At 31.5% G+C, this 57671-nt stretch carries 57 protein-coding genes, 2 tRNA genes and 1 pseudogene (2 of these 60 cut by a window edge); 32 read left to right on the top strand and 28 right to left on the bottom strand.

From position 1 onward, the window contains the following. The 6 genes in view from LWW95_00625 to LWW95_00600 are tightly spaced (at most 9 nt apart) and all read left to right on the top strand, a layout consistent with a single transcriptional unit that may run on beyond the window. Nucleotides 1-610, top strand: partial view of a KpsF/GutQ family sugar-phosphate isomerase gene (locus LWW95_00625; GenBank protein MDL1955544.1) — the 3' portion only. The gene continues 368 nt to the left of window position 1, outside the view; only the last 610 of its 978 coding nucleotides appear in the window; its start codon lies off the left edge, out of view; its stop codon occupies nucleotides 608-610. Nucleotides 611-619: 9 nt separating this feature from the next. Then, nucleotides 620-1513 carry a dihydrodipicolinate synthase family protein gene (locus LWW95_00620; protein MDL1955543.1) on the top strand — a complete coding sequence of 298 codons (894 nt, stop codon included), beginning with the start codon at nucleotides 620-622 and terminating at the stop codon, nucleotides 1511-1513. Further along, nucleotides 1506-2828: an ATP-dependent 6-phosphofructokinase gene (locus LWW95_00615; protein MDL1955542.1), complete on the top strand. Its 1323-nt coding sequence runs from the start codon at nucleotides 1506-1508 to the stop codon at nucleotides 2826-2828. Before LWW95_00620 ends, LWW95_00615 begins: the two co-directional genes overlap by 8 nt. Then, entirely contained in the window at nucleotides 2828-3547 is a 720-nt protein-coding gene (locus LWW95_00610) for a segregation/condensation protein A (protein ID MDL1955541.1), read from the top strand. The genes LWW95_00615 and LWW95_00610 overlap by 1 nt, the downstream gene beginning before the upstream one ends. Before the next feature lie 4 nt (nucleotides 3548-3551). Further along, nucleotides 3552-4055 carry an SMC-Scp complex subunit ScpB gene (gene scpB / locus LWW95_00605; protein MDL1955540.1) on the top strand — a complete coding sequence of 168 codons (504 nt, stop codon included), beginning with the start codon at nucleotides 3552-3554 and terminating at the stop codon, nucleotides 4053-4055. Beyond that, the gene (locus LWW95_00600; protein MDL1955539.1) at nucleotides 4055-4780 is read left to right on the top strand and encodes an rRNA pseudouridine synthase; all 726 of its coding nucleotides are present in this window, start codon (nucleotides 4055-4057) and stop codon (nucleotides 4778-4780) included. Before scpB ends, LWW95_00600 begins: the two co-directional genes overlap by 1 nt. Here the strand turns inward: LWW95_00600 and LWW95_00595 are convergent. From LWW95_00595 to LWW95_00575, 5 genes are all read right to left on the bottom strand, one after another. Further along, nucleotides 4751-5776 carry a potassium channel protein gene (locus LWW95_00595; GenBank protein ID MDL1955538.1) on the bottom strand — a complete coding sequence of 342 codons (1026 nt, stop codon included), beginning with the start codon at nucleotides 5774-5776 and terminating at the stop codon, nucleotides 4751-4753. The two genes, LWW95_00600 and LWW95_00595, sit on opposite strands and share 30 nt — an antisense overlap. Continuing rightward, a complete protein-coding gene (locus LWW95_00590) occupies nucleotides 5777-7156 on the bottom strand; it encodes a mannose-1-phosphate guanylyltransferase/mannose-6-phosphate isomerase (GenBank protein ID MDL1955537.1) in 1380 nt (459 codons plus the stop codon). Nucleotides 7157-7397: 241 nt separating this feature from the next. Next, the gene (locus LWW95_00585) at nucleotides 7398-7619 is read right to left on the bottom strand and encodes a hypothetical protein (GenBank protein ID MDL1955536.1); all 222 of its coding nucleotides are present in this window, start codon (nucleotides 7617-7619) and stop codon (nucleotides 7398-7400) included. An 88-nt stretch (nucleotides 7620-7707) separates the two neighbouring features. Next, nucleotides 7708-7783: transfer RNA gene (locus LWW95_00580), tRNA-Glu, on the bottom strand. Nucleotides 7784-7791: 8 nt separating this feature from the next. Further along, nucleotides 7792-7865, bottom strand: a tRNA-Gln gene (locus LWW95_00575). Between the two features lie 101 nt (nucleotides 7866-7966). Between LWW95_00575 and LWW95_00570 the strand changes: the two genes are divergently transcribed. From LWW95_00570 to LWW95_00560, 3 genes and pseudogenes are all read left to right on the top strand, one after another. Then, nucleotides 7967-9691: a YcaO-like family protein gene (locus tag LWW95_00570; protein MDL1955535.1), complete on the top strand. Its 1725-nt coding sequence runs from the start codon at nucleotides 7967-7969 to the stop codon at nucleotides 9689-9691. Nucleotides 9692-9735: 44 nt separating this feature from the next. Continuing rightward, nucleotides 9736-10458 carry an HD domain-containing protein gene (locus LWW95_00565; GenBank protein MDL1955534.1) on the top strand — a complete coding sequence of 241 codons (723 nt, stop codon included), beginning with the start codon at nucleotides 9736-9738 and terminating at the stop codon, nucleotides 10456-10458. A 781-nt stretch (nucleotides 10459-11239) separates the two neighbouring features. Continuing rightward, nucleotides 11240-12360: pseudogene (locus LWW95_00560) on the top strand (LTA synthase family protein). Here the strand turns inward: LWW95_00560 and LWW95_00555 are convergent. The 4 genes from LWW95_00555 to LWW95_00540 are packed head-to-tail and all read right to left on the bottom strand — an operon-like array spanning nucleotide 12353 to nucleotide 17414. Then, nucleotides 12353-13123 (bottom strand): formate dehydrogenase accessory protein FdhE, encoded by a 771-nt coding sequence (locus tag LWW95_00555; protein ID MDL1955533.1) that lies wholly within the window; start codon nucleotides 13121-13123, stop codon nucleotides 12353-12355. The pseudogene LWW95_00560 and the gene LWW95_00555 sit on opposite strands and share 8 nt — an antisense overlap. Continuing rightward, on the bottom strand, nucleotides 13104-13793 hold the full coding sequence (locus LWW95_00550) for a formate dehydrogenase (protein MDL1955532.1): 690 nt from the start codon (nucleotides 13791-13793) through the stop codon (nucleotides 13104-13106). The genes LWW95_00555 and LWW95_00550 overlap by 20 nt, the downstream gene beginning before the upstream one ends. A gap of 11 nt (nucleotides 13794-13804) precedes the next feature. Further along, nucleotides 13805-16828: a formate dehydrogenase-N subunit alpha gene (gene fdnG / locus LWW95_00545; GenBank protein MDL1955531.1), complete on the bottom strand. Its 3024-nt coding sequence runs from the start codon at nucleotides 16826-16828 to the stop codon at nucleotides 13805-13807. After that, entirely contained in the window at nucleotides 16800-17414 is a 615-nt protein-coding gene (locus LWW95_00540; protein ID MDL1955530.1) for a molybdenum cofactor guanylyltransferase, read from the bottom strand. Before LWW95_00540 ends, fdnG begins: the two co-directional genes overlap by 29 nt. Nucleotides 17415-17482: 68 nt before the next feature. Between LWW95_00540 and mobB the strand changes: the two genes are divergently transcribed. From mobB to LWW95_00510, 6 genes are all read left to right on the top strand, one after another. Further along, nucleotides 17483-18124, top strand: a complete 642-nt coding sequence (gene mobB / locus LWW95_00535) for a molybdopterin-guanine dinucleotide biosynthesis protein B (GenBank protein MDL1955529.1) — start codon at nucleotides 17483-17485, stop codon at nucleotides 18122-18124. 122 nt (nucleotides 18125-18246) lie between these two features. Then, the gene (locus LWW95_00530; GenBank protein MDL1955528.1) at nucleotides 18247-19653 is read left to right on the top strand and encodes a hypothetical protein; all 1407 of its coding nucleotides are present in this window, start codon (nucleotides 18247-18249) and stop codon (nucleotides 19651-19653) included. 87 nt (nucleotides 19654-19740) lie between these two features. Beyond that, entirely contained in the window at nucleotides 19741-20238 is a 498-nt protein-coding gene (locus LWW95_00525) for a nucleotidyltransferase domain-containing protein (GenBank protein ID MDL1955527.1), read from the top strand. Next, a complete protein-coding gene (locus LWW95_00520) occupies nucleotides 20235-20651 on the top strand; it encodes a HEPN domain-containing protein (GenBank protein ID MDL1955526.1) in 417 nt (138 codons plus the stop codon). The genes LWW95_00525 and LWW95_00520 overlap by 4 nt, the downstream gene beginning before the upstream one ends. 47 nt (nucleotides 20652-20698) lie before the next feature. After that, on the top strand, nucleotides 20699-21499 hold the full coding sequence (locus LWW95_00515; protein ID MDL1955525.1) for a ParB/RepB/Spo0J family partition protein: 801 nt from the start codon (nucleotides 20699-20701) through the stop codon (nucleotides 21497-21499). A 43-nt stretch (nucleotides 21500-21542) separates the two neighbouring features. Continuing rightward, nucleotides 21543-22121, top strand: a complete 579-nt coding sequence (locus tag LWW95_00510) for a hypothetical protein (GenBank protein MDL1955524.1) — start codon at nucleotides 21543-21545, stop codon at nucleotides 22119-22121. Here the strand turns inward: LWW95_00510 and lolA are convergent. Next, nucleotides 22118-22756, bottom strand: a complete 639-nt coding sequence (lolA, locus tag LWW95_00505) for an outer membrane lipoprotein chaperone LolA (GenBank protein MDL1955523.1) — start codon at nucleotides 22754-22756, stop codon at nucleotides 22118-22120. The genes LWW95_00510 and lolA overlap by 4 nt on opposite strands. Beyond that, nucleotides 22753-24666, bottom strand: a complete 1914-nt coding sequence (locus LWW95_00500) for a DNA translocase FtsK (GenBank protein ID MDL1955522.1) — start codon at nucleotides 24664-24666, stop codon at nucleotides 22753-22755. Before LWW95_00500 ends, lolA begins: the two co-directional genes overlap by 4 nt. A 64-nt stretch (nucleotides 24667-24730) precedes the next feature. Between LWW95_00500 and LWW95_00495 the strand changes: the two genes are divergently transcribed. The 4 genes from LWW95_00495 to LWW95_00480 are packed head-to-tail and all read left to right on the top strand — an operon-like array spanning nucleotide 24731 to nucleotide 29752. Beyond that, complete coding sequence (locus tag LWW95_00495) at nucleotides 24731-26689, top strand: PBP1A family penicillin-binding protein (GenBank protein ID MDL1955521.1); 1959 nt, start codon at nucleotides 24731-24733, stop codon at nucleotides 26687-26689. Next, complete coding sequence (locus tag LWW95_00490; protein MDL1955520.1) at nucleotides 26677-27450, top strand: ABC transporter permease; 774 nt, start codon at nucleotides 26677-26679, stop codon at nucleotides 27448-27450. Before LWW95_00495 ends, LWW95_00490 begins: the two co-directional genes overlap by 13 nt. A 9-nt stretch (nucleotides 27451-27459) precedes the next feature. After that, nucleotides 27460-28464: an MlaD family protein gene (locus tag LWW95_00485; GenBank protein MDL1955519.1), complete on the top strand. Its 1005-nt coding sequence runs from the start codon at nucleotides 27460-27462 to the stop codon at nucleotides 28462-28464. A gap of 1 nt (nucleotide 28465) precedes the next feature. Further along, entirely contained in the window at nucleotides 28466-29752 is a 1287-nt protein-coding gene (locus tag LWW95_00480; protein MDL1955518.1) for a hypothetical protein, read from the top strand. Here the strand turns inward: LWW95_00480 and LWW95_00475 are convergent. From LWW95_00475 to LWW95_00435, 9 genes are all read right to left on the bottom strand, one after another. After that, the gene (locus tag LWW95_00475; protein ID MDL1955517.1) at nucleotides 29749-30387 is read right to left on the bottom strand and encodes a hypothetical protein; all 639 of its coding nucleotides are present in this window, start codon (nucleotides 30385-30387) and stop codon (nucleotides 29749-29751) included. The genes LWW95_00480 and LWW95_00475 overlap by 4 nt on opposite strands. Then, nucleotides 30387-30977, bottom strand: coding sequence for a hypothetical protein (locus LWW95_00470; GenBank protein ID MDL1955516.1), 591 nt, complete (start codon nucleotides 30975-30977; stop codon nucleotides 30387-30389). Before LWW95_00470 ends, LWW95_00475 begins: the two co-directional genes overlap by 1 nt. 90 nt (nucleotides 30978-31067) lie before the next feature. Beyond that, complete coding sequence (locus LWW95_00465) at nucleotides 31068-31508, bottom strand: F0F1 ATP synthase subunit epsilon (protein ID MDL1955515.1); 441 nt, start codon at nucleotides 31506-31508, stop codon at nucleotides 31068-31070. Between the two features lie 11 nt (nucleotides 31509-31519). Continuing rightward, the gene (atpD, locus tag LWW95_00460; GenBank protein MDL1955514.1) at nucleotides 31520-32926 is read right to left on the bottom strand and encodes a F0F1 ATP synthase subunit beta; all 1407 of its coding nucleotides are present in this window, start codon (nucleotides 32924-32926) and stop codon (nucleotides 31520-31522) included. Nucleotides 32927-32953: 27 nt separating this feature from the next. After that, nucleotides 32954-33841, bottom strand: a complete 888-nt coding sequence (gene atpG, locus LWW95_00455; protein MDL1955513.1) for an ATP synthase F1 subunit gamma — start codon at nucleotides 33839-33841, stop codon at nucleotides 32954-32956. A gap of 10 nt (nucleotides 33842-33851) precedes the next feature. Then, nucleotides 33852-35375: a F0F1 ATP synthase subunit alpha gene (atpA, locus tag LWW95_00450; GenBank protein MDL1955512.1), complete on the bottom strand. Its 1524-nt coding sequence runs from the start codon at nucleotides 35373-35375 to the stop codon at nucleotides 33852-33854. Nucleotides 35376-35377: 2 nt separating this feature from the next. Further along, entirely contained in the window at nucleotides 35378-35929 is a 552-nt protein-coding gene (locus LWW95_00445; protein ID MDL1955511.1) for a F0F1 ATP synthase subunit delta, read from the bottom strand. Nucleotides 35930-35931: 2 nt separating this feature from the next. After that, nucleotides 35932-36567: an ATP synthase F0 subunit B gene (locus tag LWW95_00440; protein ID MDL1955510.1), complete on the bottom strand. Its 636-nt coding sequence runs from the start codon at nucleotides 36565-36567 to the stop codon at nucleotides 35932-35934. Then, nucleotides 36560-37000 (bottom strand): ATP synthase F0 subunit B, encoded by a 441-nt coding sequence (locus tag LWW95_00435; GenBank protein ID MDL1955509.1) that lies wholly within the window; start codon nucleotides 36998-37000, stop codon nucleotides 36560-36562. Before LWW95_00435 ends, LWW95_00440 begins: the two co-directional genes overlap by 8 nt. A gap of 157 nt (nucleotides 37001-37157) precedes the next feature. Here LWW95_00435 and LWW95_00430 point away from each other — a divergent pair, with 157 nt between their 5' ends. The 10 genes from LWW95_00430 to folD all read left to right on the top strand — a co-directional run bounded on the left by LWW95_00430 (nucleotide 37158) and on the right by folD (nucleotide 47027). After that, nucleotides 37158-38414, top strand: a complete 1257-nt coding sequence (locus LWW95_00430) for a glutamate-5-semialdehyde dehydrogenase (protein MDL1955508.1) — start codon at nucleotides 37158-37160, stop codon at nucleotides 38412-38414. Nucleotide 38415: 1 nt separating this feature from the next. Next, a complete protein-coding gene (gene nadD / locus LWW95_00425) occupies nucleotides 38416-39066 on the top strand; it encodes a nicotinate-nucleotide adenylyltransferase (GenBank protein ID MDL1955507.1) in 651 nt (216 codons plus the stop codon). Next, nucleotides 39050-39406 carry a ribosome silencing factor gene (rsfS, locus tag LWW95_00420; protein ID MDL1955506.1) on the top strand — a complete coding sequence of 119 codons (357 nt, stop codon included), beginning with the start codon at nucleotides 39050-39052 and terminating at the stop codon, nucleotides 39404-39406. Before nadD ends, rsfS begins: the two co-directional genes overlap by 17 nt. Then, the gene (gene gpmI, locus LWW95_00415) at nucleotides 39406-40938 is read left to right on the top strand and encodes a 2,3-bisphosphoglycerate-independent phosphoglycerate mutase (GenBank protein MDL1955505.1); all 1533 of its coding nucleotides are present in this window, start codon (nucleotides 39406-39408) and stop codon (nucleotides 40936-40938) included. The genes rsfS and gpmI overlap by 1 nt, the downstream gene beginning before the upstream one ends. Nucleotides 40939-40985: 47 nt before the next feature. Next, nucleotides 40986-42020 (top strand): rod shape-determining protein, encoded by a 1035-nt coding sequence (locus tag LWW95_00410; GenBank protein MDL1955504.1) that lies wholly within the window; start codon nucleotides 40986-40988, stop codon nucleotides 42018-42020. Between the two features lie 106 nt (nucleotides 42021-42126). Further along, nucleotides 42127-42837: a rod shape-determining protein MreC gene (gene mreC, locus LWW95_00405; protein ID MDL1955503.1), complete on the top strand. Its 711-nt coding sequence runs from the start codon at nucleotides 42127-42129 to the stop codon at nucleotides 42835-42837. After that, a complete protein-coding gene (locus tag LWW95_00400; protein ID MDL1955502.1) occupies nucleotides 42830-43306 on the top strand; it encodes a hypothetical protein in 477 nt (158 codons plus the stop codon). Before mreC ends, LWW95_00400 begins: the two co-directional genes overlap by 8 nt. Further along, the gene (mrdA, locus tag LWW95_00395) at nucleotides 43296-45095 is read left to right on the top strand and encodes a penicillin-binding protein 2 (GenBank protein MDL1955501.1); all 1800 of its coding nucleotides are present in this window, start codon (nucleotides 43296-43298) and stop codon (nucleotides 45093-45095) included. Before LWW95_00400 ends, mrdA begins: the two co-directional genes overlap by 11 nt. Then, nucleotides 45082-46173 (top strand): rod shape-determining protein RodA, encoded by a 1092-nt coding sequence (gene rodA / locus LWW95_00390; GenBank protein MDL1955500.1) that lies wholly within the window; start codon nucleotides 45082-45084, stop codon nucleotides 46171-46173. The genes mrdA and rodA overlap by 14 nt, the downstream gene beginning before the upstream one ends. Beyond that, the gene (gene folD / locus LWW95_00385) at nucleotides 46164-47027 is read left to right on the top strand and encodes a bifunctional methylenetetrahydrofolate dehydrogenase/methenyltetrahydrofolate cyclohydrolase FolD (protein ID MDL1955499.1); all 864 of its coding nucleotides are present in this window, start codon (nucleotides 46164-46166) and stop codon (nucleotides 47025-47027) included. The genes rodA and folD overlap by 10 nt, the downstream gene beginning before the upstream one ends. Here the strand turns inward: folD and LWW95_00380 are convergent. The 5 genes from LWW95_00380 to LWW95_00360 are packed head-to-tail and all read right to left on the bottom strand — an operon-like array spanning nucleotide 47019 to nucleotide 51951. Next, on the bottom strand, nucleotides 47019-48005 hold the full coding sequence (locus tag LWW95_00380) for a thioredoxin family protein (protein ID MDL1955498.1): 987 nt from the start codon (nucleotides 48003-48005) through the stop codon (nucleotides 47019-47021). The two genes, folD and LWW95_00380, sit on opposite strands and share 9 nt — an antisense overlap. After that, entirely contained in the window at nucleotides 48005-49354 is a 1350-nt protein-coding gene (locus LWW95_00375; protein ID MDL1955497.1) for a tetratricopeptide repeat protein, read from the bottom strand. The genes LWW95_00380 and LWW95_00375 overlap by 1 nt, the downstream gene beginning before the upstream one ends. Next, complete coding sequence (locus LWW95_00370; GenBank protein MDL1955496.1) at nucleotides 49354-50634, bottom strand: B12-binding domain-containing radical SAM protein; 1281 nt, start codon at nucleotides 50632-50634, stop codon at nucleotides 49354-49356. Before LWW95_00370 ends, LWW95_00375 begins: the two co-directional genes overlap by 1 nt. Then, nucleotides 50635-51129 carry a PocR ligand-binding domain-containing protein gene (locus LWW95_00365; protein MDL1955495.1) on the bottom strand — a complete coding sequence of 165 codons (495 nt, stop codon included), beginning with the start codon at nucleotides 51127-51129 and terminating at the stop codon, nucleotides 50635-50637. A gap of 15 nt (nucleotides 51130-51144) precedes the next feature. After that, nucleotides 51145-51951, bottom strand: a complete 807-nt coding sequence (locus LWW95_00360) for a hypothetical protein (protein ID MDL1955494.1) — start codon at nucleotides 51949-51951, stop codon at nucleotides 51145-51147. Nucleotides 51952-52104: 153 nt separating this feature from the next. Between LWW95_00360 and LWW95_00355 the strand changes: the two genes are divergently transcribed. After that, nucleotides 52105-52548: an Hsp20/alpha crystallin family protein gene (locus LWW95_00355; protein ID MDL1955493.1), complete on the top strand. Its 444-nt coding sequence runs from the start codon at nucleotides 52105-52107 to the stop codon at nucleotides 52546-52548. A gap of 27 nt (nucleotides 52549-52575) precedes the next feature. Here the strand turns inward: LWW95_00355 and LWW95_00350 are convergent, their stop codons facing one another. Both LWW95_00350 and LWW95_00345 read right to left on the bottom strand, forming a co-directional pair. Next, nucleotides 52576-53625, bottom strand: a complete 1050-nt coding sequence (locus LWW95_00350; GenBank protein MDL1955492.1) for a hypothetical protein — start codon at nucleotides 53623-53625, stop codon at nucleotides 52576-52578. A gap of 1 nt (nucleotide 53626) precedes the next feature. Then, a complete protein-coding gene (locus LWW95_00345; protein MDL1955491.1) occupies nucleotides 53627-54622 on the bottom strand; it encodes a DHH family phosphoesterase in 996 nt (331 codons plus the stop codon). Between the two features lie 92 nt (nucleotides 54623-54714). On the opposite strand from LWW95_00345, the gene folE2 reads away from it, so the two are divergent. Next, entirely contained in the window at nucleotides 54715-55497 is a 783-nt protein-coding gene (gene folE2, locus LWW95_00340; GenBank protein ID MDL1955490.1) for a GTP cyclohydrolase FolE2, read from the top strand. Here folE2 and pdxA read toward each other — a convergent pair. Continuing rightward, nucleotides 55494-56483 carry a 4-hydroxythreonine-4-phosphate dehydrogenase PdxA gene (gene pdxA, locus LWW95_00335; GenBank protein MDL1955489.1) on the bottom strand — a complete coding sequence of 330 codons (990 nt, stop codon included), beginning with the start codon at nucleotides 56481-56483 and terminating at the stop codon, nucleotides 55494-55496. The genes folE2 and pdxA overlap by 4 nt on opposite strands. Before the next feature lie 71 nt (nucleotides 56484-56554). Between pdxA and LWW95_00330 the strand changes: the two genes are divergently transcribed. Next, nucleotides 56555-57671, top strand: partial view of a CTP synthase gene (locus LWW95_00330; protein ID MDL1955488.1) — the 5' portion only. Its footprint extends 536 nt past the window's final position; the window shows 1117 of its 1653 coding nt (coding positions 1-1117); it begins with the start codon at nucleotides 56555-56557; its stop codon lies off the right edge, out of view.

Genomic DNA, 57671 nt, shown 5'->3' with positions numbered 1-57671 from the left:
TATTGCTCTTACTGGCAATCCTAATTCTACTTTAGCAAAGCATAGTGATATTGTAATTGATACAGGAGTAAAAAGAGAGGCCTGTCCTTTAGGACTCGCACCAACAGCTAGTACAACAGCTGCTTTGGCTATGGGAGATGCTTTAGCTGTAGTTTTACTTGAAAGAAGGCGTTTTACTGCAGAAGATTTTCGTCGTTTTCATCCTGCAGGACATTTAGGAAAAAAGTTAGGACCAAAAGTAGAGGATCTTATGCAAAAGACAGATAATCTTTTGCTTATAAAACCTAGTATGAAAATAAAATCCATTTTCCCACAATTGGTAAAAAATGAATTTCTCTGGGTAGTAAAACGACAACAACTACAAGGATTAATAGATAATAATGTAAAAGCAAAATTGTTTATTGAGAAAGAGAAAGTAGCAAAAATGTATGTAAAGGAAGTCTGTATTAAAGTAGAAACCATTTCTCCAAAAACACCAGCTATTGATGCTTTAGAACTTATGCGTCAAAAAGGGTTAGATGTTTTAGGTGTTGTTAATGAAAAAAATCATTTTTTAGGGGCAATATTTCTTAAAGATTTATTAAATAAAGCTACTTTTTCTTTTACTTAAAGGAGCAAAATGTTACCAAAAGGTTTAATTTGTCCATTATTAGCACCACTTAAAAAAAGTGGGGAAATAGATAAAAACTCTTTTATACGTCTTTGGGAAAGTGTCAGACCATTTGTAGCTGCTATAGCTGTAGGAAGCAATTTTTCTTTAGAAGGGGTTTATTTTACTTATGAACAAAAAAAGGCATTATTTGAACTTGCATTAAACTTATGGGATAAAAAAATACCTTTATTTTTTGATATCACTACTTCTGATGAAAATTCTACTTTTAAATTGGCACATTTTACTTTAAAAATTATTAAAAATTATTTTGACCATATTATTATTGAAATTTTACCACTTTGGTATCGAAGCAATCGTGGTCTACCTCAACATATTGATGCTTTAAGAGCAAAGACTAAAGCAATATTTATTTTAGACAATCATCCAAGATTAGTACAAATGAGAAAAAAATTTTTAAAACACAAAAATATCCGTACAGCTGTTTTTAAGAAATTAACAAAACGTGATTTTATTAAGGGTATGGTATTTCAAGGAAATTTAACACGTTTTCTCAATTATCAGCGTGCTTTACATGGTCGTGATTTTTATTTTTATGAAGCAGATGAACTTGCTTTTCTACATCAACCTACTAGTGATGGTATTATGACAATTACAGCAAACCTTATTCCAGAATTATGGCAAAAAATTATGAAAAAAAATCAAGATATATTTGCCATAGCATTGGCTATAGAAAAATTATATCAAATTTGTCATACACATCCTGGTGTGATAAAATGGGCTTTAATGGAAAAAGGGATATTTTCTGAAAATTATACTCCTTTCCCTCAACCTTTAACAAAAAAAGCTATTCAGCGAATGAAAAAGTGGATGAATCAATATATAGGGGGAAAAGATGTTTGAATTGATAGAAAATATAGAAACAAACATCTCTACCCTTGGCCCAGCAAAGGTTGAATCTCCCATTATTAAGAAAGGTAATATCATTCGGCACTTTGTAGAAGAAGGAGAAAGAGTACTTGTTAATGTTACTCAAAGTTATGTAGAAACTTGTCTTAAAAATCATCAACCTTTTCTTTCCTTTGAAATGGCTGGTCCTAGACGAAAAATATATTTTGATCCTGCAAAATTAAAGTGTGGCATTGTTACTTGTGGAGGGTTATGTCCTGGTATAAATGACGTTATTCGAGCTTTGGTCATGGAATTATATCATGTTTATGGAGTAAAAAATATTTATGGATTTAAATATGGTTTAGAAGGTTTTATTCCAAAATATGGTCATGAACTTATAGAACTTACTCCAGCATATGTAGCTAGTATTCATGAATTAGGTGGAACTATCTTAGGCACTTCACGTGGGCCACAAAATATAGAAGAAATTGTAGATACACTTGAAAGATTAAATATTGGAATTTTATTCATGATAGGTGGTGATGGTACCTTAAGAGCAGCAGAAAAAATCTCTCAAGAAATCAAACGTAGAGAATTAAAGTGTAGTGTAATTGGTATTCCTAAAACTATAGATAATGACATTTATCTTGTAGAAAAAAGCTTTGGGTTTGATACAGCAGTTGAAAAATCAACTGAAGCTATTCGAGCTGCACATACAGAAGCTATAGCTGCTTATAATGGTATTGGAGTAGTAAAACTTATGGGAAGACACTCTGGTTTTATTGCTGCTTATGCTACTTTAGCTTTAAGGGAAGTAAACTTTACTCTTATCCCAGAAGTGGACTTTGATTTAGAAGGTGAACATGGATTACTTGAAGCATTACGTCGTAGATTAAAAGCAAGAAGACATGCTGTAATTGTAGTCGCTGAAGGAGCAGGACAAAAATACTTTGCTGATCAGGACTTAGGCACAGATCCATCAGGAAATCCTAGATTAGGAGATATAGGCAAATTTTTAGTAGAAAAAATTCAATCATATTTTGCGAGTCTTAAAATTCCTATTACTTTGAAATATATAGATCCAAGTTATATCATTCGCAGTTTACCTGCTAATGCTAATGATCATATTTATTGTGGTTTTTTAGCCCAAAATGCTGTACATGCAGGAATGGCTGGAAAAACAGAAATGCTTGTTTCTTCTTGGCACAATACATATGTTCATATTCCTATAAAAGCAGCCATAACTAAAAGAAAAACTATTGATCCAAATAGTGCTCTTTGGTTTAGTGTTTTAGAAACTACAGGACAACCGAGGTTGAAAAACTAATGGAACCATTACAAATTAAATTAGAATTCTTTGAAGGACCGTTAGATTTGCTTCTTCACTTAGTGAAGAAGCATCAAGTAGACATCTATGATATTCCTATAGCACTTATTACTGAGCAATACCTAGATTATTTACGCTTTATGAAATCACTTAATATAGATTTAGCAAGTGAATACCTTTTAATGGCAGCTACTTTAGTACATATTAAATCCCGTATGTTATTAGCCTCACCTGAGGAAGAAGACCCTAGAGAAGAAATTACTCAAGCACTTTTAGATTACATGAAAGTAAAAGATATGGCAGAATTCTTAGAACAACGACAAATTCTACATAGAGATGTATTTGTAAGATATGGCATTGAAGAAATTATTGGAGAAGAAACATTTATCTTTCCAACCATCTTTGACTTATTAGATGCTTTTAGACAAGTACTAGAAGCTGCTAAATTAGCAGAGATTGTACCTGAGGAAATAGAACCTATTAATTTAGAAGAAAAAATAAAAGAAATTTTTACACGTTTACAGGATGAACAAGAGATCCTTTTTGAAAGACTATTTGATGAAGTAACAACTAAGGCAGAAATGATTGTCACTTTTTTAGCCATTCTTTATATGGCTAAAGATGGTGTAATAATTCTTTATCAAACCTCTCCTTGGGCTCCTATTCGAATAAAACGTGTTTTAGCTCCTAAAAAAACACCACATTTAGAAGTAGTATAATTTGATGAATCTTAAGGCAGTACTTGAAGCACTTTTATTTGTAGCAGACACCCCTTTGACGCTTAGTAAATTTAAAAAAATACTTAAAGAATATAGTGTTAAAGATATCAAACAAGCATTGAAAGCACTACAGGCAGATTATCAATCCCCAGAACATGGAATAGAATTAGTAGAGGTAGCAGGAGGATTTCGTTTGCAAACAAAGGCTGAATTTCGTTCTTATATAGTTTCACTTAAACAAAAATCCCCCTTTCGGCTAAGTCGGTCTGCCTTAGAAACTTTAGCTATTATTGCTTATCGTCAACCTATTACACGTAAAGAAATAGAGGCTATAAAAGGGGTAGATGTTTCTATGAGTTTAAAAACTTTACTTAAACTCAATTTAATAAAAACTGCTGGTAGAAAACAGGGCAGTACTGCACTTCTTTATGTTACTACTGCTTATTTTTTAGAAGTATTTGGACTTAAAGATTTATCTGAACTTCCTAAATTGACTGATCTTTCATAATGAAACAAAGACTACAAAAAATACTTTCACGGGCTGGTATTACCTCTCGCCGTAAGGCAGAAGCATTAATTCAAGCAGGGAGAGTAAAAATAGATGGAAAGATTGTCACATCATTAGGAACAAAAGCAGATCCAGAAAAACAAATCATTGAAATAGATGGAAAATGCCTTGTCTTCCCCCCACTTCTTTACATTATGCTTTATAAACCTAGATATTATCTTACCACACTTTATGACCCAAAAGGTAGACCAAAAGTAACAGACTTATTAAAACAAATCCCGGTAAGAATATTTCCTGTTGGAAGATTGGATTTTGATGCTGAAGGGCTTCTTTTATTAACAAATGATGGTGACTTTGCTAATCTGCTAATTCATCCTCGTTATAAAATTCCAAAGACATATTTAGTGAAAGTAAAAGGTATTCCAAAGTATTGGGAGTTAAAAAAATTTAAAGAAGGAATAGATTTAGAAGAAGGAAAAACATTACCTGCAAAAGTAAAACTCATAAGTATTCTTAAACACAATGCTTGGATTGAATTAACTATTCATGAAGGGCGTTATCGACAAATTAAAAGGATGTGTGCTGCTATAGGTCATCCTGTATTACGCTTAAAACGTATTCAAATAGGGTCTTTAAAACTTGGGAATTTAAAACCAGGTGAATACCGATTTCTCACTGAGAAAGAGATAAAGAAATTAAAGGATATGGCGATGGGTATAAAATGAGGCTGAATCCATTACCTCCTCAAGTTTTTTTAAATTTTCTGACTTACCTAATATAATTAAAATATCCCCAGAATCAATGATTGTTTCTGGTGAAGGATTAAAAATCATTTCACCTGTTGCCTTTCTTACAGCAACTACAATAACATCAAACCTTTGTCTTAAACCTGAATCTTTAAGAGAAACATTTTTTATTTCCGCTTTTTCACCAATAGGAATCTCTCCCATTTGTAATTCAATACCTCGATAAACAGTTAATTCTATAAAATCTGTTACTAAAGGATGAGTTACCATACGGGCAATTTTCCTTGCTCCAATTTCATAAGGCGCAATCACTTTATTCGCTCCTGCACGTAATAATTTTTTTACTGCATCCTCTTCCCCAGCCCGGCTTATAATGTTTAATTTTGGATTTAATTCTTTTGCTGTTAAAACAATATAAACATTATCAGCATCAGAACCTGCTACAGCTATAAGCCCAGCAGCATTTTTTATACCAGCTTTTATTAACACCTCTTCACGAGTAGCCTCTCCATGAACATAAAGAAAACCATGTTCTTCAATATCTTCTAACAAATTAGTATTTTTTTCTACAACCACAATAGGTATTTTATATTGAGAAAGTTCCTTACAAACATGCCGACCAATACGACCATATCCACAAACAATATAGTGATGTTTTAAAGATTTTATTCTCCTTTCCATTGTTTTCCTCCCAAATACCCGTTTTAAATAACCTTCTAATAAAATGCGACCTATGGTAGTAAACACATATGCTGCTACACCCACACCACATAGAATAAAAATTAAAGTAAAAACTCTTCCTGCAGGAGTAAGAGGATGTACTTCACCAAAACCTACTGTGGTAAGAGTAATAATTGTCATGTAAAGAGCATCTAAAAAAGACCATCTTTCAATAAAGATATAACCACAAATTCCTAATAAGATAATAAAATTAAATAAGATTATGCACTTAATAATTTGTCTAAGATCAGACATTTATATTCGTTCATAATCATCTTCAAAACGAACAATATCATCTTCACCAATATATTCGCCATTTTGAACTTCTATAATCTCTAGATTAACTCGACCTGGGTTTTCTAAACGATGAAGTGTGGTTTTAGGAATATAAACACTTTCATTTTCTCTTACATACATTTCTTTATCTCCAATCCTCACTTTGGCTGTACCTCGAACAACTACCCAATGCTCACTCCGATGATAATGCATCTGAAGACTTAATCTTCCTCCAGGATAAACTACAATCTTTTTAATCTTATATCTCTCTCCTTCTTCTAATACTGTAAAGCTACCCCAAGGACGGTGAACGGTAATAGGTTCAATGTATTCCTTTCTTCCAGTATCTTTCAATTTTTTTACTATTTCTTTTACTTTCTGTGTCTCACCACGTTTAGCAATAAGGATGGCATCAGGGGTCTCTACTACCAAAATATTTTTTAAGCCAATAGCAGCAATTAAACGTTGTCCTAAAATAAAAGAACTTTTTGTATCAATGGTAACTACATCACCTATTTTTGTATTCCTTTTTTTATCCTTTTTCAAAACATCATAAACAGCATCCCAACAACCTACATCATTCCAAGAAAGTTTCATAGGAATTACTGCCAATCTTTTAGACTTTTCCATAATAGCATAATCAATAGAAATAGTAGGCATTTTAACAAACTGTTTTTTCATTATCTCTAATTCTTGTTTAAAAAATTGGAAAATATCTGGAACATGCTGTTGAAATTCCTTTAAAATAGTATCTAATTGAAAGGCAAAAATACCAGCATTCCAATAATAATTTCCTGAAGAAACAAATTCCTTTGCCTTTTCAATCCCTGGTTTTTCAATAAATGTTTCAACTGTATAAAACCCATCCTTTTTTTCTCCTAATTTAATATAACCATAACCAGTCTCTGGCTTTAAAGGTTTAACCCCAAAAGTAACAACATAACCCTTTTCTGCTACCAAAATTCCCTTTTTAAGATAATTAAGAAATTTTTCTTCTGGGGAAACTATATGATCAGAAGGAGAGACAAGAATTACTTCTTTAGAAGAACAACTCAATACTTCTTGACAATATTTTATCCCTAAAGCAATAGCTGGTGCAGTATTTCTCCCGATAGGTTCAAGGAGAATATGAGGTATATTAAGTCCCATTTCCCGTAAATTTGATTTTACATGAAAGAAATAATTCTGGTTAGTAATGATTATCAAGTCTTCTGGAACAACAAGATTCAAGAAATGATGAATGGTTTGCTGAAGTAAAGAAGCATTTTTATTAATTTTTAAAAATTGCTTTGGATAGGACTCACGAGAAAGGGGCCAAAGTCGAGTACCACTACCTCCAGCAAGGATAAATACTTTCATCTTTTTCCCTCTTTTTAATTTTACTAATTCCTACTTTAGGGGAATAAATTTGTCAATAATTCTTAGATATTTAAGTCAATCCTTCCTTTAACTCCTGTGGTGAGCCCTGGGGAGCATTTTGTGGGTCAAAACCTTTTTGTGATGAACGCCTAAATTAGGGTTCAAAAAAGGAACATCTTTCTCGTCTATATCTTCACATAATTCAAAAGCCTTCTTTAAACTACTATCCGTCAATGTATTTTCAATCCTTTATTCTTTTCAAAATTCTTTCTCTATTCTTGTTCCACCATTCCTCTTTAATTTGTTCTGATAATTCCCACGCTTGTTCCTCAGTTAATTTGCTTTTTTCAATTATTGACTCTACCCGTAATTTTTCTAAAAATTGTTGAACATAATCCATAGCCATCAACTGTTTAGGAAACTTCAAAATTGCTTTATCTTTTTCAAACATAATTTCAATCATTTCTTATTACCTTGTTAAGTATCTAAATTTCTAAACTTCCGTAATTCTGAAAATAACAGACTGCAGGTACAATGTCAATGTGCATTCATGGTGGTCCCAACGGGATTTGAACCCGTGTCTCTGGCGTGAGAGGCCAGTATCCTAGGCCACTAGACGATGGGACCATTTAAAATGGCTGGCGGACGAGGATTCGAACCCCGGCTAGCAGGTCCAGAGCCTGCCGTCCTACCACTAGACGATCCGCCATTTATTTTAAAAATAACTTAATATATGTTGAAAGTCAAGGTTATTGTCAAAATAATATCTTTTCTTAAATGCTTTCTTAGATTATAATTTTGTTTAAAAATATGATTAAGAAAATAACTTATAAAGCGCAATTAACTCTCAGTACTGGTTTTGACCTTCTTTCTATTGTACCTGTTAGAGAAATATCTATTAAAGAAATTCTTGAATATCTTCATATTCATCCTAATGATAAATTTATGCATAAATATTTATTATATCAATTAGTGAAACTCAGTGAAAATGAACTTGATGAATTAATAGAAGAAGCAAAGAAAAAAGATGATTTATTATCATTGGCATGTTTTTATGAAATTTGTATCTGTTATAATAAATTTTTTAATTTAAGAAAAAAATTTAATGATATAGATAAAAAAATCTTAGCTAAGCATACACCTTTAATCTATATAAGATGGTCTTTAAGTGAAAATCTTGATACTCGTTGTTTTTGGATGGATATATTTGCAAAAAATAAATATATGCATGAGAGTTTACCATCTTTAAATAATATAAAGTTTCCTATACCTTATGATTTAAATAGTCTTATTGAAGATAAAAAAATGGTTCATATTAAGGATGTATATTCAGGAACAGAAGGAAAATCATTTAATACAGGAACAGCTGTAAGAAGTATGGATCCAAAAGAAACTGTAAATAGACTTTTAAAAAATCCAAAAATTCAAGAATTATTGCTTGATGATGAAATAAAACTAACATGTTCTATTAGTCCTTATGCCTTTATAAGGAATTGGAATTTTCGGATAGAGATATCTGTAGGGAAAAACAATTGGACACTTTGGGGAATCTTGGGAGAATATGGAAAAGGTTTTAGTGAAGATGCGGCAAGGGCTTCTGCTTTAATGGAAATAGTAGAAAGATATTCAGCTTTAGCAAACTTTTCTAATAACAAGTCTATTGGTTATAAAAAGGAATTTAAATTAATTAAAGCTAGATATAGTGATTTAATAGAAAAAGGATATCATGTTTTAGATCCAAATAAAATGAATCTTGAAATCCCTTATGAAAACCAAGAGCTATATTGGATTATTGCAGAAGAAGTTGATGAAATGGGCAGTCATGAGATTTATATACCAGCACAATTTGCCTTTCTTATTTCTTCAGGAAATTTTGATGAGATAGATATTTATAGTCAAGGCACTTCTACAAATGGTTTAGCTTCAGGAAATACAATAGAAGAAGCAAAACTTACTGCTTTATTGGAATATATAGAGAGAGATTCAGAAAAAGTCAGTTTATTTTCATTAGATAGATGTTTTTTATTAGAAGCAAAAGACCCAATTATTAGCAATATTTTAGATGCTTGGAGGAAAAGGGGTGTACATATATATTTTTTAGATTTAACAACTGAATTGGGAATTCCTTGTTACAGAGCCTTTTTTATACATAAAAGAGGTGGAATTTCAAGAGGTTGGGGAGCACATCTAAATGGAAAGATTGCTATTAATAGGGCATTATGTGAATTAACCTGTAGATATTTTTTATATGGAGATTATTCAACAATACCTTTAACAGATGGAGTTCAAATAAAAAAATATGAAGAACTTCCAAATTATTCTTCAGGAGATGTAAATAAGGATTTATGGATGTTAGAAAAATTATTGTTGATGAATGGTTTTCATCCAATTTATGTAAATTTAACAAAAGAAGACTTAGATATTCCTGTTATAAGGACAATAGTACCAGGCTTAGAAATGTTACCTGACTTAGATAGGTATTCCAGTTTTAACAAAAGATTATTCAAAAACTATTTAAGAATTGTCCAAAAGTGAATTATAAAGATATTCTCTTTTTTCATAATTGGTTTAAGAATTATGTGAAACAATTTGGCAATAATGAAAATATAAAATTAAAAAAAGAACATACTTATCGTGTATGTAAAAATATCATTCAGATAGGAAAAGATTTAAAGCTTGATAAAGAAAAACTTTATCTAGCTCAAACTATTGCACTTTTTCATGATTTAGGTCGATTTGAACAATTTTATAAATATGGCACATTCAGGGATGCCAAATCTGTAAATCATGCACTTTTAAGTGTTAAAATATTGCAATTGAATAAAATACTTAAAGGTATTTCAAAAAGAGAAAAAAAATTAATTTGTAAGGCTATTGCTTATCATAACAAACGCATTTTACCAAAAAATGAAGATTCAGAATGTTTATTTTATTCTAAATTAATAAGAGATGCAGATAAATTAGACATTTTTTATGTCTTTATTAAATATTATGAAAATGCTCATTACAACCCTGTCATTGAATTAGAATTGCCTGAAAGGAATGACTATTCAAAAAAAATTATAGAGGATATTTTAAGTTCCCGTATTTCAGATTTAAGCCTTATGCAAACCACAAATGATATGAAACTTATGCAATTAAGCTGGCTATTTGATATTAACTTTACACCTACATATCGTTATATCAAACAAAGGCGCTATATAGAAAAGCTTATTAATTTCTTACCAAAAACAGATGATATTAAAAAAATCAAAATTTATCTTGAAAAATATTTAGAGAAAAAAATCAATGAGGTGGTTTGATTTTAGGCTTAGGCTTTCTCTTTTATTGCTGGCGTTAGGTTTAGGAACATTTCTTACAGCAAGGCTTTTCCTTCTTTTTATTTATAGAGATATATTTAGTCCTTTAAATTTTAGACAGTTCCTGATGGCTTTTGTGGATGGGCTTAGGTTTGACCTGTGTACCTTTGCTACTTTCCTTGGCATGCTTCTTTTAATGATAAACCTACCTATTTTAAGAAAAAGCTGGTACAGATTTTGGTCATTATTGGTATTGATAGAACTTTTTATCATAGCCTGTATCTTAACAATCGATATTGTGTTTTTTGGTTATGTAAAAAGACACATTGGAGCAGAAGCTGTTCTCATTATGAATGATATTGATTATCTTCTAACTCATATATATGAGCAATATCTGCTGCATTTGATTATTTTGATAATTTTTTTAATCTTTTTATTGTTATGGATCTACCGTTTCATTAATAAACACTATTCAACACAAAAGATTCGTTTTAGTGCTGAATTAATAAGACTATTTTTGCTCATTGTTTTTCTTGTCTTCTCAATAAGGGGCACGTTTCAGTTTCATGGCAAACCTATCAATGTCATAGATGCTTTCAAATATGGAAAAACCGAATATGGGAACCTTGTCTTAAATGGTGTTTTCACTGCCTATCATACTTTGAGAAGCACAAAGTACATAAACCATAACTTTTATGATGAAACTGAAGCGATAAAATTGTCCCAGCAATATATAGTAGAAAAAGATGAAATTATCATTAATGAAAATTATCCCTTAATGAGGATGAAAAAGAAATTTTTTATAACTGCTAGTAGATATAACATAGTATTCTTTTTGCTCGAGAGTTGGAGTGCTAAATTCATTGATAGCTTTTCACAATCTCATTATGGTGTAACCCCAAACTTTGATAAGATAGCAAAAAATGGTCTGATGTTTTTAAATTTTTATGCCAATGGCCAAAGGAGTATAGAAGGCATTGCTGCTATCTTAGTGGGAATTCCTACTTTACCTGGTCTACCTTATCTAGGCAAAGGACTTGAGATAGTTGACATAACAAGACTGGGGAAGATTTTGAAGGATTATGGATATTCTACCATTTTTGTACAGACCTCAAAGAGACGGTCTTTTAGAATGGAAGGTATTGCTGCTGCTTTAGGTTTTGAGGAATTTTATGGAAAGGAAGATATACCCATGCGACAGAGATACATGACAGATAAAGAACCTGCCTTTGGTTACGACTATGAAGGATTGATGTTTTTAAAAGAAAGACTGGATGAAATAAAAGAACCATTTTTTGCCTTTTTTTCTCAGGCACTACTCATCCACCTTATATATTGCTAGATAAAAGATTTGAAAAATACCCTCATGCACCAGAGTCTTTAGAAGGCTTTTTAAATACCCTTTATTATGCAGACTGGTCCATTGGAGAATTCATGAAAGCAGCAAAAAAGACCGATTGGTTTGAAAATACAGTCTTTATCTTTACCGCAGACCACACCCTGGGACGATTTCAGGGAAATGACTTGCGAGATAGATTTTGGATTCCATTGGTTATCTATTCACCAAAACTCTTTTCTCATAGAAAGATAAATTATTTGGGCTCTCAGGCAGATCTAATTCCAACCATAATAGAACTTTTAAATATAAAAGCACCATATACTGCGGTAGGAAAAAGTCTTTTTGGTGATTATAAAAAGAGATTTGTCTTTTTTGTGGAAGGAAATAATATTGGTCTTATGACAAAAGATGGATATTTAAAACATAATTACAAACAAAAACTTGAAACTAAGGCATTTAATAAAAACTTTGATGTGAAAGAAGCAGAAAATACTTTACTTTCTATAGACGAGGCACTTTACATCTTGTTAAAACAAAATAGATGGTATAACAGCCACTTTAACTAAAATAGTTTTTATACCCCTTTTCCCTCGCAAGGACATCCAAGTAAAGGGTAGCCACATCCACCAATTCTAAGTCAGCTACATTTTCAATCATAGTTTCATCCACAGTTTTTAAATATCGCTTACATTCATCACATACATATACTCTATAACCTGGCTCTTTTTCCACCTCAAAATATTTTATTTTTTCATGATTTTTCTGGCCACAAAAAGGACAAAAAATACGCTCAATTTGCCATTCATAACTACAAAAAGCGCACTTTACAAACCTTTTCCCATCTTTTTTTAAAATAGCCATATATGGATAATGACCACATATAGGACAACATCCTTTTATCCAGTTTATATCTTTTATTTTATCTTTCACTATTTTCATGCATTCTTCTAGAGAAGGTTTTAAACTATGAAAGATAAGAAATTTTAACAAAAAATTATCTATTCCTTTTTTTAAAAAATCTTTAAAAATTTTTTTTAATTCATGAGGATGCTTTAAATAATAATTTTCTATTTTTTCTATTTTAGATTTAATCTCTTTAATATCTTTTAAATTTTGACAAAGAACAAAAAAAAGCCCTTGAGCATGTTCCAGGTCTATTTTAAAATTTTCTAAAAGAGGAAATTCCTCATTTATTTTCAGATTTCTTTCAATTTTAGGTTTAGAAAAATTTTTACGAGTTATTAATATCTTACCATAAAAATCAAAAAAATTGTTATATATAGGATACTTCTTTTTTAAATTTTCTAATCTATTTAAAATTTTTTGCATTTTGATAAAAAGTCTTTTTTAAGCTTGCTATAGCAAATTCATGATAAAGCATAGGTTCATCTAATACTAAATAAATTACTCTAACAGCATCTATATCAATAAGCTGTGCCTTTGGATAATCCTTTTTTAATTCTTTTAACCGTTTCTTTGCTAAGTCTAACATTTCTTCTCTTTCTCCAAAATTCATTGCCCCAGTAGGACAGCTCTTTACACACATTGGTAATAAACCTGCTTTTATTCGATCAATACACATATCACACTTTGAAATCATACCTGTCTTTTTGTCTTGACGAGGTATATTATAAGGGCAAGCTTCTCTAATCTCATCAAAAGGCACCTTTTTTATTAATTCTAAATTATAAATAACTGCTCCAGTTTCATTATCTATAACAACAGCCCCTTTTACATAACTATCCGCAATATTTTTACATGGTGGATCAATACAATGCCGACATTGGTCTGGGAAAAAATACCATACTGGTTTGCCATTTTTTTCATACTCGCTAAAACGCACCAATTTATATGTATAAAAGTTTAAGTCTTTTGGATTTTGATAGCTTCCCCATTGTTCTGTTTTTGTAGCAGGCAATCCATGCCACTCTTTACAGGCAATCTGGCAGCCTCTACAGGCTATACATTTACTTGTGTCTATAAAAAATGCCTTCCCCATCCTTTTCTCCTTTATACCTTTCTCACATCAACCATAAACGCTTTTGTTTCTGGAATGAGTGTATTTGGATCACCAACACTTGGTGTTAATATATTTGAGCTATCACCAGCATCTTTAGGCACTAACCAACCAAAACACCAAGGCAATCCCACTACATGTATAATTCTATCGGCAATTTTAAATGGACGTAATCTTTTTGTTACAATAGCAACTGCTTCTATTTTTCCTCTTACTGATTCAACAATTACTTTATCACCATTTTTAATCCCTCTTAGTTTTGCCAATTCTTCACTTATTTCTACAAATTGTTGTGGATGTGTCTCTAAAAGCCAAGGCTGCCATCTAGTTAAAACACCTGTTTGCCAATGCTCAGTTATACGATATGTAGTAGCAACAAAAGGATATTTCAAATTACAAGTACAGAATTTATCAAGATTGGTTTGATAAAGTTTAATAGTAGGATTTATTCTTTGAGATGACATAATATTTTTCTCAATGGGACACTCTAATGGTTCATAATATTCTGGAAATGGGCCATCTATTAAATCAATGCCAAAGATATGGGCATGACCTTCTATCTTCATAATAAATGGATAACGGGATTTCTTACCATAAGAAAGAGGTGGCCATTCACCATCTGGCACATCTCCAATCCATTTTTCACCTGTCCATTTAATTACTGCTTTGACTGGATTCCAAGGTTGCCCTTTTTTATCTACTGAAGCACGATTATAAAGGATGCGCCTATTAACTGGCCAACACCATGCCCAATTAGGAAAAAGTCCAATTCTTTTCTGCATTTCTGTTTGAGTTCTATCTCTTCTAGCTGCCATGTTACCTTTTTCTGTATAGCTACCACAATAAAGCCAATTACCTGAACAAGTAGAACCATCTGCCTGAAGGTATGTAAAATCTGGTATTAATTCACCATTTCTAAATTTTTTTCCTTTTATTGTAATATCTTTTGTAAAATAACCATTAATCAATTTAGCTACCCAATGTGGATCATATTTATTAGGCCAATTGAGATTTAAAATAGGCTCTGGAAATACTCCACCTTCTTTATTATAAAGCTCACGTATTTTTTTCATAAGCTCAACAATAATTTCACCATCTGTTTTTACTCCACATGGAGGTTCAACTGCTCTATATCTCCATTGCATTAAGCGACCACTGTTAGTGACACTACCTTCCTTTTCCGCTGAAACAGCACAAGGTAAAAAGAAAACCTCTGTCTTAATATCCTTTGGATTCATCCCTGGCCCTTTCCAAAAAGAACCTGTTTCATTTTCAAATATATTAACATTAACTAACCAATCTAAATTTGCTAAAGCTTTTCTATTCTTATTGGCATTAGCACCACTACAGGCAGGATTTTGTCCCCAAGCAAAAAAACCTTTAATTTTACCTTTATACATCTCATTAAATAGAGTTAACCAAGAATAATCTTTATTATCATCTAATTTTGGTAACCAATTATAACCAAAATCATTATCTTTATTTGCTTTTTCTCCAAAAATGGCTTTAAGTAAGCTAATACTATATTTAGGATAATTTTGCCACCAATTGGCACTCATTGGATCATTGCTTTTTGGAGTAAACTTTTTGTTATATGCCTCTAATGTTTGCAAAGAGGCACGAGCTGCCTTAAGATAACCAGGCCAAATATGATAAAGTATGCTGTGATCAGTTGAACCTTGTACATTAGATTCGCCACGCAATGCATTAACACCACCACCTGCTATACCAATATTGCCTAAAAGTAGTTGAATAATTGCTATTGCTCTAACAGTCTGAACACCAGTAGTATGTTGTGTCAAACCCATAGCATACATAATTGTTCCAGCCTTATCTCTCTTTCCAGTAGAGGCATAAATTTCATAAACTTTTTTTAAATCTTCTTTAGGAGTACCAGTAATAGAAGAAACTTTATCTAAAGTATAACGGGAAAAATGTTTTTTGAGGAGTTGAAAAACACATCTAGGATGTCTCAAACTTCTATCCCTTTTAGGGACGCCTCTATAATCCTTTTCAAAAGCCCAGTATGATTTATCATATGTTTTAGTCTTTGGGTCATAGCCAGCAAATAGACCATCATTAAAATCATACTTCTCATTTACAATAAAACAGGCATTGGTATATTCTTTTATATATTCTTTAAAATATTTTTCATTTTCAATAATGAAATTAATCATACCACCTAAAAAAGCGATATCTGTGCCAGGACGAAGATATGTCCAAAAATCTGCTTTGGAAGAGGTTCTAGTAAATCTTGGATCTACATGAATAACAATTGCACCATTCTTTTTAGCCTCCATTATCCATTTAAAAGAAATGGGGTGATTTTCAGCCGGATTACTTCCCATAATAAGAATTACATCAGCATTTTTAATATCAATCCAATGATTTGTCATTGCACCACGTCCAAACGACTCTGCCAGAGCCGCTACAGTAGCACTGTGTCAGATACGTGCTTGATGTTCGATATAAACTAAACCTAAAGCACGCATCATAGCTTGAATAAGCCAGCATTCCTCATTATCTAATGCAGCACTACCAACATGGGCAATAGCTTCAATTCGATTTACTATTTGTCCTTTTTCATTTTTTATAATAAAAAATCTATCTCTTGTTTCTTTCACACACCTAGCAATCTTTTCTAATGCCCATTCCCAGGTCACTTCTTGCCATTTATCACTATAAGGAGCACGATAAAGTGGTTTAGTTATCCTATTGGGATTATTAATTAATTGGAAAAGAGCTGCTCCTTTTGCACAAAGTGCTCCTTCATTAATAGGATGGTCTGGGTCACCTTCTGTATTAATTACCTTTTTAGTAACCAAATCTGTATGGCAGATAATACCACATCCTACAGCACAATAAGGACAAATTGTAGTTGTCTCTTTAGCCATTCTAATTTTTAATACCTGTGAATGACTATAGGCTTCTCTTAAATTAAAACCAAGATTACCTAAAGCTATACTAGCTATTGCTGCCCCTGAAAGTTTAATAAATTCTCTTCGATTCAATTCCATATTTTTCCTCCTCAAATAACTCTGCTATTTTTAAATCTTCAGGAGTATTTAAATTAAAAAAAGATTTACCAGTAGGGTCTATTTGATTGAGAACAGAAATGGGAATTACCTTTTTCTTTAAATATTTAATTGCCTTATGAACACTTAAATTATCTTTTAACAATTTTTGCTTAAAAATATCCTGACATCTTTTTCCATAAAGGGCAAAAAGAGGATGATAGCCTTTATCATCAGCAGGTATTAAAATATCTAAATTTTCCTCCCATTGAGAAATAAGATAAGAAACAACTTCTTTAGATATAAAAGGCATATCAGAAGCAACAATAAAAGCAGGAAAAAAATTAGTATAAAAAAGACCTGTATAAATACCTCCTAATGGGCCTTTAAATGGAATAATATCCACTACAATCCTTACTTCAAGATAAGAATAAAGTAAAGGTTCATTTGTAACAATAATAATTTCTTTGCTAAATTGATTTAGTATTTTTAAGATTCTTTCAATAATAGGAATACCACCAATTTTTATAAGTCCTTTATGAGAACCAAAACGTGAACCTTTCCCACCACTTAAAATAATACTTGTCATGTCCAAGTTTAACATAGAATTAATTGACAGACAATCAGACATCATGTACTAAAAGAAGGAGGTAAAAAATGGTGCCTTTTGTCTGTTTTATTGGACCTAATGGTGTAGGTAAAACTACTATTATAGAAAAATTAGTAGTAAATTTAAAACAAAGAGGTTATAAAGTAGGCGTATTAAAACATGCAGCTAAAGGTTTTTCTTTGGATAAAGAGGGCAAAGACTCTTGGCGATATACTCAAATAGGCACAGATACTGTTATCCTTGCTTCAGAAGAAAAAATTGTTTTAATAAAAAATTTAAAAGATTCTATTATTGAGGAAGCTTATAGACTTTTAAATGATGTAGATATTGTTTTGATTGAAGGGTTAAAAACTAGTAAGTTTCCTAAAATAGAAGTACATAGGAAAGGATACAAATTGTTTTGTGCAAAAGGTGTCATTGCTTTAGTGACAGATGAACCATTAGAATTCAACATTCCTCAATTTAATTTAGAAAATATAAAAGCTATTACTGACTTTATAGAAGAAACCTTTTTAAAAAAATCCAAAAAAGAAGATATAAGACTTCTTGTAAATGGTATATCTATTCCTTTAAATCCATTTTTGCGTAAATTCTTCTCACAGGTAATCAAAGCAATGGTAATCCCTTTAAAAGGTGTGGAAGAAAGTAAATTAAAAAATATTTCTTTAAATATTTTTTATAGAAAGTAAAAATTTTCTTGACAAATTTTTCTATTAATGCTAATTAAGCGATGATTTGTAAAGAAAGGAGGTGAGATGGAAAAGGTAAAAAAAGAATTAAAAATTTAAAAATTCTTTAGAGGAGGGGGAAAATGAGAAAGTGGTTTTTAGGTTTGTTAACTTTAGTGCTGGCAATTGGGTTAGTGATGCCAGCACTAGCTGATGTAAACATCAGTGGTAGTTATAGAATCAGAGGCACTTATTATGATTATGGTGGGACAAGTAAGCGGTATGAATATGACAAAGCCCATCATAGATGGCAAAAGGCAACATATGACGATGCGATGACCTTTTGGGACAATAGATTGCGTCTTGAATTAAGTGCAAAGATTAGTGATAATCTTTCTTTCTTTGCACAGGCTGATACAGGACTAGGTTATAATGGCAGTATGGCTGCAAATCCATTAACACATCAAGACAGCTATGATGGTGTGTTTGGTAATCATTGGGGTAATATAGAAAATGGTGAAGCGGAGGATAGAGGAGGCGACCACATTGTTTTTCAGCGTGCTTATTTCACTTATATTGAGCCTATTTTAGGTGGTGAATTTAAGGTAGGTCGTCAATGGACATTTTGGGGCAAAGGATTGATTAAGTCCATGAATGAGAATAGGATTCAGTATGTATATCGGCAACCAAAATTTTTTGTAGGTGTTGGTTTTGAAAAGTGGGAGGAAGACGATATTCTTTTAGATAAGGATGACCTTAATGAATACTCTATATTTGGTAGTGTAGAATTACCTTTAGACATTGCTACAATTACATATTCACCCTATTTTGGTGCAAGGGTATATAGTGGAAATGGTGGAGATGAGTATTTCATTAGCAATGCTTTAAAAATTGTAGCCCTTGAGAAACTTATTGCAAATGTTGAATTTGTTTATATGTGGGGTCACATTAGGGAAAATGGAACTGGATATGAAGAACATGCAGATGTAGATGCCTATGCAGTAGCTTGTGACTTAAGCTATGATTTGGATCTTGCTAAAGTAGGTCTTGAATTTGCTTATCTTTCTGGTGAAACTCCTAAAGAAACTGAAAAAAGTGGTTTTCATACCTCCTACTGGTATTCACCTTTTGTAATCTATGGACACCTTCCCATTGGTCCACAGCTTATGGCACCAGATGGTGTTAATTATTGGGATGGTAACACAGAACATGAAATTACCCATCATGAGCTCTCAAACTGCTATTTCTTTAAGCTCTTTGCTAGTGCTGAGCCAATTGAAAATCTAGAAGTCTCTACTGCCTTTGGTTATATCTGGGCTGCTGTGGATCGGTTAGATGCAAATGGAAATTATATCAATGGTGCAGATGACATTGGATTTGAATGGGATGTAGTTGCATCTTATAAGATTACTGACAATCTCCATTATCATCTTGAATTTGGTTACCTCCAAGTAGGTGATTATTATGATGCATATGATGCTGATGGTAATAAAGTTGCAAAAGCTTCTGATGCTGTTGCTTTAATTAATGCGATCCAAATTAACTTCTAGTTAAAATTTGATTTTAAAGCCCCTGAGATAATATCTCAGGGGCTTTTTTATTTGCATCCTTTAAAAGTAAATGTTATAAGGGTGTAAATGTCTTATAAGAAGATATATCAGGATTTAGTTAAAAAAGCTTTAGAACTTTCTAAAGTATATTATCAAAATAGGCTTGTTAGTTTTGTTATATTTGGTTCTGTGGCAAGGGATAGTTTTAGACCAGACTCTGATATTGATATTTTGATTGTAGCTGAAAAATTGCCTAAAGGTAGAGTGAAAAGAGTAGAAGAATTTGAGAAAAATATAGAAAGAAAATTAGAATTTGAATTAAAGGCATTGTATAAAAAAGGTGTATATCCTTATTTTTCGCCTATTTTTAAAACAAAGGAAGAAGTTTTAAGAGGCAGTTGGCTTTTTTTGGACATGGTTTTTGATGCAAAAATACTTTATGATAAAGATGATTTTTTTAAAAATTTTCTTTTTTCTTTAAAAGAAAAGCTTAAAAAAATTGGAGCAAAACGCATTTTTAAAGGCAATGCATGGTATTGGGTATTAAAACCAGATTATAAAGTAGGCGATATAATAGATATATGACCAATGTAAGTTTAGCTCAAAGCTATTTAATAAAGGCTCAAAAAAGATTAAAAATACTTCAGGTGCTTTTAGAAGAGGAAGATTATTCAGATGTAATTAGAGAAGCACAAGAAATCGTTGAATTGGCACAAAAAGCAATGTTAAGACAAGTTGGAATAGATCCTCCTAAATGGCATGATGTTGGAATGATAATCCTTGATAATAAAGAGAAGTTTCCTAAAGAAATACAACCTATTCTTTCAGAGCTTGCTCAAATTTCAAAATGGTTAAGAAAAGAAAGAGAGCTTTCCTTTTATGGTGATATTGATTTTATACCTACTGAAGAATATACAAAAGAAGATGCATTAAGAGCCATTGAAGGGGCTAAAAAAATAGTTGAAGTTGCCTCAAAAATTATCAAGATAAAAGATTAATTCTCAAATATTCTTGTCTGTAAGATAAAAATGATTAACATATAAATATGTCAGAGAAAAAGTTTGAATATAAAGAGCCACTTAAGGGGGAAAGGTTTATTTTTACCCTCCTTCCATTAGATTCTCTTGAAGTTATTTCTCATCAAAGAAAGCCATCTCAATATCATGTAAAACACCTTTTACAATCTTTAAGAAAGATTGGATTCACTGTCCCGATTATGGTAGTTGAGGGAGATAAAAAAGGAAAATATGTAATCATTGACGGACAACATAGATTTTTAGCAGCAAAAGAATTAGAACTTGAAAAAATACCAGCTATTATTGTTCCAAAAAAGATGGCAAAATTGATGATGAATTTTAATATTGAAAAGGAACTTAATATTAGAGAAAAATCCTATGTTGCTCTTCAAGTTTATGAAGAAATTTTACAAAAAGAACCTGAAATGGCAGAAAATGATCCAGAAATAATTGATGCCATTGAACAAGGCTATTATGTTACTTTAGGTATTGCCTATAAAAATACAGAAAAACTTGCTGGTTCTTCTTTTGAAAGTATTTTAAAAAAATGTGATTTATTCTTGGACTTACCACTAAAAGAAGCATTTAGAGAAAGGAATAAAAGGGCAGAAAAAATTTTAGAAGCAAATCAAATTTTAAAAGACATTGTACAAAAGGCTAAGGAAATGGGAAAATTTCATCCATTTCTTTACAATCAAATTTTATCCTATGCCAATCCTCATAAGAGAGAAAGAGATATCTTTGATTTTAATGAAACATTTGATCAAATAATAGAAACTTTAAGAGAGATTGAAGAAAATCCTGAATTTATTTTAGAAAGAGAAGAATAAATTTATGCTTGCTTTATTAAAAGGCATGTGGTAAAAGCAAAGTATGAGATGTCCAAAATGTGGATTTCATTCTTTTGATTTTTTAGATGCATGTCCAAAATGTGGTCAGGATTGGAAAGAGCTAAAAGAACAATTTGGTATAACTGCTTTTAAACCTCAAGAGATAAATCTACTTGAAGATCTTTTAGAAAAGGTAGCCTCTCAAGAAAGCACAACAGAAGAAACTATATCTCCCCCTCCAGTTGAACCTCCTTTAGAAACTACATTTACTCCTGAACCTGAACCTTTAACAAGAACAAAAGCTGAAGAAACACCACCTGAAGAGGCAGAAATAGTTGAAATGGAACTTGAACCAGAAATAGAAGAAAGTTTATTTGCAGAAAGAGAGAAAACATCAGAAACAGGCTCTTTTTTACCTCCAGAAGCAGATACAATATTTGCTGAATTAGAAAAGGCACAGGAAGAGTTAAAAGAGATGGAAAGTGCTGAAGAAGAAATTAAAAAAGAAGCAAAAGAAGAAATGCCTGAGGAAAAAATAGAAGGAATTGAAATATTAGAAGAAGTAGAAGGGTCTTCTTCTGAAGAAGAAATTGAGGTTTTGGAAGATATAGATAAGTCTTAATCTGGTAAATGAATAATCTCTGTTCCTTTAGGTGTTTGAAATATAAAGAATTTGTCTTCTAGATTTGGGTTAAAAAATATACTAACAAATTGAAATTTGTTTTTATTACCATAAAAATCTTTTGTTTCAACTTGTTTTATTTCAAAATTATCTTTTTTTATCCAAATTTGAGCTTCTTTTAAAGAAGGTATTAATTGATAAGGAATTAAAGTCAGAATAAAAAATTTATCTTTTTCTTCATAATCAATCTTAAAAAATTTTTTTAAATTTTTAATATTTAAGAATAATGACAAAAGCAAACGTTTATCCATATAAGTTTTTAATTTGCCTATCATTACCTGTTTTTCTTCTGCATCATAAAACCAGATGTTTTCTCCATCACTGATAATTTGATATATTGATGGTTTATAATAATCCCAACGGATTTTGCTTGGTCGTTTTAGATACATTATTCCCTCAAATTCTTTTATCTTTATTGGACCAGCAGTAACAACTTGTGTTTTTTGAATAAATTCAGCCTTAATGCTTTCCAAACTTCTACATCTTATTTGCAACTTTTCTAAAATAAAATTTACATCTAAGGCATAAACAGTATTTATCGTTCCAAAAAGAAAAAATAATAGAAGATTTCTCATTCTTTTATTCCCTTTATTAATACTTGCCTAGGACGTATACCATCAGATGGACTAACAATCCCTTCCTTTTCCATACGCTCAATTAATCTAGCTGCTCTATTATAACCAATGCGTAAATGGCGCTGTACCATAGAAATAGATGCCTTTCCTGTTTTTACAACTAATTCTACAGCTTCACGATATTTTTCATCATCAAAATCATCTTCTATTCTATATGTCTCTATTTCTTCTGAAAATGCAGGAATATATTCAGGTTTTGCTTGTGTTTTCCAAAAATTTACCAAAGAATTAATTTCTTCTTCAGAAATATAGGCACCATGCAAACGCTGAAGTTTTGCAGTAGCTGGAGGAAGAAAAAGCATATCTCCCATACCAAGCAATCTCTCTGCTCCAGTAGCATCTAAAATAGTTCTTGAATCTACTTTAGAAGAGACTTGAAATGAAATACGAGCAGGAAAATTTGCTTTTATAACACCAGTAATAACATCTACTGAGGGTCTTTGAGTAGCAAGGATAAGATGTACACCTGCTGCCCTAGACATTTGAGCTAAACGAACTAAGGAAGTTTGAACCTCTCTAGCAGCCACTACCATTAAATCTGCTAATTCATCTATGACAATTACAAGATAGGGCAAGTGAGGATATATTTCCTTTTGTTCTGAAGGAAGAGAAAGGCGTTTTTTATTATAATTTTCTAAATTTCTAGCTCCAATCCTTGCTAAAAGGTCATATCTTCTTTCCATCTCCCTTACTGCCCATTTTAATGCCTGTGTAGCTTCTTCCATATCAGTAATTACTGGATAGAGTAAATGAGGAATATCATTATAGTAAGAAAGCTCAATACGCTTGGGATCAACTAAAAGGAGTTTTAATTCATCTGGTGTACAACGGACTAAAAAACCACAAAGAAGTGCATTTAAACATACACTTTTTCCTGTTCCTGTAGCACCTGCAATAAGAAGATGAGGCATTTTAGTCAAATCAGCTACTACAGGTTCACCAAAAATATCTTTACCTAGTGCAAGAATGAGTTTACCTTGTGCTTTTTTAAAGGCTGTTGATGAAAGAATATCATAAAGACGTACTATCTCTCTTTCAGCATTTGGCACTTCAATACCAACCACAGCCTTACCAGGAATAGGAGCAACTACCCTTATACTCCCTGCTTTTAAATTGAGTGCAAGGTCGTCAGCTAAAGAAGCAATTTGGCTAATTTTTACTCCAGGAGCAGGTTCAAATTCATACATAGTAACTACAGGACCAGAATTAACTCGCACCACTTTTCCTTCTACTCCAAAGTCTCTTAAAGTTTCTTCAAGTAAACGAGCTGTTGTCTCAAAATAGGTATTATCTATTTGTTTCCTTTTTTCGCCAGGGATAAATATTTCTAAAGAAGGAAATTGCCAACCTTTTTCAGAAACTATTATTTCTTTTTGAGGTTTATGTGAAGGTTTTGTTTTAACCTTTTTTTCTTGATTAATCTTTAAAGAAAAGGCTTGTTTAAACCAAATAGATATTTTTTCAAAACCATAAGATGCTTTTTCTCCTATAAGAAACAAACCAATAAAAAAAAGACCCATTTCTATTAACCATGCTGACCAAGCTGGAAAATAAGATATTAAATATTTATGGCAGAAGCTACCAAATTTTCCTCCAGAAGAAAAGACAAAATCTAATATAGTAGAAGATGCCACTAATAAACAAAAAATACCTATTAATGTTGTAAATATGTGAAAAATAGAGTTTTTTCTCCAAGCATTAATACCTAGATAAAAAAAACCAATAATTAAAAACCAAATTGATTCACCAAATATATTTTTTAATTTAAAACCAAAAGTTGAATTGACTAAGATAAAGCATAAAAATAAACTAATTATGACAAGAAATAAAGCAAATATCTTTCTTTTCATATCACAAAAAATACCATGCTTATAAAGCCTTGTCAAAGGTAATATAGCAATGTATGTTAATTATATGCGTATTTTAAAATATTTCATTATTATAATAGCTTCTTTTATTATTCTTGCCTTTCTTGGTATTCTTGGATATGGTACTTATTTGTTTTTTTCTTTGCCAGATATAAAACACTTAGAAGATTATCAACCCCCTTTAACAACAGTAGTTTATGCTGATAATGGCGAAGTATTAGGGGAATTTTTTACTGAAAGACGTTATTTTGTCTCACTTGACCAAATACCTCCTTATCTTATTAAAGCCTTTATTGCAGCAGAAGATGAGCGTTTTTATGAACATAAAGGACTTGATTGGTTGGGAATGTTAAGAGCCCTTATTACTGATATAAAAGCAATGGCTATTGTACAAGGAGGAAGCACTATTACACAACAAACAGTAAAATCTCTTTTACTTTCACATGAGCGCACCATTTCCCGTAAAGCAAGAGAAATTATGTTGGCATACCTTTTAGAAAAGCGCCTTAGTAAAGATGAAATTTTAACTATTTATTTAAATCAAATCTATTTTGGACATGGTGCTTATGGTGTAGAAGCAGCTGCTAGAACATATTTTGGCAAACATGTATGGGAATTGAATTTAGCAGAAGCAGCTTTAATTGCTGGACTTCCCAAAGGGCCTGGTTATTATTCACCATATAAAAATTTATCCAAAGCTAAAGCAAGACAACATTATGTTTTAAATAGAATGGTTACTTGTGGTTATATTTCAAAAGAAGAAGCAGAAATAGCATATAATATGCCTCTTAAATTAAAAAGGATAAATTATTCTTATCCTGCATGTGCTTATTTTCTTGAATATATACGGCAATATCTTATAAAAAAATATGGATATAAACTTACTTATCAAGGTGGTCTTTCTGTCTATACTACTGCCAACATTGATATGCATGAATTTGCTCAAAAGGCTTTATTAAGGGGAATTGAAGAACTCAAAAAAAGACATCTGGATGAAAAAGGAAATCCAGAAGGAGCATTATTATGTCTAGAAACCAATACTGGTTTTATAAAAGTTATGATTGGGGGGAAAGATTTTAAAAAAAGTCAATTTAATCGTGCTGTTCAAGCATGTCGCCAACCTGGCTCTGCTTTTAAACCTATTATCTACGCTGCTGCTTTGGATAAAGGCTATACACCTGCATCAATTATATATGATTATCCAATTATTTTTGTAGAAGAAAATGAAAAAGATAAAAGTATAAAGGTTTGGCGTCCTCATAATTATGAGGGGCGATTTTATGGAAAAACATCCTTAAGAGAAGCCCTTGTCCATTCTCGAAATACAGTTACTGTAAGACTACTTAATAATATTGGAATAAAATATGCTATTAGTTATGCAAGACGATTAGGTATTACTTCTCCTCTTAATCCTGACCTTTCTCTGGCTTTAGGAAGCAATTGTGTATCTTTACTTGAACTTACCACTGCTTATGCTGTATTTGCTAATCAAGGGCAATATTTAAGACCTATAGCTATTACTAAAATAATAGATTCAAAGGGTGATATATTAGAAGAAAATTTACCTCAACCACAACCTGTAATATCTGCAGATACTGCTTATATTATTACAAATATCCTTGCAGATGTTATAAAAAAAGGTACAGGTAGAAGAGTAAGAAGATTCAAAAGACCTGCAGCTGGAAAGACAGGTACTACTAATGATTATACTGATGCATGGTTTATTGGCTATACTCCTTATTATGTCACTGGTGTTTGGATAGGTTATGACACTTTAAAAAGCTTAGGAGAACATGAAACAGGCGGGAGGGCAGCTGCTCCAATTTGGCTCTATTTTATGAAAGAAGTAGAAAAGGAATTACCTATAAAGCCATTTTCTATACCACCAAATGTAACTTTTGCTAAAATAGGCTCTCATATAGAATGCTTTCGTAAGGGCAACTTGCCTAATTTAAAAGAAAAAAAGGATATACTTGAGATAATTTATAAAGAATGCGATTTTTAAACATACTGATTGAATTTATTAATGAATTGGGTAATTTTACCTTTTTTTTCTTTAAAATAATAAGAAATGTATTTTCTTCTCCTTTTAGATGGAGACTTTTATTACAAGAGATGGAATTCGTAGGTATTCAATCCTTTTTTGTAATCCTTGTAACTGGAGCTTTTGCAGGTATGGTAGTAGCTTTGGGTAGTTATGTTGGATTTCGGAAATTGGGTGCAGTGGATTGGTTGGGTTCAACTGTAGCTATGGCTGTTGTAGCTCAACTTGCTCCAGTACTTACAGGTTTTATGGTAACTGCAAAGGTAGGAGCTGCCTATGCTGCTGAATTGGGCACTATGCGAGTTACTGAACAAATAGATGCATTAGAAGTTATGGCAATAGACCCAATACATTATCTTGTAGTACCTAAATTTTTGGCCTGCATTGTAATGTTACCTGTTTTAACAATATTTTGCGATGCATCTGGAGTATTAATGGGCTATGTAGCTTCTACAAAGATTTTAGGTGTTAATGCAGGAAGCTATATTGAAAATACTATCCAAGTAGTAGAATTTTCTGATATCTTAAGGGGATTATTAAGAGCAATGACATTTGGTTTTCTTATACCAGCAATTGCTTGTTATAAAGGCTTTTATGCAGAAAAAGGAGCAAAAGGTGTAGGTAATGCTGTTACAAAAACAGTAGTGATTTCTATGGTTACTATTTTAATTGATAATTATGTATTTACTACTATATTTAATTATTTGGTGTTTTGGGAATAGGAGGATGAAATGAAAAATTTTACATTAAGTTTTAAAGTAGGATTGTTTGTATTAGCATCTTTGTTGGTCTTAGGTTATATGACAATAAAGATTACTAAACACAAAAAGCTTATATTTATGAAGGGTTATGAAGTTTTGGCAATTTTTGATGATGTTAGTGGATTAAAACTTAACAACGCAGTGGTTATGGCAGGCGTTGATATAGGAACTGTAAAAAGAATTTCCTTAGAAAATGGAAAAGCAAAGGTAGTAATGTTAATTAAACCTAATGTAAAAATCAGTAAAGATGCAAAGGCAAAAGTGCGTGGAACAGGTGTTGTAGGTACAAAATATGTAGAAATTATTCAAGGAGAATCTGATAAGTATATCAAGCCAGGAGGAAAAATTCTTGATACTTCTCCAGTAACAAATATTGATCAAGTTTTAGAAAAGATAGATAAGGTTACTGAACAGATTAATGACTATTTAAGTACAGAAAAGGAAACTTTGAAAAAGATTACTAAAAATATAGAAAAAGCAACAGCTCATATGGCAGAAATTTCTAAAAAAATAAGAAAAGGAGAAGGAACAGTAGGTAAGCTTGTTAATGATGATGCACTTTATAGTGATATAAAAGATATTGCACAAAGGTTTAACGAAATTATAGCAAAAATAGAAAAAGGACAAGGGACATTTGGTAAACTTATTAATGATGAAACCCTTTATCAAGAGGCAAAAGAAACAGTAAGTGATTTAAAAACATTACTAGCAGATATCAAAGAAGGTAAAGGAACATTGGGTAAATTATGTAAAGATGAAAATATGTATGAACAGGCAAAGGAAGCTATTGAGCGTTTAAATCGTATTGTAAAAAAAGTTGAAGCAGGAGAAGGCACATTGGGGAAGCTTGTTAATGATGAAAGTCTTTATGAAGAAGTTAAAGAAACATTAAGAAATGTTAGAGAAACCTCCACTGTAGTAAGAGAACAAACACCTATTTCAGTATTAGGTACAGCTATTGGTGTCGCTAAGTAGAATGAAATATATTTTTTTATGTTTTATTATCATTTTACCCAAACAAGTCTTTTCTGAAACAAATAATATTTATTTTGAACCATTTTTTTCTTATGTTCATGAACCTGAAAGCACAGAACTTATTTTGCGTCCATTTTTCTCTTACCAAAAAACAAAAAATTTTTTTTCTTTAGATATCTTTTATCCTTTAATCAGATATAGAAAGAGCGAAAGAAGAAAACACCTTTCTGTTTTTCCATTAATAGAAAAAAGCAATAATTATAATGAATTTTTTCTCATTTTTTGGGGTAAAACAGAAAATGGAGAAAAATATGGAGGTATTTTCCCAATTTATGGACAGTTTAAACATCGATTTGGCAAGAAAAAAATCCTCTTCTTTCTTTGGCCCATATATACTTATTCTCAGGAAGAAGATTTTAAAACTTATCGCTTTCTTTTTCCTTTCTTTACCATTCATCGAGGAGAAAGAAGAAGTGCATTTAAATTTTTGCCTTTTTTTGGTTATGATTTTAAAAAGAAAGAATTTAAAAAATATTATTTTTTATGGCCTATTTTTATCTATCAAAAAACTAAATTGAATTCTTCAGAACCTAAAACATATTTCTCCATTTTTCCTTTTTATATCTCAGAAAAAACACCGCTAAGTCATTCTTATACATTTTTATGGCCTTTTTTCAAATTTTATCGTTATAAAGATTATCGTCATTATGATTGTCCTTGGCCTTTTATAGGTTGGACAAAAAGTGATAAATTTTTTGCCTTAAACATTTTACCTCTTTTTCGATATGAAAAAGGAGAGGACATTAAGAGACTTTATTTAGCTTATCCTTTTTATAAAAGACAGATAGAGTATGAAAAAAACAAAAAAATTATTACTGATTATTTTATTTTTGTTAATAGATATGAACGCCATTATACTAAAGGCAAAATAATATTAAAACTTATTAAATTTTGGCCTATTTTTTATTATAAATCAGAAAAAAATAAAATGAAAACTTATTTCCCTGCCATATTGCCTGTAGAAGAACCAGGATTTGAAAGAAATCTTGCTCCACTTTTACGACTATATTATTCTGAAAGAATTCAAAAAAGCATCTATACTTGTTTATTCTGGGGTATTTATCAACATAAAAAAGGAAAAGAAAAAGAATTTTATCAATTTTTTCCTCTTTTCAAATGGGAAAAACAGAAAAATAAACAATGTTTTTCGTTATTTTTAGGTATGATTCAAATAATCAAATCAGAAGAAAAAAAATACTTAAAATTATTTTATTTTTTAAAATTTTAACACCGCAAAATAACACTTATCTTCTCTGGAGGAGAGAGACAATGAAAACATCTAATTTCTGTAAAAAGTGCATTTATTCGGAATTTTTTTAAAAATCTCTCTTCTAAATAACGACAGTATTTTGAAGCTAACCAATAACAATCATAATATCTTTGTCGTTGTTGTGATGTTATCTCTTTTAATGGAAGAAAATCGCCAAAAATTTTTTGTCGAAGCTGAATAAGATTTTCTCTATTTAAAGTCATAAAAAGAAAACTTAACAAATATTTATCTATTTCTCCTAAAAGCTCTAACTCAAGTTGTGTTGTTTTACGTTCTATTTCAAAAAACCAAAGAAAATGACAAAAATGGCTTATTTCTTCAGCAATAGTGCAAAATTTTTGCAAATTTCCCCATGAAAGTGGTTTTTCTAATCCATCAAATAATCTTTCATGTAAATAAAGAGAAAGACTTACACCATCATCTTCCTCATAAATAAATAATGCCCCTTTTTTCTTTAAAAAAGAAGCATCAATAAAATTTTTTTCTATCAAGATTTTTAAAATTTGCTGATTTATAAGATAATCTTTAGCCCTGGCTGGAAATCGAATACCATATATGTCTTCAAGAGCTTGTTGGAGTTCATCAATTATCATTATTGTAATTTAGTAAAATCAATATTTAAAGGATAAATTCCACATTTCCTCAATTTTTTTTCCTCTCTTTGGCTATGAGTACGCAGCCATTTCTCATATACTTGCAATAAATCACTTCTTCTTTGAATAGCCTTTTCACTAACCTCCGCCAATACATCCACAAGTATAGGAAATTTCTCACCCAATTCACGATAAACATCAACTAAGGTCTTCTCTCTCATATCTACTAAAATACTAGCCAGATCCAAGTATGCTTTACTCCCCAAAGTAATAAAATAATCTATACTTACAAGTTTTCGTTTGAAGCTTTCAGAGAAAAATCCAGACATAAAAAGACTATAATCAGCTATATGCTTTAAAGCCTTTATACGACGTGTGATATCATAAAATTTACTTTCTAAAAATACTTGAGCAATGGTTTTATAACGTAAATCTTCTGCACCTATATAAACTCTTTCAGTACGGAAAAAAACAGTAAGAAGATTAACTATATAAAATGCGGTCAATTCATTTACTTTTACCTGCAATTCAGAGATAGCTTTTTCAACAGCATTTTTAAAATATTCCATTAAAGAAGTTTTAACAAGCATATTTTTATTTTATGGAAATTTTACATTTATTTCAATATAAAACAAAAAAGCCCCCTTAAAGGGGGCTTTTTATGTTTTTAAATTTTTTATTTATTCTGAAATGCTTGCTGGAGGAATACTTTCAATTAAGCCAGCTTGATGAGCTACCTTTAGCCGCATTATTGCTCTTCTTAAGGCAGCTTCTGCTCTAGCTATATCTATATTTTCTCTTTGACGCAATCTTCTCAATGCCCTTTCTCTTGCTCGCATAGCCCTTTCAACATCTATTTCACGAGCCAATTCTGCTGCTTCTGTTAAAATTGTCACTTTATTTTCAAATACTTCACAAATACCCCCAACAATTGATATATATTCAGTTTTACCATCTTTTTTATACCGCCCAGGCCCTATCTCCAACAAGCACAAAAAAGGTGCATGACCTGGCAAAACGCCAAATTCTCCTTCTTTAGCTGTAGCCACTACCATATCAACTTCTTCTCTTAACACTAATCTATCTGGAGTAATTATTTCTAAAAGAAGTTTTCCTGCCATTTTATACCCCTTTAAGCAGCTGCCAATTTCTTAGCCTTTTCTACAGCTTCTTCAATTGGGCCTACCATATAAAAAGCCTGCTCTGGTAAATCATCATGTCTTCCTTCAAGAATTTCCTTAAATCCTTTAATTGTTTCCTCAATCTTCACATAAACACCTGGACGACCAGTAAATTGTTCAGCCACATGGAATGGCTGAGAAAGAAATCTTTGAATTTTTCTTGCTCTAGCAACAGTAAGCTTATCTTCTTCAGAAAGTTCTTCCATACCAAGAATTGCAATAATATCTTGCAAATCTTTATACTTCTGCAATACTCTTTGAACTTCACGAGCTACTGTATAGTGTTCTACTCCTAAAACATGTGGGTCTAAAATCTTAGAAGTAGAATCAAGAGGATCAACAGCAGGATAAATTCCTAACTCAGCAATTTGCCTTGAAAGAACAACTGTTCCATCTAAATGAGAGAATGTTGTTGCAGGCCCTGGATCAGTAAGGTCATCTGCTGGAACATACACACACTGCACAGATGTAATAGAGCCTTTAGTGGTAGTTGTAATACGTTCTTCTAATCTACCTAAGTCTTCAGCCAATGTTGGCTGATAACCTACTGCTGAAGGCATTCTGCCTAATAGAGCTGAAACTTCTGAACAAGCTTGAATAAATCGATAGATATTATCAATAAAGAAAAGCACATCCATTCCTTGATCTCTAAAATATTCTGCAATACTCATAGCTGTATGTGCTATCCTTGCCCTAGCCCCTGGAGGCTCTGTCATCTGACCATAAACTAAAGCTGCCTTTTCAATAACTCCTGAACTTTTTACTTCAAGATAAAGGTCATTTCCCTCTCTTGTTCTTTCTCCTGCACCACAAAATACAGAAATACCACCATGCTCCAAAGCAACATTATGCATCATTTCAAGCATAACAACTGTCTTACCTACCCCTGCCCCACCAAACATTGCCATCTTACCACCACGAGGGAAAGGTACTAACAAATCAACTACTTTTAAGCCTGTTTCTAAAAGCTTAATTGTAACTTCCTGTTCTACCAATGCTGGAGCACCTCTATGAAGAGGATAATATTCCTTTGCCTGAATAGGCCCCATACCATCCACAGGCTTTCCAACCACATTAATAACACGCCCTAATACTTCCTTTCCTACAGGCACCATAATAGGATTACCTGTGTCCTTTACAGGCATACCACGTCTAAGCCCATCTGTATAATCCATAGCAATACAACGTACTACATTATCCCCCAAATGTTGTACTACCTCTAATACTAAATTATCTTCTGTATCATCTATAGTTGGATTTGTTACAGTTAAAGCAGTAAGCAATTTGGGAACCTTTCCTTCTTCAAATCTAACATCTACTACATTTCCAATAACTTGAACAATTTTACCAATATTCATATTTTAAACCTCCCATTATTTTTTTCTTTATCCACCCCTGCCCCGGAGGGCTTCTGCACCACCAACAATATCCATCAATTCTTTAGTAATACTTGCTTGCCTTGCCTTATTATAAACTAATGTTAATTGTTGTACCATCTCTCTACAATTGTTTGTTGCATTATCCATAGCCCTCATTCTAGAAGCATGTTCTGAAACCTCATTTTCTAAAATGCGGCTATATAATTGTATGTTAATGTTTTTAGGTAAAATTTCTTGCAATATTTCAACTGCTTTAGGTTCATAAATATATTCTACTTCAACAGCTTTTTCTGAAACACCCTCCGGAACAATGGGTAAAAGCCTTTCTATCGTAGGCTCTTGTTTTATCATACTAACAAATTTAGCATAAAGTAAATATATTTCATCTACTTCGCCTGAAAGAAAAGAAGTTGATAATTCACGTGCCATTCTAACAACAAATGTATAATCTACTTTACCAACTACATCTTCATAAGTCTTTTTCACAATATCACGATAGTATCTGTTAAAAAAGCTTACCCCACGACGTCCAAAAACTGTTAAAATAATATTTTGCCCTTTTTCTCTAACTTCTTTAATAAATTTTTCTGCTCTTGCAATTAAATTCGCATTAAAAGCTCCACATAAACCTCTATCTGCTGTTAATATTACTAAATGGATAGACTTTATTTCTTCTCTTTTTTGCAAAAGAGGAAAAGCACCCTCTTCAAGCCCACTAATAGCTGCTAATCTACTGATCACTTCTTGATATTTGCTGGCATAAACCCTAAAACCTTCCATCCGCAATTGCACTTTCCGCAATTTTGCTGCTGCCACCATATTCATTGCACGTGTAATCTGTTCTGTCTTTTTAACCGCCTGTATCTTTCTTCTTATATCTCTTAAGGCTGGCATTTATCCCTCCTTAAGAGAGACCTTTAGCTCTCTTAAACTCAGCATTAAATTCTGTTATAGCTTTCTTCATTAATTCATCTGTTTCTTTGTCTATTTCTTTTTTCTCACGAATATTCTTAAAAATTTGTGGATATTTTGACTCTACAAATTTGTAAAGTTCTTCTTCATATTCTCTTAATACTTCTACTGGAAACTCATCCAAATATCCTCTAACACCTGCATAGATAATTGTTACTTGCTTTTCAACTGGTAATGGCTGATATTGAGGCTGTTTTAAAATTTCTACTAATCTAGCACCTCTTTCTAATTGTCTTTGTGTTGCTTTATCCAATTCACTTCCAAATTGTGCAAAAGCAGCTAATTCTCTATATTGTGCTAAATCCAAACGCAAACTACCAGCTACCTGTTTCATAGCCTTAATTTGAGCAGCACCTCCAACTCTTGATACTGAAAGACCAACATTAATTGCTGGACGAATACCAGCAAAGAAAAGACCTGGTTCTAAATAAACCTGTCCATCCGTAATAGAAATAACATTTGTTGGGATATAAGCAGATACGTCACCTTGTTGAGTTTCTATAACAGGCAGAGCAGTTAAAGAACCTGCACCTTTTTCATCACTTAATTTAGCAGCACGCTCTAATAAACGAGAATGATTAAAGAAAATATCTCCTGGATAAGCCTCACGACCAGGTGGTCTTCTTAATAGAAGGGAAACTTGACGATATGCCCATGCCTGTTTTGTTAAATCATCATAAAGGATTAAAGCATGTCTTCCTGTATCTCTAAAATATTCACCAATTGCACAACCAGAATATGGAGCAATATATTGCAATGTAGCTGGATCACTAGCAGTAGCAGAAACTACAGTAGTATATTCCATTGCTCCATATTTACGAAGTGTATCTATAATCATAGCTACTGTAGCTCTTTTTTGACCAATAGCTACATAAATACAATAAACATCTGTTTCTTTTTGAGCTAAAATCGCATCTATAAGTATTGCAGTTTTTCCAATCTGACGGTCACCAATAATTAATTCACGTTGCCCCCTTCCAATAGGTGTCATAGCATCAATAGCCTTAAGCCCTGTATAACAAGGCTCACAAACAGGCTGTCTGTCAACTACTCCAGGTGCTTTCATTTCAATACGGCGGTATTCTTTAGCTTCAATTGGGCCTTTACCATCTAAAGGTCTACCTACTGGATCAATTACACGTCCAAGAACTGCTTCACCAACAGGAATCTGAGCAATCCTACCAGTACGTTTAACAATATCTCCCTCTTTAATATGTGTATCATCACCCATAATAGCTATACCAACATTATCTTCTTCAAGATTTAAAGCAATCCCATAAATTCCACCAGGAAATTCAATCAATTCCATAGATTCACAGTTTTCCAAACCATAAACACGTGCAATTCCATCACCAACAGAAATTACAATACCAGTTTCACTAACATCAATTTCTTTTTCAAAACCTTTAATTTGTTGTTTAATAATTTGGCTAATTTCTTCTGCTCTTATCTGCATCTTTATACCTCACCTCTCTTTAAATTTTCTTTTAAAATATTTAATTGTGTTCTTATACTACCATCATAAATAATATCTCCTATTTTTGTTATAATACCACCAATTAAACTTGGATCTTCTTTTACTTCCAAAACCACTTCTTTTTTCCCTGTAAATTCTTTTAATCTTTCTTTAATCCTTTCCACCATTTCTTCAGAAAGTGGTACTGCTGAAATTATTTCTGCTCGACAAATTCCTCTATATTCATCTAAAAGATTATTATAATATTCATAAATATCTTGAAGTGCTGCCAATCTCTTTTTATCAAAAAGTAAAAGAATAAATCGTTTCATTATTTCAGATAAATTCATCTTTTCTAAAAGAGTATCTAATACCTGACGCTGTAATGTTCTTTCAACAAGAGGTGTAATCAAATAAAATTTTATTTCTTTATCTCCCTCTAAAAAGTCATTAAATGTCTTTAACTCTTCAGCATATTTTTCTGCTTGCCCATCTTCAACACCTACTTTAAAAAGAGCTGTTGCATAACGCCGAGCAATGCCTTTGCCAATCAAAGTTACCCTCCTATTTTAGATAAATATTCTTCAATAAGTTTTTTCTGATCTTCAGGTTTAAAATTCTTTCTTATAATCTCTTCAGCCATTTTAGTAGCCATCTCTGCCACTTCTGCTCTCAAATGTTCCTTTGCCGCTTTAGCCTCATGTTCAGCTGTTCGTTTAGCTGCTTCTTTAATCTGTTGCGCCATTTTTTCTGCAGTTTCTAAAATTTTTTGTTTTTCTGATTCTCCTAAAGAAATAAATTCTTGAATAATTTTTTCTTTCTCTTTATCTAATTGAGCCAATTTTGCTTCATATTCCAAATATTTCTGATGAGCTGCTTGTTTTGCCCTTTCCAATTCATCCAAAGTTTTCTTAATTTCTTCCTCTCTTGCTCTTAACGACTTACTTACAGGTTTAGCTGCCGCTAAATAAATAATTACAACAAAAATGGCAAAATTAACAGCCCTTTTAAGTAAATCTATTAATTGACTTTTACCATAATGATGTTCAGCATGTGGATGCTCTTCATGTGCTTCATGGGTTTCATGGACAGCATGAGTTTCATGCTCTGTTACACAATACCCTACAAAAGCCATTCCTGTTAAAAAAATCAAACTGATAAAAATAATTGAAATTATTTTTAAACTATTCATAATTTACTGGCCTCCCTAAAATCTTCTGTGCTATATCTGCAGAAATGGCTTTTATTTCACCTTTTAATCTTTCTCTTGCCTCTTGCATATCTTTACTAACCTCAGCTTTTACTTTCTCTAAATATTCCTCCATTTCTTTCCTAATTTTATCTAACAGACTTTTTTCTTCCTGATGAGCTGCTTTCACAATACTTTCTCTTTGAGCCATACCATTTTTTCTAGCCTCTTCAAGGGCTATTTCAAACTCCTTTAACTTCTTCTCACTCTCCGCTTCTAAACGAGATATTTCTTCTTGATCTTTTTCAAATCTTTGTTTTCTCTGACGTATAGCTTCTCGAATTGGTTTATAAAGAAGAGCATTTAAAATAAAAATAAGAATAACAAAATTTACCAAATGAATTAAACATGACTTATCAACACTTACACTAATCACAGCTCTACCCCTTCCTTAGAATTAATCTGTGTTCTTTTACAACATTTTAAAATATTTGTCAAAGGTTTTTTTTAAAAAATTTTAATTATTTAACTCTCTTGCTTATTTTGTTTCCTTGTGTTAATTTCCCTGTCAGTATTAAAAATTGGAGGTAGAGATGGAAATAAGGGAAAAAATTTTGCAGATGGCAAAAGCATCTAAAAAAGCAGCTGAAATATTAGCAAGAGCTAATACAAATATAAAAAATGCTGTTTTAGAAGAAATTGCTCAAGGATTAAAAACCAATATGTCTAATTTATTAGAAGCTAATGCCAAAGACATAAGCTTTGCAAAAGAAAAAGGACTTTCTAAAGCAATGATTGATCGTCTTACACTTAATGAAAAAAGAATAGAAGGTATGATTAACAATTTAAAAGAGGTTATTGCTCTCCCTGATCCAGTAGGTAATATTGTTAAAATGTGGCAACGTCCAAATGGATTAAAAGTAGGGAAAATGCGTATTCCTTTAGGTGTGATTGCTATGGTATATGAAGCTCGGCCTGATGCAACAATTGAAGCAGCGGCTTTATGTCTAAAAGCAGGTAATACTGTTATTTTAAGAGGTGGTTCTGAAGCTATTAATTCAAATTTGTGTTTAGGTAAAATTATGAGTGATGCTTTAAAAAAATTAGGTTTACCAGAAGCGGCAATTCAAGTTGTTCCTATTACTGATAGAGAAGCTATTTTAGTATTACTTGAAATGGAAAATTATATCGATTTAATTATTCCACGTGGAGGAGAAGGACTTATTAGATTTGTGACAGAACATGCTAAGATACCTGTGCTTAAACATTATAAAGGAGTATGTCATGTATATGTAGATGATAAAGCTGATTTGAAAAAAGCAGAAGAGATTTGTTTTAATGCTAAAGTACAAAGACCTGGTGTATGTAATGCAATGGAAACTATGCTTGTACATGAAAGTATAGCAGAGAAGTTTTTACCAGTAATGTTAAAACGTTTTTCTGAAGCAGGAGTAGAGATTCGAGGATGTCCCAAAACTTGTACTATTTTCCCTTCAGCAAAACCTGCTAAAGAAGAAGATTGGCCAGCTGAATATTTAGATTTAATTTTAGCAGTAAAAGTAGTAACAAGCATGGAAGAAGCTATAGCGCACATTTCCCGTTATGGTTCAAATCATACTGAAGCTATTATTACTGAAGATTACGCTAGGGCTTGGGAATTTTTAGAAAGAGTGGATGCATCAGTAGTATTGGTAAATGCTTCTACTAGATTTAATGATGGTAATCAACTTGGGCTTGGAGCAGAAATTGGAATTAGTACTTCAAAACTTCATGCCTATGGGCCAATGGGGCTTGAAGAATTGACAACAACTAAATTTATTGTATTTGGACAGGGACAGATAAGAACTTAAAGTGAAGTTAGGAATTTTTGGGGGTACTTTTAATCCTATTCATGTTGGACACCTGCGAGCAGCAGAAGAAGTTAGAGAAAAATTAAATTTGGATAAAATTTTATTTATACCTGCTAGTATACCACCCCATCGACCTTTAACAGAATTGGTAGATTTTTCTCACCGATATGAGATGGTAAAGAAAGCTATTGCAAATAATCCTTATTTTTTTGTTTCAGATATAGAAGGAAAAAGGGCAGGAAAGTCTTATACAGTAGATACTTTAGAAATCCTTATTAGTGAAAAAAAAGATATTGAAATGTTTTTTATTATTGGTCTAGATGCCTTTTTAGGTATTAAAACTTGGAAAACACCAGAGAAGCTCTTTCAGCTTACTCATTTTATTGTTATCCCACGTAAAGCTCCTAAAAAATATATGATAGAAACCTTAAACTATTTTTTTTCTAAGATTAAAATAGAAAAAAATTGCTTTTACCTTCCTACAGGAAAGATTGTATATTATTGTCCAATATCTTCTTTAAATATTTCAGCAACTCACATCAGACGTTTAATTCGGGAGAAAAAATCTATTCGTTACCTTGTTCCTAGCAGCGTAGAGGAGTATATTTATGCTTATGGACTTTATCGAGGGAGAAATGAAAAATGTGATTAGTTTAAAAGCAGCTCTTTCAAAAAAGGCTACTGAAATTGTTTTGCTTGATTTGCGTGGTCTTTCTAATATTGCTGATTATTTTATGATTATGAGTGCTAATTCAGATAGGCATAGTCAAGCTATTGCTGAAGAAATTTTGAAAAAAATGGAGGAAAAAGGACATAAACCATTAGGTATAGAAGGTTTTGCTCAAGGTCATTGGGTGCTTTTAGACTTTGATGAATTAGTTATTCATATTTTCTTTGAACCTGTAAGAAAATATTATGACCTTGAAGGTCTTTGGGTAGATGCTCCGAGAATAAACTGGGAAGAAAGATATAATTTAAAAGAGGATTTATAATGGGACCTGTTGTTCTTATTATTTTAGATGGTTGGGGGTTAAATCCTAAAAAAAAAGGAAATGCTGTAGCTCTTGCCAATACACCTGTGATGGATTATTTAATGGCTACTTACCCTTGGACAACACTTAAAGCACATGGTGAAGCAGTAGGTCTACCAGAAGGAGTAATGGGCAATTCTGAAGTAGGTCACCTTAATTTAGGGGCTGGAAGAATTGTTTATCAGGATGTTACTCGTATTAGTAAAGCTATTAAAGATGGCAATTTTTTTAAAAATAAGATTTTGTTAGAAGCTATGGCAAGGGCAAAAGGAAAAAAACTTCATCTTTTAGGACTTGTTTCTGATGGGCAAGTACATAGTTCGTTAGATCATCTTTATGCTCTATGCAAATTGGCAAAAGAAAAAGGGGTAAATCAAGTATTTATTCATGCTTTCACAGACGGTAGAGACACTCCACCGAAAAGTGCTTTAAAATATATTGAAGATGTAGAGGAAAATATTAAGAATATAGGAGTAGGGAAAATTGCTACTGTTTCAGGGCGTTATTATGCTATGGATAGAGATAATCGTTGGGAAAGAATAAAATTGGCTTATGAAGCAATAGTATTAGGAAAAGGATTTTTAGCAAAAAGTGCTATAGAAGCAGTAAAAAATGCATATGAGCGTGGAGAAACAGATGAATTTATAAAACCAACAGTAATTATTTCAGATAATAAGGAACCAATAGCTACTATTGATGATAATGATGTAGTGATTGTTTTTAATTTTAGAGCAGATCGAGTAAGAGAAATCACTCGTGCTTTAACTTCTAAAGATTTTTCTTATTTCCCGCGACAAAAATGGCCATTTTTAAATTATTTTGTCTGTATGACAGAATATGATATTAAATTTAATTTACCTGTTGCTTTTCCACCTGAGAATTTGAAGAATATTTTGGGAGAAGTTATTAGCCAGCAGGGATGGAAACAATTAAGAATTGCTGAAACAGAAAAATATGCTCATGTTACATATTTTTTCAATGGAGGTAAGGAAAAACCCTTCCCAGGAGAAGAACGTTGTCTTATCCCTTCACCAAAAGAAGTACCTACTTATGATTTAAAGCCAGAGATGAGTGCACCTGAAGTAACGGTTGAATTCATTAAACGTTTAAAAACAAAAAAATATCAATTCATTGTATTAAATTTTGCTAATGGAGATATGGTAGGACATACAGGAGTTTTAGAAGCAGCTATTAAGGCTTGTGAAACAGTAGATAAATGTCTTGGAGAAATTCTTAATGAAATAAAAAGACAAAATGGTATTGCTTTTGTTACAGCAGATCATGGAAATGCTGAAGAAATGATAGATGATGAAACTGGACAGCCACATACTGCTCATACATTAAATCCTGTACCTTTTATTATTGTAAAGGATCCTGTTCCAAAAATAAAATTAAAATCAGGCATCTTAGGAGATGTTGCTCCAACCATCCTCCATTTAATCGGTTGTTCAATCCCACAAGAAATGACTGGAAGGTGTTTAGTAGTTGATTAAAATAAACAATTCTGCTAGCATTTCTTAGAAAGAAAAAGGAGAAAAAGATGATTTTAGATTATATAGTAGGATGGTTTTCAGATGATTTGGCTTTGGATTTAGGTACTGCTAACACACTTGTTTATGTAAAAGGGAAAGGCATTGTTTTAAATGAACCTTCAGTAGTAGCTGTAAAAAAGGATAATCGAGGCAATAATAAAGTATTAGCTGTGGGTAAAGAAGCTAAATCTATGTTAGGAAAAACACCAGGTAATATTTTGGCTATAAGACCTTTAAAGGATGGAGTTATTGCTGATTTTGAAGTAGCACAAGAAATGCTTCGTTTTTTTATTCGTAAAGTGCATAATCGGCGTAGTCTTATTCGCCCACGAGTTGTAATTGCCATTCCATCAGGAATTACAGAAGTAGAAAAACGAGCAGTTAAGGAAGCTGCTGAATTGGCTGGTGCAAGAGAGGTATATTTAGTAGAAGAACCAATGGCTGCAGCTATTGGAGCTGGATTACCTATTACTGAACCAAAAGCCAATATGGTAGTAGATATTGGTGGTGGTACAACAGAAGTAGCTGTAATTTCATTAGCAGGGGTTGTTTATAGTAAATCTGTTAGAGTAGCTGGAAATAAAATGGATGAAGCTATTGTTCAATATGTCAAGCATAAATATAATCTGCTTATTGGAGAACATACTGCTGAACAAGTAAAGATTAATATTGGCACAGCATTTCCAGAGGATGAAGAAAGAACAATAGAAATAAAAGGGAGAAATCTTATTAGTGGTATACCGCATACTTTAACTATTAGTTCTAGTGAAGTGAGGTCAGCTATACAAGAGCAAATTGAAATTATTGTAAGTGTTGTAAAAGATGCTTTAGAACAAACACCTCCTCAATTAGCAGCAGATATTGTGGATCAGGGAATTATGCTTACTGGAGGTGGTGCATTATTAAGAGGTATGGATAAATTATTACGGGAAAAAACACAATTGCCTGTCTTTATTGCTGAAGACCCTCTTTCTACTGTTGTTTTGGGTGCAGGAAAAGCTTTAGAAAATATTGATATCTTAAGGGAAGTTGCAATTACATAAAATTTTTTCTTTTATCTTAAAAAGAAAAAAAGGAATAGGTCTTTTTTTTCTTTTTTTTGTATTGTTTATTTTAGATACACGATGGCATTTTTTAACCAAAATTTTAATGGAAATATCAGCTCCATTCTCTAAAGGAATAACTTATGCTTGGCATTCTTTGGAAGAAATAAAACAAACTTATTTGAATATTAAAAAAATTAAAGAAGAAAATCAACTGTTAAAAAAAAAGCTTCAAACTTTGGAAGCAAAGCAAATATGGTGTGAAGAATTACTTCATAAAAATCAAAGATTAGAAAAACTTTTAGGTTTAAAAAAAGAATTACCTTATCCATCAACAGGAGCTAGAGTAATTGCTTATGCCCCTCAGTTTAATCCAAAGATTATTTTTTTAGATAAAGGCAAAAAAGATGGTGTAAAATTACATTCACCAGTAATAAGTATTAAAGGAATTGTTGGACAGGTAGTTGCTCTTTCTCCTCATTATGCCAAAGTTTTAACCATTATTGATAGTAATAGTAGAGTAGAGGTAATGTCACAAAGAACTAGAATCCATGGTATCTTTTTAGGAACTGGTATGAACAGAGGAAAAATTAAATATATACCAAAAGAAGAAGATGTAAAAATAGGTGATCTTTTTATCACTTCTGGACTAGATGGTATTTTCCCAAAGGGTATTCCTGTTGGTCAAGTTATACATATCTCTGAACCAATTCCTAGTCTCTTTAAAGAAATTGAGTTACAAACATCAGTTGATTTTCAACGATTAGAAGAATTAATTGTTTTATTAAAATTACCTCAAAAACTTAATCATGAGTAAATTTAAAAAACATTTTTTAATTTTTTGGTTATTACCTAGTATATGGTTTTTTTTATCTTTATTTCCTGCTAAAAATTCTTTTACTTATTTATGTTTTCTTATATTTTTGCTCAATATTTTTTATATAGCTTTTTCCTCACCCACTTTTTTACCTATAGCGTTTTGGGGAGCAATACTTGATGTTTATAAGGGAAATCTCTTAGGTATTTATCTTAGTGGATTTTTATGTCTTAGATGGTGGGGTTTTAAAATAAAAGAAAAAATCATTTGGCTTAAAATTTCTACTCAGACTATTTTTGTTTTTATAGGCATGTTATTTTTAAAAGGTTGGCAATATATATGGTCTTTAATCTTTGAATTAAATTTGCAAGAAACATTTAAAGAAATTATCATATTTATTTTTACTACTACTCTTCTTGCTCCAATTGTTTTTAAAGTTTACGATATATTATTTTCTGATGCCAGTTAATCAAAATAGAATTTTAAAAAAATGGCAAAAACGTCTTATTCATTTTCGTCTAATAGTTTTTTGTCTTTTAGCTGTTATTGGAATAAGACTTGCTTATTTGCAACTTGCTCGAGGAAGGGAATATGCCTTTTTAGCTGAAAAAAATCGCTTAGAAATAGAATCTATCCCAGCAGCAAGAGGCATCATTTATGATAGAAATGGCATTATTCTTGCGACAAATCGCCCAAGTTTTTGTCTTTTACTTTATCCTCAAAAGTTACCTAAAAATAAAAAAATGCTTAAATTATATGCCTCTTTCCTTTCCTCTATTCTTCAAAAAGATTGCTCAGAAGTACTAAAATTAATTAAAAAAGAACTAAAATATCCCTTGAGTCCTGTTTATTTAAAAAAAGGACTTTCTTGGAAAGAGGTAGCTATTATTGAAACACGCTCTTATTTTTTCCCAGCTTTAAAAATTACTGTTATTCCTTTAAGATTTTATCCAAATGGAATTCTCGCATCTCATCTTCTTGGTTATGTAAGTCTTATTACCCCAAAACAATTAAAAACATTGCCTGATGCCGAACCTACAGATTTTGTTGGTCAAAGTGGTTTAGAAAAAAGCTATGAAAAAAATTTAGCTGGTAAAAAAGGGAAACGTTATTTAGAAGTAGATGCACTTGGACGTATTATTCGCACTTTGAAAGAAATTTCACCAGAACCTGGTAATAATCTATATCTTACTTTGGATGCAAATCTTCAAAAAAAAGCTGAAATTTTACTAAAAAGAAAAAAAGGAGCCATTGTGGCTCTTGACCCATTTACAGGAGAGATTTTAATTTCTGCTAGTAGCCCTAGTTATGACCCAAATCTTTTTGTTCAAGGTATGGATGAAAAAACATGGAATAAAATTAAAAAACATCCTGGCCATCCTTTAGAAAATCGAGTTACAGCTGGACTTTATCCACCAGGATCACTCTTAAAAATAGTAACAGCTATTGCTGCTTTAGAAGAAAAAGTAATTTCTCCAAGAACTAAAATTTATTGTTCTGGAAGATTTCCACTTGGCAATCGTGTATTCCATTGCTGGAAAAAAATAGGACATGGTTGGATGGATGTAAAGCGGGCAATTATTCAATCTTGTGATGTATTTTTTTATCAATTAGGTCTTTGGTTAGGAGCAGAAAGATTAGCACAGTATGCTTATAAATGTGGATTTGGAAAACTTACAGGTATTGAAATAAAAGAGGCTAAAGGATTAGTACCTAATCCCACTTGGTATTGGAAGACTAAAAAAACAAGATGGCCAGAAGGAGAAACCTTAAATATGTCCATAGGACAGGGAGCATTCTTAGCTACACCTCTCCAGCTTGCTCAATTTTTTGCAGCAATAGCCAATGGAGGATATATTTATAAACCAAAAATAGTTAAAAAGATAGTTTCAGTAAGGGGAGAAATTATAAAAGAAATAAAACCTGAAATAAAATGTAAGTTACCTATTTCAGCAAAAAATTTAAAAATTATTAGAGATGCTATGATTGGTGTTATGAATCATCCTTCTGGTACAGGTTACCATGCCCGTTCTCATTTAGTAACTATTGCTGGTAAAACAGGAACTGCACAATTAGTTTCTATTAATACCAAAAATAAACTTTCTATTGAAGACCATGCTTGGTTTGCTGGTTTTGCACCTGCTAAAAATCCCAAAATTGTAATAGTAGTTTTAATTGAACATGGTGGAAAAGGTGGTATAACTGCAGCACCTTTAGCTAGAGATTTAATAGAGGCATATTTATATGGAAAAAATTAGATTTTTTCTTACACTTTCTGGACAATTGTGGTTTATTGTATTTATCTTATCAATTATTGGACTGTTTAATCTTTATAGTGCTACAAGTTATTTAGAAACAAAAACTCTTTTTATAAAACAAATCATTTGGGTCTGTTTAGGTTTTTTCATTTTATGGCTTATAACAAAAATAGATTGTCGTCGTCTTTATATTTATGCTTACCCAATTTATATCTTTAATCTTTTTCTTTTACTTCTTGTGCTTATAATTGCCTCACCACTTATGGGAGCAAAAAGATGGCTAGGATTTGGTCCTATTTCTTTTCAACCTTCAGAACTGGCTAAATTAACATTAATCATTGTTCTTGCCCGTTATTTAGCAGAAACAGACATAGAAATTCAAAATTTAAAAGTATTTTTAAAAATGCTAATTTTAACATTATTGCCTGCTTTTCTTATTATTTTAGAACCTGATTTAGGAACTGCTCTTTTTCTTTTAATTATTTTTGGAACTATGTGTTTTTTAAGTAAAGTAAATCATAAAATTATTATTGGTGCTATTATAGTCAGTTTCGCTCTATTACCTGTTTTTTGGCAATTTGGATTAAAAGATTATCAAAAAGCAAGAATATTAGGATTTCTCTCCCCTCAAAAAGATCCACTTGGAATTGGCTATCATATAAAACAAACAAAGATTGCTATAGGTTCAGGACAATTTTGGGGAAAGGGATTTTTAAAAGGAACTCAAAATAAATTGAGATTTTTACCAGAACATTATACGGATTTTATTTTTTCGGTATTTGCTGAAGAATGGGGATTTATAGGATGTATGTTTTTGCTAGTATTTTATCTCCTTCTTATTCTTACAGGAATAAAAATTTCAGAAAATGCCTGCCATTCATTTACTTTTTTATTAGCAGCAGGTATTATCAGTATGTTTTTCTGGGAGATAGTTATCAATATCTTTATGGCATTAGGGCTACTTCCAGTAGTAGGTATTCCTTTACCATTTATGAGTTATGGAGGTTCTTCTACACTTATTAACTTTATTGGAGTGGGTATTTTGATAAATATTGATAGGAGGGGGAAATGGCTATAATCATTAGTGGTAAAGAAATTGCTTCAAAAATACGACAAGAATTAGCTGAAGAAATTGAAAGTCTCAAAATAAAAATTAAGAGAGCTCCTTGTCTAGCTGTTATTTGGGTAGGGGAACACCCTGCTTCAGCTAGTTATATAAGGGCTAAAGAAAAAGCATGTAAAGAGATTGGAATAGAATTTGAATTATATCATCTTTCTGAAGATACTTCTCAAGAAAAATTATGTGAACTTATTAATCAATTAAATCATAAAGAAACAGTAGATGCATTTTTAGTGCAACTTCCATTACCACCTTCTATTTCAGAAAGAGCAATTATTGAAACTATTAACCCAGAGAAAGATGCCGATGGTTTTCACCCTTATAATCTAGGCCGCTTATTAATAGGTGAACCTAGCTTTATACCATGTACTCCAGCTGGTATATGGGAATTACTTTGTCGTGCAGGCATTGAGACAAGAGGTAAAGAAGTAGTTATTCTTGGCAGAAGCAATATCGTTGGTAAACCATTAGCAGCTTTACTCATGCAAAAAAATACAGGCAATGCTACAGTTACTGTCTGCCATACTGCTACTAAAGACCTTCTTTTTCATACTTTAAGGGCAGATATCCTTATTGTAGCAATTGGTAAACCACGTTTTATTAAACAAAATATGGTAAAAAAAGGGACAATAGTTATTGATGTAGGCATACATCGCACAGAAAAAGGACTATGTGGAGATGTAGATTTTGAAGATGTTTCATCTAAAGTAGCGGCTATTACACCTGTACCAGGGGGAGTTGGACCGATGACTGTAGCTATGCTTCTTAAAAATACATTATTAGCTTATAAAAAAAGATATGGCTTAATGTAAAGTTTCTCTTTCTTTTATTTGCTCAATCGCTTCAAGCGCAATCTCCTTAATTACAGGAGAGGCATTTTCAGCTATTTTTTGAATGATTGGCACAACTTCTAAGTTACCAATTAATCCTAATAAAAAAAGAATATCTCCTTTATCTCTTTCTTCTTTTGTATCTAACATTGCTATTATTGAAGGCAAAATTTTTTCTTTAATTTCTCTTTTTTCTGCCAATTCTTCTAAAACCCTCATTACACCAATCCTTGTAAAGAGTTCTGGTGCTTTTAATAAACTTAATAAATTATATAAATATTTTTCATCCTTTTGACAAAGCTCTATGACACGATCTGCCTGTGCTTGTTTTAACAAAGACTTTAATACTTCAGCATCATACATTATTTGGTTAGCCTTTTCTAAAAAATCTATTAATTTTTCCCTTGCCTCTGTACCTACTAAAAAATAATCCTTATTAATAACCACTGTAGGTGATGCAGTGACTTTATATTGCTTAGCCAAATCAGAATAAAAATTACTGTCTATAACAAATGTTTTTATAGATGAATGTGCTATTGCTAATTGATTAGCTTTTTCTACCACTAAAGGGCAAAAAGGACAGATAGGAGTAATAAATACCTTAATTTCTATAGATTTTTTAATATTTTTTATTCTTTCAAGTTCTTTTTGATTTAAAAAACTTTTTCCTGTTGTTATTGCTTCTAAAGCTTTTAAAAAAGGCAACCATTCTCCTCCTTCAGGTATAGCCATGTAATAAATTTGTATTTTTTCTTTTTCATCAGTTAATTTAATTGCAGGATATGCTGGTAAAATTTCTTTTTTGATTTCTATTTTTATATCTGGCAAATGTTCTTTTAAAAATAAAGTAAAATCTTTTAATTTTAAAGATATTTCTGATTGCTGATTATTAATTAAATATATTTTTATTTTTTTCCCAGAAAGCTTTTTTAAATCAGAAATAGCTGTTTCTAAAAACATTATATCTCCTTCAATTCATTTAATGCTTTATAAGCAAATTCAATAGTTGGATCAAGAGATAGTGCTTTTTCACAATGAAATTTTGCTTCTTCTTTTTTATTTAATGCTTTTAAAGCCAAGCAAAGATTAGCATGATCAATGGCTGAATTAGGATCAAGAGAAATAGCCTTTTTAAAACAAAAAACAGCTTCTTCATAAGAATTAAGTTTAAAATAACATGTACCCATCAAATTATATATTTCTTTAACAGGTATTTTTTTCTCTATATCTTTAAGTAAAAAAATAGCATCTTTATACATCTTTAATTCTTTATAAACATGGCCAAGATAGAGTGCTATCATCAATTTTTCTTCTAATGGTGGAAAGAAATTTAAAGCTATTTCTAAATTTTCTTTTGCTTTCAAGAAATTTCCTTTTTGAAAATAAGAAAAACCTAGATAAAAATAAGTATTGTAATGCTGAATATTTGCTTTTTTTAAATATTCAATGGCTAAATCATATTCACCAAGTTGTGCTTGACATAGACCAAGATAATAATAAACATCTTCTTTTTCATCAGAAGGAACAAATTTTAAAGCTTGATAAAAATGTTTTGAAGCTATTTCTATTTCTTCCTTTTCAAAACAAGTAAGACCTAGCCGGAAATGAAGGTTTACTAATTCTTCATTACCTATAAGTGATGTATTTGAAAATATGTTAAGGAGCTCATAACGACATTGAGAACAAAGACCTTTAGGTAAATGTTTCAATTTAAATTGATATGCACGTATACAGGGAAAAATTTGCCCTTTATCAATAATTATTGTCTTAGGACAAAGGCACCAATTTTCTCCCAATAAACGCATATTTTCTAAAAGATTTAACAAAAAATTTTGATAAGCAATAGAAAGTAAAAAATCAGAATGAGACATAATAAAAATTCTCTCAATATTTTTTATTTTTTCTTTTACACCTTTATTTACAATTACACCAGGTGGCATAAAATGTGATTCTAAAAAGGAAAAAAGTGAAGTATTTGAAAATGGAGGGGAAAAAATTATTGGAAAAATCATTAAACGTGGAGTAATCTGGTGACTATAACCTTCTAAATTAAATGGATTAAGCATTTGATAAATTGTATTATAAAAAGATTCTAGACCTTCTTCGTATGGATGAACCAAATGTAAACGAATTTGGCAAAAGGAGTATTTTTCTAAAAAATTTGTTATCTCTTTGATAATAATAAGCAATTTTTGAAAATTTTTTTTAAAATCTTCAATAAAAAAATATATTTCGTTAAACATATCCAATTCAGGCAATAATGAAGAAATAGAAAAATCTGTATTGAGTTTTATATAGACAATATGCATTAGGAAACTATTCTCCTCCCTTTATCTAAAGAATGCTCTCTCCAAAGTTTTTTTATAGTAGCTATCTCTTCTCTAGACATAGTTTCTGTTTCATATCTATCTCCAATAGAAATATATAATGGCCTTTTTTCTGAAAAAGGCTTGATACCATATTTTTGATAATTATTTGTAATGGGAGAACCAAAATAAAGTTGCATCTGCTGTGCATTAGAATTGCCTTGAATTTTTATCCCATGTGCCTTTACAAATTCAAGTGTCTGTAATGCTTCTTTAAAGGTTTCACCTGGCAGAGCAAAAAGAGAAAAGACTTCAACTTCAATCCCATTTTTTTGAGCAAGAAAAATAGCCTTCTCAAGCTGTTCAATAGAAATTTTCTTTTTGATAATTTTTAAAATACGCTCTGAAGCAGATTCAAGTCCATAGGCAATTGTATGTACCCCTGCTCTTTTCATCTTTTTAATCATTTCTTCATCAATTAAATCCACTCTTGTCTCTAACCATATCTTTACCTTGAGTCCTTCTCTTAAAATCCCTTCAAGCAATTGATGAACTCTTTCTCCTTTAAAAGAAAAATTTGGATCAGCAAACCATAACTGATTTTTCCCTTTTTTTACTATCCATTTTATTTCTTCAAGCACCCTTTCTATAGAATGAAATCTTATTTTATGTCCAGATGCCTGAGGTGTGTAGCAAAAAACACAATTAAAAGGACATCCTCTTGAAGTAATCAAAATTACTTCTTCCACTGGATTATAATCAAAAATATCCATAAGATGAGGTGAGGGATAATTATCTAAATTTTCATAACCTTTAATTGGTTCACCTTCTTTGATTTCTCCATCTACCCGATATGTTGCACCTTGTATACCATTAAAAGGATTACCACCAGCTATTGCTTTGACAATGCTTAAAAGACTAAGCTCACCTTCACTACGACAGAGGTAATCTACCATAGGCATCTCTCTTAAAGCTTCACTAGGCATAAAGGTAATTTGAGGGCCGCCTAAGGCGATTTTTATTTCTTTATTAATTTCTTTGATAAAACGGGCAAAACCTAAAACAAATAAAATATTGCGTTGATAAGTACTAAAGCCAACAAGTTGAGGGGAAAATTCCTTAATAAAATTTCCTAATTTTTTAATAGAATACTCCCCTTCTTGAGAAATATTAAGAATTTTTACATCAAATCCTTCTTTTTTAAGAAAAGCTGCTATATAGCCTAAAGAGATAGGTATAGTTGGGGGTGCAAAAGGATTTACTTCAATAAGAAGTATCCTCATTTATTTACTTAAAATTTCCTTTATGCGTTTTTCAACAAATGCTATTGCTTCCTTTAAATCTGATTCAGAAAATACTTTAACTTTCGCTGCCATATTTTCTACTTCATCTTCACTAAGATGAAGCAGTTTAGCAATATAAAATGTATCTAATTCATTACCTTCCATTAAAAAACCACATCCTCCTGCAGTACCTAAAAATTTTCCTTCATAAAAAATAGGAACAACAAATTTTGTAAAACCTACATCACACTCTCCTTCTGCTGGAGCATTTTTTTCCTGAGCCATCTTCATCAAATATTGATGTGCAGAAGCACATACTGTTCTTGTTTCTTCTCCTCCTTTAATCTTTGGACAAATTTCATTAGCCCAACCTGGTGCAGGATGAATAATAAATCCTTCCTCATCATTTACTGAAGCATTCATATCAAATTTTTTAAAAATTTCTTCTGCTAATTTTTGCCATTCTTCAACTGGTAAAATGTCAGTTAATTTCATCTTCACCCTCCTTTTTTAAAATTCAAACATTACCCCACAACTAACACCATAATAATGGGTAATGCTATGAGGCTCATAAAACCCAAATACTATATTAGATTCTCCTATATTCCAATAACGATAAAAAGGGTTAATATAAAAAGCAGTTGCAGGTCTAATATACCAGGCAATAGGCAACTCACATCTTCCTCCAACATGCCAACCTAAATCAAAATCTAGATCTGAACCACCAATTTCACTCAGATACGCAGTCATTTTCATATTAAAAGGAAATACTACAGCAGCATCAAAACCTATTTTAAAAGACCTTAAAAACCTTTTCTCCAAAATTACTCCTACTGGTACATATCCCCATTTATAAACTTCTTTATAATCCCAAGTATAGCTACCATCAGCTGCTTGAACTAATTGAGCCTTCCCTCTCACCCATTTCCGATAACCAATACCAACATATGGAGTAATGTTAATTATAGTTTTAAAAGTATATCCATAATTCAATTCGACTGACCAAATTGTTTCATGTTCATTATCAAACTTTAAAGGTACTCCTTCGCTTGTTTGACCATCATAAGTTACATCACCACTAACTCTTCTACCCATAATTCTAAGCATCCAATCCCTTTCACTTAATAAAAACCCTCCTTCAAATCCAGGAAGCCAGCCATAATCTTTATCTAAAACTTTACCTGCTTCTTTCTCTTTATAATCAAGATATGCACCCATACCACCAAACCAAAATTTACCTTGAATTTGAGCTGAAGCAAAATCAAAATAAAAAGTTATCAAACAAATTACAATACCGCTAACAACATTTTTCTTCATATCACCCTCCTTCATAATTTAGCCTATACTACACCTAATTTTTACATAAATGTCAAGCCGATTATTTTTATTAAATCCTTGACTACTTAAAAATAATGATTACTTTAAAAAAGGAAACAAAATAAAAAATAAAATAAAAAGGAGGTGATAGATATGTTTGAAATTCTACCTTGGAGAGCAAGAAGGGAACTCGAAAGCTTGAGAAAGGAAATGGACAGACTCTGGGAAAGTTTCTTTGGTGAAAGAGTAGGACTTGAACCAATAGAGGGATGGGCTCCAGCACTAGATGTTACTGAAACAAAGGATAATCTAGTTGTAAAAGCAGAACTTCCAGGAGTTGATCCAAAGGATGTAGAAATTACATTAAGTGGTAATGTCCTTTCTATTAAGGGAGAGAAAAAGCAAGAAAAAGAAGAAAAAGATGAGGATTATCACTTGGTAGAACGGCGCTATGGAAGCTTTGTAAGAACTATCAGATTGCCTGTAGAGGTGGATGAAGATAAAATTGAAGCTTCTTATAAAAATGGTATATTAAAGATTGTTTTACCTAAATCTGAAAAGGCTAAAAAGAAAGAGATTAAGATTAAGGTTGAATAAATATAAAGGCCCTCTTCAAAGAGGGCCTTATGCATAAATAGTACGATATTCTATAGGGCGAATTTCAGGAAATTTCAATATAGGTAAAAGTAATTGTTTATTTACTATTATCCAATAAGCATCTGGATTTAATTCCCTTAATTTTCCATCAGAAGGCGGAGTAGAAACTTCTGTATGTGTATAAATAACCTGAAAAAGAGCAATACCATATTCATCAAAACGATGAAAAATAAAATATTTTTCAAATTCTTCTTTATCCATATGATTTTCTATAGCTATTTTTTCTATCTCTTCATTAGTTAATCTTAAAAGGACAAATTTACTAATAGTGCCTTCTGTTGTAATGCGAATAAGAGAGCGACAACTAGCACTAGCAACATAAATAGTGGAAATAAACTCAAGGTGTTTAAGATATTGAGCAGCAATGATAGCAGCAGATCGCCGACCACCAGCAGTATGGTGAAAACCATAATATTCAAAGAATTTCTGCTGTAAAAGCTCAGCATACTTTTCTCCTTTTTCATATAAATCTCTAGAAATATAACGTAAGTATTTTGCTAGATCTTCTGCTGCAGCATCAATAGGCCAATCTATTTTTACACGAAAATGAGATAAAAGATAACGAGGTCTTCTTAATAAACCTTCTCGCTGAATAAGAAGGGCAAAATCTACAGGTAAAATTTGATCCAGAAGTTTAAAAAAATCACTTTGTTCAAAATAGCTTAAATTTTTTGAAAATTTTTTGTAAAGTTTTAAATCTACTAAATATTGCAAATTTTCTTTAACTAATTTATTACTTTCAAAAAAACGAATATAACGTTTGCAATAGCTTGGTAATGTTCCTTCAGAAAATATTACTAAAAAAGCATGATGTAATGGATACTCTTTTTCATAAATTCTAGCTCTTGGTTTAAGCTCACGTTTATCTACAAAAGGATATTCTAAACCTTCTTTTAAAAAATTAAAAAAAGAATCAATTAATGCTTTTTTTATTAGAAATCTTTCTAATTCTTCACGTAAAAATAGATAAATAAAACGCCCCACTTTTTCTATATAACTCATTTGTTCTAATATCATTTTATGACCCCATTTTAATTATCTGTTTTAAAATAAATTGTTTTATATCTTTATCGGTAAAACTTCTTAAAATATCCTTAAGCCTATTAAGTGGAATTTCAGCCCTAGCCATTTCCTTATGCCCTCCTGCTTGACCTAGATGACCAAATGCCCTTTCTGCTAATCGACCTGCATGCTTACGATAGCCATCGCTTCGAAAAATAATAATAAGACGGTTTTTATATCGGCCAGCCACTATACTCCATGAAATTTCAGCAATTTTTAGGAAAAAATCGGCTAAAATAACACATATATCTGATTCAGTTATTTTTCCTAAGTAAATGAATATCTGATGTTGAGCCAAATTTACCTGCATAACATTAAATGCCTTTTTAAAATATGGGATATTATTTAAACTAATTTCAGAACCTTCTATTTTACGAATGATTGTATGATTGATATAATTAAATAAGTATCGAAAAGCTTTAATATCTCTTTCTGTGCCTCTAAAGGCAAAATTTTGTGTATCAGTTTTTATTCCATAAAAAAGAGCAGTAGCCAAAGCAGAAGAAGGTTTAATACGTGCTCTTCGTAGATATTCAGTCAAAAGTGTTGCTGTAGCACCACACTCTGGCACAATATCTATAAAATTACCTTCAATTTCCCCATTTAAAGGATGGTGATCAATAATAATATGAAAAAAAATGTCTTTTAATTCTGAAAAATGACTAGGTTGGGAATCTACAATTGCTAATTTTGTGAAAGAAGAAAGTTCTATATCTGAAAAAGAACAAATATTAATTTTAAGTAACTTAAGCATAGCCAGATTATCTAATCTTTTTGTTTCTCTTATATAGGCAATAGTTACTGTTTGCACTCTACGCCACAGAAGTCTTTTTAAAGCCCAAGCACTAGCAATAGCATCAGGATCCGGAAAAATAATTATTAAAACTTTATCCTCAGGTGAGAGGATAGCATAAAGTTTTTCCAATTTCTCCTTCACAGATTTAAATGTCACAAATTTAAAATAAAGCTTTTTACTAAAAAATCAATCCAAAAATGATAAATAATTCCTTTGACACACTTTCATTTCTATTGTAAAAATGAGTGATGAAAAATATAGTTGATGTACAAAATCTTCCTGACACACGTCGCATAGAAATTGATAAAGTTGGTATAAAAAATATCTCATATCCAATTACTGTTTTAGACAGAGAAAAAGGGAAACAAAAAACAGTGGCTTCTATTAATATGTATGTAGGTTTACCACATCAGTTTAAAGGAACACATATGAGCCGTTTTGTGGAAATATTAAATGAGTATCAAGAAGAATTAATTAGCTTAAAAAGCATAAAAGAAATTCTCAAAAAAATGAAAGAAAGATTAAATGCTGTTTCTGCTCATTTAGAAATAGAATTTCCTTATTTTATAGAAAAAAAAGCTCCTGTTTCAAAAACAAAAGGATTAATGGAATATCGTTGTCGATTAGTAGGAAGTTTAAAAAATAAATTGGATTTAGAGGTTGGTGTAAAAGTACCTATTTGTACACTTTGTCCTTGTTCAAAAGAAATAAGTGATTTTGGTGCCCATAATCAAAGAGGAATTGTTAATCTAAGGCTTCGTTTTAAAAAATTTGTTTGGCTTGAAGATATTATTCAATTAGTAGAAAAGGCTGGCTCATCCCAAATATATTCAGTATTAAAACGGATAGATGAAAAATATGTAACAGAACAGGCTTATCAAAATCCAAAATTTGTAGAAGATGTAGTAAGAGAAATCGCTGAAAAACTTCTAGCAGATGATAATATTACTTGGTTTGCTGTAGAGGCAGAAAACTTTGAATCCATCCATAATCATAATGCTTATGCCTATATTGAAAGGAAAAAATATTAAAATTTAAAAGCCATTTTTGCAGCTAAACAAAGGGCGGAAAAAAGACTCCTTTCATCTGCTATACCTTTTCCAGCAATATCATAGGCTGTACCATGATCCACAGAAGTACGAACAATAGGTAATCCCATTGTAACATTAACACCATCACGAAAATGTAAAAGTTTAAAGGGTATTAAACCTTGATCATGATACATAGAAATAACTACATCAAATTTTCCCTCATTTGCTAAATAAAATACAGTATCTGGTGGAAATGGCCCTTTTACATCAATCCCATTTTCTTTAGCCTTTTTTATAGCAGGAGATATAATCTTTATTTCTTCATCTCCCATTAATCCTTCTTCCCCAGCATGAGGATTAAGACCAGCTACAGCTATGCGAGGATTGGAAATATTTAATTTTTCTTTTAAAAAATGAAATGTTAAAGAAATTAAATTAAAAATTTTTTCTTGTGTAACCAATGTTGGTACTTTTTTCAAAGGCACATGAATAGTAAGTAATGCTACTTTTAATTTCTTTCCCCAAAAAAGCATAGCATAATGTTTTGTATTGGTTAGTTTTGCTAAAAGCTCTGTATGACCACTAAAAGAAATACCTGCTCGATTAATAGCAGCTTTATTCACAGGACATGTTACAATACCATTTACTTTCTTTTTTAAAGCTAAATCAACAGCAATTTTAATATAATCTACACTTGCACGGGCACTATTTACTGTTGGTTTTCCATAAATTAAGTCTTTTTCTGATAAATGAGAAACTTCTAAAAGAAAAATATGATTTGGCGAAGGTAAAAAACCTTTTTCCCAAGGAGACATCAATTTTATATCTATTTTTAATAACTTTGCTGCTTTTTTTAAAGCAGCTGCATCGCCAATAACTATTGGATAACAAAATTGATAAACTTCTTTTTTAGACAAAACTTTAAGTGTGATTTCCGGCCCTATACCACATACATCTCCTAAAGTAATAGCTAAATATGGCAACATGTTAAATATTATGCTTTTTTATCTTAAAAATCAACTTGACACCTATTGTATTCTTGCTATAAATCTGTAAAATGGCTTTAAAAAATTTAAAAACAAAGTTTATTTTTGTCACAGGTGGTGTTCTTTCTTCTCTAGGTAAAGGTATTGCCTCAGCAGCCATTGGTGCTTTAATGGAATCAAGAGGTCTTACTGTTACTTTTCAAAAGCTTGATCCATATATTAATGTTGACCCTGGCACTATGAATCCGTTTCAACATGGGGAAGTCTATGTTACTGAAGATGGAGTAGAAACAGATTTAGACTTAGGTCATTATGAACGATTTACCTCAGCTGTTATGAGTGGAAAAAATAATTATACATCTGGCAAGATTTATTATTCTGTTATCCTTAAGGAAAGACGTGGAGAATATTTAGGAGGAACAGTACAAGTAGTACCACATATTACTGATGAAATTAAACAGGCAATTATGAGTGTTGCTGGAGATGCCCAAATTGCCATTATTGAGATTGGTGGAACAGTAGGAGATATTGAAGGGTTACCTTTTTTGGAAGCCATTCGTCAGTTTCGATTAGATGTAGGAAAAGAAAATGCCATTTATATACATTTAACACTTGTTCCGTATATAAAAAGTTCTGGCGAATTGAAAACAAAACCCACTCAGCATAGTGTAAAAGAATTAAGGGCTATTGGTATCCAGCCAGATATTCTTTTATGTCGTACAGATAGATTTTTGCCTCCAGAAATAAAAAAGAAAATCTCTCTTTTTTGTAATGTAGATGAAGATGCAGTTATTACAGCCAAAGATGTAGATATTATTTATGAAGTGCCTCTAGTATTTCATAAAGAAGGGCTAGATAACAAAATTGTAGAATTATTAAATATTTGGACACGTGAACCAAAATTAGATGCCTGGGAAGAATTAGTGGAAAAGATTAAAAATCCTAAACATGAAGTTACCATTGGAGTGGTAGGAAAATATGCTACTTTCAAAGATTCTTACAAAAGTTTAAATGAAGCCCTTATGCATGGGGGAATAGCTAATGAAAGTCAAGTAAATTTAAAATTTATTGAAGCAGAAGATATTGAGGCAGAAGGGGCAGAAAAGTGGCTTAAGGATGTAGATGGTATTCTTGTGCCTGGTGGTTTTGGCAAAAGAGGAATAGAAGGAAAGATTATGGCTATACAAT

The organism is Candidatus Desulfofervidus auxilii, assembly GCA_030262725.1.
Lineage (GTDB): Bacteria > Desulfobacterota > Desulfofervidia > Desulfofervidales > Desulfofervidaceae > JAJSZS01.
This window is presented reverse-complemented; position numbering and strand designations above follow the sequence as displayed.

Bases quoted from the DNA above. Each gene is read 5' to 3' on its own strand.
- LWW95_00620 (MDL1955543.1), top strand. From the start codon at position 620: ATGTTACCAAAAGGTTTAATTTGTCCATTATTAGCACCACTTAAAAAA.
- LWW95_00615 (MDL1955542.1), top strand. From the start codon at position 1,506: ATGTTTGAATTGATAGAAAATATAGAAACAAACATCTCTACCCTTGGC.
- LWW95_00610 (MDL1955541.1), top strand. From the start codon at position 2,828: ATGGAACCATTACAAATTAAATTAGAATTCTTTGAAGGACCGTTAGAT.
- scpB (MDL1955540.1), top strand. From the start codon at position 3,552: ATGAATCTTAAGGCAGTACTTGAAGCACTTTTATTTGTAGCAGACACC.
- LWW95_00600 (MDL1955539.1), top strand. From the start codon at position 4,055: ATGAAACAAAGACTACAAAAAATACTTTCACGGGCTGGTATTACCTCT.
- LWW95_00595 (MDL1955538.1), bottom strand. From the start codon at position 5,776: ATGTCTGATCTTAGACAAATTATTAAGTGCATAATCTTATTTAATTTT.
- LWW95_00590 (MDL1955537.1), bottom strand. From the start codon at position 7,156: ATGAAAGTATTTATCCTTGCTGGAGGTAGTGGTACTCGACTTTGGCCC.
- LWW95_00585 (MDL1955536.1), bottom strand. From the start codon at position 7,619: ATGATTGAAATTATGTTTGAAAAAGATAAAGCAATTTTGAAGTTTCCT.
- LWW95_00570 (MDL1955535.1), top strand. From the start codon at position 7,967: ATGATTAAGAAAATAACTTATAAAGCGCAATTAACTCTCAGTACTGGT.
- LWW95_00555 (MDL1955533.1), bottom strand. From the start codon at position 13,123: ATGCAAAAAATTTTAAATAGATTAGAAAATTTAAAAAAGAAGTATCCT.
- LWW95_00550 (MDL1955532.1), bottom strand. From the start codon at position 13,793: ATGGGGAAGGCATTTTTTATAGACACAAGTAAATGTATAGCCTGTAGA.
- LWW95_00540 (MDL1955530.1), bottom strand. From the start codon at position 17,414: ATGACAAGTATTATTTTAAGTGGTGGGAAAGGTTCACGTTTTGGTTCT.
- mobB (MDL1955529.1), top strand. From the start codon at position 17,483: ATGGTGCCTTTTGTCTGTTTTATTGGACCTAATGGTGTAGGTAAAACT.
- LWW95_00530 (MDL1955528.1), top strand. From the start codon at position 18,247: ATGAGAAAGTGGTTTTTAGGTTTGTTAACTTTAGTGCTGGCAATTGGG.
- LWW95_00525 (MDL1955527.1), top strand. From the start codon at position 19,741: ATGTCTTATAAGAAGATATATCAGGATTTAGTTAAAAAAGCTTTAGAA.
- LWW95_00520 (MDL1955526.1), top strand. From the start codon at position 20,235: ATGACCAATGTAAGTTTAGCTCAAAGCTATTTAATAAAGGCTCAAAAA.
- LWW95_00515 (MDL1955525.1), top strand. From the start codon at position 20,699: ATGTCAGAGAAAAAGTTTGAATATAAAGAGCCACTTAAGGGGGAAAGG.
- LWW95_00510 (MDL1955524.1), top strand. From the start codon at position 21,543: ATGAGATGTCCAAAATGTGGATTTCATTCTTTTGATTTTTTAGATGCA.
- lolA (MDL1955523.1), bottom strand. From the start codon at position 22,756: ATGAGAAATCTTCTATTATTTTTTCTTTTTGGAACGATAAATACTGTT.
- LWW95_00500 (MDL1955522.1), bottom strand. From the start codon at position 24,666: ATGAAAAGAAAGATATTTGCTTTATTTCTTGTCATAATTAGTTTATTT.
- LWW95_00495 (MDL1955521.1), top strand. From the start codon at position 24,731: ATGCGTATTTTAAAATATTTCATTATTATAATAGCTTCTTTTATTATT.
- LWW95_00490 (MDL1955520.1), top strand. From the start codon at position 26,677: ATGCGATTTTTAAACATACTGATTGAATTTATTAATGAATTGGGTAAT.
- LWW95_00485 (MDL1955519.1), top strand. From the start codon at position 27,460: ATGAAAAATTTTACATTAAGTTTTAAAGTAGGATTGTTTGTATTAGCA.
- LWW95_00480 (MDL1955518.1), top strand. From the start codon at position 28,466: ATGAAATATATTTTTTTATGTTTTATTATCATTTTACCCAAACAAGTC.
- LWW95_00475 (MDL1955517.1), bottom strand. From the start codon at position 30,387: ATGATAATTGATGAACTCCAACAAGCTCTTGAAGACATATATGGTATT.
- LWW95_00470 (MDL1955516.1), bottom strand. From the start codon at position 30,977: ATGCTTGTTAAAACTTCTTTAATGGAATATTTTAAAAATGCTGTTGAA.
- LWW95_00465 (MDL1955515.1), bottom strand. From the start codon at position 31,508: ATGGCAGGAAAACTTCTTTTAGAAATAATTACTCCAGATAGATTAGTG.
- atpD (MDL1955514.1), bottom strand. From the start codon at position 32,926: ATGAATATTGGTAAAATTGTTCAAGTTATTGGAAATGTAGTAGATGTT.
- atpG (MDL1955513.1), bottom strand. From the start codon at position 33,841: ATGCCAGCCTTAAGAGATATAAGAAGAAAGATACAGGCGGTTAAAAAG.
- atpA (MDL1955512.1), bottom strand. From the start codon at position 35,375: ATGCAGATAAGAGCAGAAGAAATTAGCCAAATTATTAAACAACAAATT.
- LWW95_00440 (MDL1955510.1), bottom strand. From the start codon at position 36,567: ATGAATAGTTTAAAAATAATTTCAATTATTTTTATCAGTTTGATTTTT.
- LWW95_00430 (MDL1955508.1), top strand. From the start codon at position 37,158: ATGGAAATAAGGGAAAAAATTTTGCAGATGGCAAAAGCATCTAAAAAA.
- rsfS (MDL1955506.1), top strand. From the start codon at position 39,050: ATGAAAAATGTGATTAGTTTAAAAGCAGCTCTTTCAAAAAAGGCTACT.
- gpmI (MDL1955505.1), top strand. From the start codon at position 39,406: ATGGGACCTGTTGTTCTTATTATTTTAGATGGTTGGGGGTTAAATCCT.
- LWW95_00410 (MDL1955504.1), top strand. From the start codon at position 40,986: ATGATTTTAGATTATATAGTAGGATGGTTTTCAGATGATTTGGCTTTG.
- mreC (MDL1955503.1), top strand. From the start codon at position 42,127: ATGGAAATATCAGCTCCATTCTCTAAAGGAATAACTTATGCTTGGCAT.
- LWW95_00400 (MDL1955502.1), top strand. From the start codon at position 42,830: ATGAGTAAATTTAAAAAACATTTTTTAATTTTTTGGTTATTACCTAGT.
- mrdA (MDL1955501.1), top strand. From the start codon at position 43,296: ATGCCAGTTAATCAAAATAGAATTTTAAAAAAATGGCAAAAACGTCTT.
- rodA (MDL1955500.1), top strand. From the start codon at position 45,082: ATGGAAAAAATTAGATTTTTTCTTACACTTTCTGGACAATTGTGGTTT.
- folD (MDL1955499.1), top strand. From the start codon at position 46,164: ATGGCTATAATCATTAGTGGTAAAGAAATTGCTTCAAAAATACGACAA.
- LWW95_00380 (MDL1955498.1), bottom strand. From the start codon at position 48,005: ATGTTTTTAGAAACAGCTATTTCTGATTTAAAAAAGCTTTCTGGGAAA.
- LWW95_00375 (MDL1955497.1), bottom strand. From the start codon at position 49,354: ATGCATATTGTCTATATAAAACTCAATACAGATTTTTCTATTTCTTCA.
- LWW95_00370 (MDL1955496.1), bottom strand. From the start codon at position 50,634: ATGAGGATACTTCTTATTGAAGTAAATCCTTTTGCACCCCCAACTATA.
- LWW95_00365 (MDL1955495.1), bottom strand. From the start codon at position 51,129: ATGAAATTAACTGACATTTTACCAGTTGAAGAATGGCAAAAATTAGCA.
- LWW95_00360 (MDL1955494.1), bottom strand. From the start codon at position 51,951: ATGAAGAAAAATGTTGTTAGCGGTATTGTAATTTGTTTGATAACTTTT.
- LWW95_00355 (MDL1955493.1), top strand. From the start codon at position 52,105: ATGTTTGAAATTCTACCTTGGAGAGCAAGAAGGGAACTCGAAAGCTTG.
- LWW95_00350 (MDL1955492.1), bottom strand. From the start codon at position 53,625: ATGATATTAGAACAAATGAGTTATATAGAAAAAGTGGGGCGTTTTATT.
- folE2 (MDL1955490.1), top strand. From the start codon at position 54,715: ATGAAAAATATAGTTGATGTACAAAATCTTCCTGACACACGTCGCATA.
- pdxA (MDL1955489.1), bottom strand. From the start codon at position 56,483: ATGTTGCCATATTTAGCTATTACTTTAGGAGATGTATGTGGTATAGGG.